Origin of the sequence: Kosakonia sp. S57, assembly GCF_016516575.1 — a bacterium.
Taxonomy (GTDB): domain Bacteria; phylum Pseudomonadota; class Gammaproteobacteria; order Enterobacterales; family Enterobacteriaceae; genus Kosakonia; species Kosakonia cowanii.
In genome coordinates this window covers 57,672-115,342 of sequence record NZ_JACVUL010000006.1, presented here as the reverse complement: position 1 = coordinate 115,342, position 57,671 = coordinate 57,672, and the positions used below count along the sequence as shown (strand labels likewise).

At 55.3% G+C, this 57,671-nt stretch carries 51 protein-coding genes (2 of these 51 cut by a window edge); 29 read left to right on the top strand and 22 right to left on the bottom strand.

Translation table 11 applies throughout. The features are described from left to right. The 7 genes from IAE48_RS07765 to IAE48_RS07735 form a co-directional block, all read left to right on the top strand. Positions 1-216 carry the 3' portion of a ComEC family protein gene (locus tag IAE48_RS07765; RefSeq protein WP_200133986.1) on the top strand. It extends 2,049 nt beyond the left edge of the window, so the window shows 216 of its 2,265 coding nt (coding positions 2,050-2,265); its start codon lies off the left edge, out of view; its stop codon occupies positions 214-216. Positions 217-252: 36 nt separating this feature from the next. Beyond that, positions 253-2,001 (top strand): lipid A ABC transporter ATP-binding protein/permease MsbA, encoded by a 1,749-nt coding sequence (msbA, locus tag IAE48_RS07760; RefSeq protein WP_042714223.1) that lies wholly within the window; start codon positions 253-255, stop codon positions 1,999-2,001. Further along, positions 1,998-2,975, top strand: coding sequence for a tetraacyldisaccharide 4'-kinase (lpxK, locus tag IAE48_RS07755; protein ID WP_200133985.1), 978 nt, complete (start codon positions 1,998-2,000; stop codon positions 2,973-2,975). Before msbA ends, lpxK begins: the two co-directional genes overlap by 4 nt. A 45-nt stretch (positions 2,976-3,020) precedes the next feature. Continuing rightward, positions 3,021-4,253 carry a winged helix-turn-helix domain-containing protein gene (locus tag IAE48_RS07750; protein ID WP_200133984.1) on the top strand — a complete coding sequence of 411 codons (1,233 nt, stop codon included), beginning with the start codon at positions 3,021-3,023 and terminating at the stop codon, positions 4,251-4,253. Positions 4,254-4,303: 50 nt separating this feature from the next. Next, a complete protein-coding gene (locus IAE48_RS07745) occupies positions 4,304-4,486 on the top strand; it encodes a Trm112 family protein (RefSeq protein WP_054803093.1) in 183 nt (60 codons plus the stop codon). Further along, positions 4,483-5,232, top strand: coding sequence for a 3-deoxy-manno-octulosonate cytidylyltransferase (gene kdsB, locus IAE48_RS07740; RefSeq protein WP_200133983.1), 750 nt, complete (start codon positions 4,483-4,485; stop codon positions 5,230-5,232). The genes IAE48_RS07745 and kdsB overlap by 4 nt, the downstream gene beginning before the upstream one ends. A gap of 133 nt (positions 5,233-5,365) precedes the next feature. Then, positions 5,366-6,259 (top strand): YcbJ family phosphotransferase, encoded by an 894-nt coding sequence (locus tag IAE48_RS07735; protein ID WP_200133982.1) that lies wholly within the window; start codon positions 5,366-5,368, stop codon positions 6,257-6,259. Here IAE48_RS07735 and elyC read toward each other — a convergent pair. Beyond that, positions 6,236-7,015: an envelope biogenesis factor ElyC gene (elyC, locus tag IAE48_RS07730; protein WP_094422882.1), complete on the bottom strand. Its 780-nt coding sequence runs from the start codon at positions 7,013-7,015 to the stop codon at positions 6,236-6,238. The two genes, IAE48_RS07735 and elyC, sit on opposite strands and share 24 nt — an antisense overlap. A gap of 118 nt (positions 7,016-7,133) precedes the next feature. On the opposite strand from elyC, the gene cmoM reads away from it, so the two are divergent. The 7 genes from cmoM (at position 7,134) to IAE48_RS07695 (ending at position 17,774) form a co-directional block, all read left to right on the top strand. After that, complete coding sequence (gene cmoM / locus IAE48_RS07725) at positions 7,134-7,928, top strand: tRNA uridine 5-oxyacetic acid(34) methyltransferase CmoM (RefSeq protein WP_094420333.1); 795 nt, start codon at positions 7,134-7,136, stop codon at positions 7,926-7,928. Next, positions 7,921-9,243, top strand: coding sequence for a chromosome partition protein MukF (gene mukF, locus IAE48_RS07720; RefSeq protein WP_094420332.1), 1,323 nt, complete (start codon positions 7,921-7,923; stop codon positions 9,241-9,243). The genes cmoM and mukF overlap by 8 nt, the downstream gene beginning before the upstream one ends. Then, the gene (gene mukE / locus IAE48_RS07715; RefSeq protein WP_023481680.1) at positions 9,224-9,928 is read left to right on the top strand and encodes a chromosome partition protein MukE; all 705 of its coding nucleotides are present in this window, start codon (positions 9,224-9,226) and stop codon (positions 9,926-9,928) included. The genes mukF and mukE overlap by 20 nt, the downstream gene beginning before the upstream one ends. Beyond that, on the top strand, positions 9,928-14,376 hold the full coding sequence (gene mukB / locus IAE48_RS07710) for a chromosome partition protein MukB (protein ID WP_200133981.1): 4,449 nt from the start codon (positions 9,928-9,930) through the stop codon (positions 14,374-14,376). The genes mukE and mukB overlap by 1 nt, the downstream gene beginning before the upstream one ends. Positions 14,377-14,557: 181 nt before the next feature. After that, on the top strand, positions 14,558-16,363 hold the full coding sequence (gene ldtD / locus IAE48_RS07705) for a L,D-transpeptidase (RefSeq protein WP_200133980.1): 1,806 nt from the start codon (positions 14,558-14,560) through the stop codon (positions 16,361-16,363). A gap of 188 nt (positions 16,364-16,551) precedes the next feature. After that, entirely contained in the window at positions 16,552-17,100 is a 549-nt protein-coding gene (locus tag IAE48_RS07700; protein ID WP_054803098.1) for a YcbK family protein, read from the top strand. Positions 17,101-17,126: 26 nt separating this feature from the next. Then, positions 17,127-17,774: an MBL fold metallo-hydrolase gene (locus IAE48_RS07695; RefSeq protein ID WP_023481588.1), complete on the top strand. Its 648-nt coding sequence runs from the start codon at positions 17,127-17,129 to the stop codon at positions 17,772-17,774. Between the two features lie 47 nt (positions 17,775-17,821). Here IAE48_RS07695 and IAE48_RS07690 read toward each other — a convergent pair whose 3' ends face one another. From IAE48_RS07690 to pncB, 4 genes are all read right to left on the bottom strand, one after another. Then, the gene (locus IAE48_RS07690) at positions 17,822-19,012 is read right to left on the bottom strand and encodes an amino acid aminotransferase (protein WP_200133979.1); all 1,191 of its coding nucleotides are present in this window, start codon (positions 19,010-19,012) and stop codon (positions 17,822-17,824) included. A gap of 186 nt (positions 19,013-19,198) precedes the next feature. Beyond that, positions 19,199-20,287, bottom strand: a complete 1,089-nt coding sequence (locus IAE48_RS07685; RefSeq protein WP_124968848.1) for a porin — start codon at positions 20,285-20,287, stop codon at positions 19,199-19,201. Between the two features lie 606 nt (positions 20,288-20,893). Next, a complete protein-coding gene (asnS, locus tag IAE48_RS07680; protein WP_023481622.1) occupies positions 20,894-22,294 on the bottom strand; it encodes an asparagine--tRNA ligase in 1,401 nt (466 codons plus the stop codon). 159 nt (positions 22,295-22,453) lie between these two features. Continuing rightward, positions 22,454-23,656 carry a nicotinate phosphoribosyltransferase gene (gene pncB, locus IAE48_RS07675; protein WP_094420327.1) on the bottom strand — a complete coding sequence of 401 codons (1,203 nt, stop codon included), beginning with the start codon at positions 23,654-23,656 and terminating at the stop codon, positions 22,454-22,456. Between the two features lie 263 nt (positions 23,657-23,919). Between pncB and pepN the strand changes: the two genes are divergently transcribed. Further along, complete coding sequence (gene pepN / locus IAE48_RS07670; RefSeq protein ID WP_200133978.1) at positions 23,920-26,532, top strand: aminopeptidase N; 2,613 nt, start codon at positions 23,920-23,922, stop codon at positions 26,530-26,532. A 312-nt stretch (positions 26,533-26,844) separates the two neighbouring features. Here the strand turns inward: pepN and ssuB are convergent, their stop codons facing one another. From ssuB to ssuE, 5 genes are read right to left on the bottom strand one after another with little or no spacing between them, the layout of a single operon-like run. Then, a complete protein-coding gene (ssuB, locus tag IAE48_RS07665; protein ID WP_200133977.1) occupies positions 26,845-27,621 on the bottom strand; it encodes an aliphatic sulfonates ABC transporter ATP-binding protein in 777 nt (258 codons plus the stop codon). Next, the gene (gene ssuC, locus IAE48_RS07660) at positions 27,618-28,406 is read right to left on the bottom strand and encodes an aliphatic sulfonate ABC transporter permease SsuC (RefSeq protein WP_042716665.1); all 789 of its coding nucleotides are present in this window, start codon (positions 28,404-28,406) and stop codon (positions 27,618-27,620) included. Before ssuC ends, ssuB begins: the two co-directional genes overlap by 4 nt. 7 nt (positions 28,407-28,413) lie before the next feature. Further along, on the bottom strand, positions 28,414-29,559 hold the full coding sequence (gene ssuD, locus IAE48_RS07655) for an FMNH2-dependent alkanesulfonate monooxygenase (protein ID WP_200133976.1): 1,146 nt from the start codon (positions 29,557-29,559) through the stop codon (positions 28,414-28,416). After that, the gene (locus IAE48_RS07650; protein WP_042716669.1) at positions 29,556-30,527 is read right to left on the bottom strand and encodes a sulfonate ABC transporter substrate-binding protein; all 972 of its coding nucleotides are present in this window, start codon (positions 30,525-30,527) and stop codon (positions 29,556-29,558) included. The genes ssuD and IAE48_RS07650 overlap by 4 nt, the downstream gene beginning before the upstream one ends. After that, entirely contained in the window at positions 30,520-31,095 is a 576-nt protein-coding gene (ssuE, locus tag IAE48_RS07645) for an NADPH-dependent FMN reductase (RefSeq protein WP_094420323.1), read from the bottom strand. The genes IAE48_RS07650 and ssuE overlap by 8 nt, the downstream gene beginning before the upstream one ends. 249 nt (positions 31,096-31,344) lie before the next feature. Between ssuE and pyrD the strand changes: the two genes are divergently transcribed. Continuing rightward, the gene (gene pyrD, locus IAE48_RS07640) at positions 31,345-32,355 is read left to right on the top strand and encodes a quinone-dependent dihydroorotate dehydrogenase (RefSeq protein ID WP_200133975.1); all 1,011 of its coding nucleotides are present in this window, start codon (positions 31,345-31,347) and stop codon (positions 32,353-32,355) included. A gap of 167 nt (positions 32,356-32,522) precedes the next feature. Further along, complete coding sequence (gene zapC, locus IAE48_RS07635) at positions 32,523-33,065, top strand: cell division protein ZapC (RefSeq protein WP_094420322.1); 543 nt, start codon at positions 32,523-32,525, stop codon at positions 33,063-33,065. Here zapC and IAE48_RS07630 read toward each other — a convergent pair. Then, positions 33,062-34,171: a YcbX family protein gene (locus IAE48_RS07630; protein WP_200133974.1), complete on the bottom strand. Its 1,110-nt coding sequence runs from the start codon at positions 34,169-34,171 to the stop codon at positions 33,062-33,064. The two genes, zapC and IAE48_RS07630, sit on opposite strands and share 4 nt — an antisense overlap. 100 nt (positions 34,172-34,271) lie before the next feature. Between IAE48_RS07630 and rlmKL the strand changes: the two genes are divergently transcribed. The 6 genes from rlmKL (at position 34,272) to rmf (ending at position 42,205) form a co-directional block, all read left to right on the top strand. Beyond that, positions 34,272-36,380 (top strand): bifunctional 23S rRNA (guanine(2069)-N(7))-methyltransferase RlmK/23S rRNA (guanine(2445)-N(2))-methyltransferase RlmL, encoded by a 2,109-nt coding sequence (rlmKL, locus tag IAE48_RS07625; protein ID WP_200133973.1) that lies wholly within the window; start codon positions 34,272-34,274, stop codon positions 36,378-36,380. Between the two features lie 12 nt (positions 36,381-36,392). Next, entirely contained in the window at positions 36,393-38,300 is a 1,908-nt protein-coding gene (locus IAE48_RS07620; protein ID WP_200133972.1) for an ABC transporter ATP-binding protein, read from the top strand. Positions 38,301-38,311: 11 nt separating this feature from the next. Next, entirely contained in the window at positions 38,312-39,583 is a 1,272-nt protein-coding gene (gene pqiA / locus IAE48_RS07615) for a membrane integrity-associated transporter subunit PqiA (RefSeq protein ID WP_200133971.1), read from the top strand. Continuing rightward, complete coding sequence (gene pqiB / locus IAE48_RS07610; protein ID WP_200133970.1) at positions 39,573-41,213, top strand: intermembrane transport protein PqiB; 1,641 nt, start codon at positions 39,573-39,575, stop codon at positions 41,211-41,213. Before pqiA ends, pqiB begins: the two co-directional genes overlap by 11 nt. Continuing rightward, on the top strand, positions 41,210-41,782 hold the full coding sequence (pqiC, locus tag IAE48_RS07605) for a membrane integrity-associated transporter subunit PqiC (RefSeq protein ID WP_200133969.1): 573 nt from the start codon (positions 41,210-41,212) through the stop codon (positions 41,780-41,782). Before pqiB ends, pqiC begins: the two co-directional genes overlap by 4 nt. Before the next feature lie 255 nt (positions 41,783-42,037). Continuing rightward, complete coding sequence (rmf, locus tag IAE48_RS07600) at positions 42,038-42,205, top strand: ribosome modulation factor (RefSeq protein ID WP_023481470.1); 168 nt, start codon at positions 42,038-42,040, stop codon at positions 42,203-42,205. A 69-nt stretch (positions 42,206-42,274) separates the two neighbouring features. Here rmf and fabA read toward each other — a convergent pair whose 3' ends face one another. Together fabA and IAE48_RS07590 are read right to left on the bottom strand one after the other, a co-directional pair. Further along, positions 42,275-42,793 carry a bifunctional 3-hydroxydecanoyl-ACP dehydratase/trans-2-decenoyl-ACP isomerase gene (gene fabA, locus IAE48_RS07595; protein ID WP_023481591.1) on the bottom strand — a complete coding sequence of 173 codons (519 nt, stop codon included), beginning with the start codon at positions 42,791-42,793 and terminating at the stop codon, positions 42,275-42,277. A gap of 84 nt (positions 42,794-42,877) precedes the next feature. Next, entirely contained in the window at positions 42,878-44,623 is a 1,746-nt protein-coding gene (locus tag IAE48_RS07590; RefSeq protein ID WP_200133968.1) for a Lon protease family protein, read from the bottom strand. Positions 44,624-44,805: 182 nt separating this feature from the next. Here IAE48_RS07590 and matP point away from each other — a divergent pair, with 182 nt between their 5' ends. Beyond that, the gene (gene matP / locus IAE48_RS07585; protein ID WP_023481810.1) at positions 44,806-45,258 is read left to right on the top strand and encodes a macrodomain Ter protein MatP; all 453 of its coding nucleotides are present in this window, start codon (positions 44,806-44,808) and stop codon (positions 45,256-45,258) included. An 86-nt stretch (positions 45,259-45,344) separates the two neighbouring features. Here matP and ompA read toward each other — a convergent pair whose 3' ends face one another. Beyond that, on the bottom strand, positions 45,345-46,394 hold the full coding sequence (gene ompA, locus IAE48_RS07580) for a porin OmpA (RefSeq protein WP_023481315.1): 1,050 nt from the start codon (positions 46,392-46,394) through the stop codon (positions 45,345-45,347). A gap of 367 nt (positions 46,395-46,761) precedes the next feature. Beyond that, on the bottom strand, positions 46,762-47,271 hold the full coding sequence (sulA, locus tag IAE48_RS07575; RefSeq protein WP_094420314.1) for an SOS-induced cell division inhibitor SulA: 510 nt from the start codon (positions 47,269-47,271) through the stop codon (positions 46,762-46,764). Between the two features lie 216 nt (positions 47,272-47,487). Here sulA and IAE48_RS07570 point away from each other — a divergent pair, with 216 nt between their 5' ends. Then, entirely contained in the window at positions 47,488-48,108 is a 621-nt protein-coding gene (locus tag IAE48_RS07570) for a TfoX/Sxy family DNA transformation protein (protein ID WP_054803149.1), read from the top strand. Here the strand turns inward: IAE48_RS07570 and yccS are convergent. Then, a complete protein-coding gene (yccS, locus tag IAE48_RS07565) occupies positions 48,105-50,231 on the bottom strand; it encodes a YccS family putative transporter (RefSeq protein WP_200133967.1) in 2,127 nt (708 codons plus the stop codon). The genes IAE48_RS07570 and yccS overlap by 4 nt on opposite strands. Before the next feature lie 16 nt (positions 50,232-50,247). Then, complete coding sequence (locus IAE48_RS07560; protein ID WP_094420311.1) at positions 50,248-50,694, bottom strand: YccF domain-containing protein; 447 nt, start codon at positions 50,692-50,694, stop codon at positions 50,248-50,250. 122 nt (positions 50,695-50,816) lie between these two features. Between IAE48_RS07560 and helD the strand changes: the two genes are divergently transcribed. After that, the gene (gene helD / locus IAE48_RS07555; RefSeq protein WP_200133966.1) at positions 50,817-52,871 is read left to right on the top strand and encodes a DNA helicase IV; all 2,055 of its coding nucleotides are present in this window, start codon (positions 50,817-50,819) and stop codon (positions 52,869-52,871) included. A 26-nt stretch (positions 52,872-52,897) separates the two neighbouring features. Here helD and mgsA read toward each other — a convergent pair whose 3' ends face one another. Continuing rightward, the gene (gene mgsA, locus IAE48_RS07550) at positions 52,898-53,356 is read right to left on the bottom strand and encodes a methylglyoxal synthase (protein ID WP_023481788.1); all 459 of its coding nucleotides are present in this window, start codon (positions 53,354-53,356) and stop codon (positions 52,898-52,900) included. Positions 53,357-53,492: 136 nt separating this feature from the next. Here mgsA and IAE48_RS07545 point away from each other — a divergent pair, with 136 nt between their 5' ends. Further along, positions 53,493-53,906, top strand: coding sequence for a CoA-binding protein (locus IAE48_RS07545; RefSeq protein WP_200134056.1), 414 nt, complete (start codon positions 53,493-53,495; stop codon positions 53,904-53,906). A 29-nt stretch (positions 53,907-53,935) separates the two neighbouring features. Here IAE48_RS07545 and hspQ read toward each other — a convergent pair whose 3' ends face one another. After that, complete coding sequence (gene hspQ, locus IAE48_RS07540; RefSeq protein ID WP_023481608.1) at positions 53,936-54,253, bottom strand: heat shock protein HspQ; 318 nt, start codon at positions 54,251-54,253, stop codon at positions 53,936-53,938. 60 nt (positions 54,254-54,313) lie between these two features. Continuing rightward, positions 54,314-55,504 (bottom strand): 23S rRNA (cytosine(1962)-C(5))-methyltransferase RlmI, encoded by a 1,191-nt coding sequence (rlmI, locus tag IAE48_RS07535; RefSeq protein ID WP_200133965.1) that lies wholly within the window; start codon positions 55,502-55,504, stop codon positions 54,314-54,316. Between the two features lie 91 nt (positions 55,505-55,595). Between rlmI and yccX the strand changes: the two genes are divergently transcribed. After that, on the top strand, positions 55,596-55,877 hold the full coding sequence (gene yccX, locus IAE48_RS07530) for an acylphosphatase (protein WP_076769648.1): 282 nt from the start codon (positions 55,596-55,598) through the stop codon (positions 55,875-55,877). On the opposite strand, the gene tusE is transcribed toward yccX, so the two are convergent. Next, positions 55,874-56,203 carry a sulfurtransferase TusE gene (gene tusE / locus IAE48_RS07525; protein ID WP_054803116.1) on the bottom strand — a complete coding sequence of 110 codons (330 nt, stop codon included), beginning with the start codon at positions 56,201-56,203 and terminating at the stop codon, positions 55,874-55,876. The two genes, yccX and tusE, sit on opposite strands and share 4 nt — an antisense overlap. Positions 56,204-56,291: 88 nt before the next feature. Further along, positions 56,292-56,951 (bottom strand): FtsH protease modulator YccA, encoded by a 660-nt coding sequence (gene yccA, locus IAE48_RS07520; protein ID WP_023481827.1) that lies wholly within the window; start codon positions 56,949-56,951, stop codon positions 56,292-56,294. 268 nt (positions 56,952-57,219) lie between these two features. Here yccA and IAE48_RS07515 point away from each other — a divergent pair, with 268 nt between their 5' ends. Next, on the top strand, positions 57,220-57,671 hold the beginning of the coding sequence (locus tag IAE48_RS07515; protein WP_200133964.1) for an ABC transporter substrate-binding protein. 1,177 nt of this gene lie beyond the right edge of the window; only the first 452 of its 1,629 coding nucleotides appear in the window; the start codon lies at positions 57,220-57,222; its stop codon lies beyond the right edge, outside the window.

Genomic DNA, 57,671 nt, shown 5'->3' with positions numbered 1-57,671 from the left:
CTGGCGTCAGCTTCGCGTTATAACGCCTGGCGCTTGCCCTCGGCGAAGGTTAAAAAACGCTACCAGCAGCAGGGATATCAGTGGTACGACACGCCTCACCAGGGGCAGATTACCGTTTCATTTTCGCCTCAGGGCTGGGAAATCCACAGCTTACGCGATCAACTTTTACCACGTTGGTATCATCAGTGGTTTGGCGTCCCCCAAGATAACGGGTAGAATATGCGGCAATTTCAACAAGTGCTGGTTTTTTGAATGCATAACGACAAAGATCTCTCTACATGGCAGACATTCCGCCGTCTATGGCCGACTATTGCGCCTTTTAAAGCGGGGCTGATCGTGTCGGCGATCGCGTTAATCCTCAACGCAGCCAGCGATACCTTCATGTTATCGCTCCTCAAACCGTTACTGGACGATGGTTTTGGTAAAACGGATCGCTCAGTGCTGCTATGGATGCCGCTGGTGGTAATTGGCCTGATGATCCTGCGCGGCATCACCAGCTACATTTCGAGTTACTGCATCTCCTGGGTTTCCGGCAAAGTGGTGATGACCATCCGCCGTCGCCTGTTCAGCCATATGATGGGCATGCCGGTCTCCTTCTTCGACAAACAGTCCACCGGCACCTTGCTGTCACGTATCACTTACGACTCAGAGCAGGTGGCGTCATCGTCGTCCGGCGCGTTGATCACCGTGGTGCGCGAAGGTGCCTCAATCATCGGGCTGTTTATCATGATGTTCTGGTACAGCTGGCAGCTGTCGCTGATTCTGATCGTGCTGGCACCGATCGTGTCGATCGCCATTCGCGTTGTCTCCAAACGTTTTCGCAGCATCAGTAAGAATATGCAAAACACGATGGGGCAGGTGACCACCAGCGCAGAGCAGATGCTGAAAGGGCACAAAGAGGTGCTGATGTTTGGCGGTCAGGAAGTGGAAACAAGCCGCTTTGACAAAGTCAGCAACAAAATGCGCCTGCAGGGGATGAAAATGGTTTCGGCCTCCTCCATCTCCGACCCGATTATTCAGCTTATCGCTTCTCTGGCGCTGGCCTTTGTGCTCTATGCCGCGAGCTTCCCGAGCGTCATGGCGACGCTGACGGCCGGTACTATCACCGTGGTCTTCTCGTCGATGATTGCACTGATGCGTCCGCTAAAATCGCTGACCAACGTCAACGCGCAGTTCCAGCGCGGAATGGCGGCCTGCCAGACGCTGTTTGCCATCCTCGATAGCGAGCAAGAGAAAGATGAAGGCAGCCGCAATATTGAACGTGCGCGTGGCGATCTTGAGTTCCGCAATGTGACCTTTACCTATCCCGGGCGTGAAACCCCAGCGCTGCGTAATATCAATCTCACCATTCCGGCCGGTAAAACCGTCGCGCTGGTAGGGCGCTCTGGCTCAGGTAAAACCACCATGGCCAGCCTGATCACGCGCTTCTACGATATCGATGAGGGTGAAATTCTGCTGGATGGTCACGACCTGCGCGAGTACACGCTCTCATCACTGCGCAACCAGGTCGCACTGGTTTCTCAAAACGTCCACCTCTTCAACGACACCGTGGCGAACAACATTGCTTACGCGCGTACGGAAGAGTACAGCCGTGAAGAGATTGAGCGTGCCGCTGAAATGGCCTATGCCCTCGACTTTATCAATAAGATGGATAACGGTCTCGATACCATCATTGGTGAAAATGGCGTTCTGCTCTCTGGTGGTCAGCGTCAGCGTATCGCCATTGCGCGCGCGCTGCTGCGCGACAGCCCGATCCTGATCCTTGATGAGGCAACCTCTGCACTCGATACCGAGTCCGAGCGCGCCATTCAGGCGGCCCTGAATGAGTTGCAGAAAAACCGCACCTCGATGGTCATCGCGCACCGTTTGTCGACCATTGAACAGGCCGACGAAATTGTGGTGGTGGAAGATGGCCGCATCGTCGAGCGCGGTAGCCACACTGAGCTGCTGGCGCAACGTGGGGCGTATGCGCAGCTTCATAAGATGCAGTTTGGCGAATGATCGCGCGCATCTGGTCCGGTGAATCCCCGCTGTGGCTGTTGCTGCTGCCGCTCTCCTGGCTCTATGGCCTGGTGAGTGGCGCAATCCGGTTTGCTTATCGTGTCGGATTAAAAAAAGCCTGGCGTGCGCCGGTGCCGGTGGTCGTTGTCGGTAACCTGACGGCGGGTGGCAACGGTAAAACGCCAGTGGTCATCTGGCTGGTCGAGCAGCTCCAACAGCGCGGAATCCGCGTGGGAGTGGTCTCGCGCGGCTACGGCGGTAAAGCCGAACGTTATCCGCTGCTGTTGACGCCTGAAACGTCAACAGCGCAGGCGGGAGATGAGCCGGTGCTGATTTATCAGCGTACCGGCGCGCCGGTGGCGGTTTCGCCTGACAGATGCGAGGCGGTTAACGCGTTATTGTCGCAGCATCCGCTGCAGCTGATCGTTACCGACGATGGTTTACAGCACTACCGGCTGGCACGTGATAAAGAGATTGTGGTGGTAGACGGTGTGCGGCGCTTCGGCAACGGCTGGTGGCTGCCGGCGGGGCCGATGCGTGAACGCGCGTCGCGCCTGAAAACCGTCGATGCGGTGATTGCCAATGGCGGTACGCCGCAGGCGGGTGAAATCGCCATGCGCCTGCGCCCGGGTCTGGCGGTCAACCTGTTGACGGCCGAGCGCCGTGCGGTAAACGAGCTTGGCCAGATTGTCGCGATGGCGGGAATTGGCCATCCTCCGCGCTTTTTCGCTACCCTTGCCGAGTGTGGCGCAACGCTTAAGCGCAGCGTGGCGCTGGCGGATCACCAGGCGCTGGCACAGAAGGATGTCGACGCGCTGCTTCAGCCCGGTGAAACGCTGGTGATGACGGAAAAAGATGCCGTTAAGTGTCGTCCTTTTGCGCAGGCTAACTGGTGGTATCTGCCGGTTGATGCCGAGCTTGCGGGCGATGCGGCCGAAAAATTATTGCTGGATCTGCTCACACTGGTGCGCTGAGGATAGCCGCCTCGGCTGCGCCCTGTTTCATTAACAGGAACGCCTATGTCTGTGCCGCAAATTTCGATTACCGCCGCTCGCCATCTCCATCTCGCCGCGCAGGGTCTGCTGCGAAAACCCTCCCGACGTGCAAAACCGGACGATATTCTCCCGACTATCCGGCGCATGTCGCTGTTGCAGATCGATACCATTAATATCGTCGCCCGCAGCCCTTACCTGGTGTTGTTCAGCCGCCTCGGCGCCTTTGAGCCGCACTGGCTGGATGATGCCCTGCGCAACGGCGAGCTGATGGAGTACTGGGCGCATGAAGCCTGCTTCCTGCCGCGCGAGGATTTTGCCCTCGTCCGTCACCGCATGCTGGCACCCGACAAAATGGGGTGGAAGTACCGCCAGGCGTGGATGCAGGAGCACGCGGCTGAGATTGAGCAGCTTATCGCGCACATTGAACAGCACGGCCCGGTGCGATCCGCTGATTTTGAGCATCCGCGCAAAGGCACCAGCGGCTGGTGGGAGTGGAAACCCCATAAGCGCCATCTTGAGGGGCTGTTCACTGCCGGAAAGGTGATGGTCATTGAGCGGCGTAATTTCCAGCGCGTCTACGATCTGACGCAGCGCGTGATGCCGCAGTGGGACGACGTGCGCGATCTGCTCTCGCAGGAGCAGGCCGAAGCCATCATGCTGGAAAAGAGCGCCCGCAGCCTTGGGCTATTTCGTGCACAGTGGCTGGCGGATTACTATCGCCTGCGTCGCCCGGCGCTTGCTCTGGCATTGGCGCAGATGCAAGAGGCGCAAACCATATTACCGGTTAATGTTGAGGGGCTCGGACCTGCGTGGCTACACGCCTCTTTGCTGCCGCTTCTGGAACAAGCCCAGGCGGACAAACTCACCGCCACCCACAGCGCGGTGCTATCGCCGTTCGATCCGGTGGTCTGGGATCGCAAGCGAGCGGAACAACTATTTGGCTTCAGCTACCGGCTGGAGTGTTATACCCCGGCACCAAAGCGGCAATATGGCTATTTTGTCCTGCCTTTGCTGCACCGGGGGCGGCTGGTCGGGCGGATGGATGCAAAAATGCACCGCAAAACCGGCGTGCTTGAAGTGATTGCGCTGTTTCTGGAAGAGGGCATTTCCCCGTCGCTTCAGCTGGAGAAGGGGCTACAGCGTGCGATTACCGACTTCGCGCGCTGGCAAGGTGCGCAGCGCATTACCTTTTCACGCCTGCCCGATGGCCTGTTTTCATCATTGCGTGCCGGTCTGGAGATAGACGCGGCGTCATAATTGCCTATGATAAGTTCAATCTGCTCATCATCGGTTTCTCAGGAGGAAAGATGGATCACCGTTTACTCGAAATAATTGCCTGCCCGGTCTGCAACGGCAAACTCAATTACACCCAGGATAAGCAGGAGCTGATCTGCAAAGTTGACAGCCTGGCTTTCCCGGTACGCGAAGGCATTCCGGTGCTGCTGGAAACTGAAGCCCGCGCGTTAACCCCAGAAGAGAGCCGTCCATGAGCTTTGTGGTAATCATTCCCGCGCGCTACGCCTCGACGCGCCTGCCGGGTAAGCCGCTGGTCGACATCAACGGTAAACCGATGGTGGTGCACGTGCTGGAGCGTGCCCGCGAATCTGGTGCAGAGCGCATTATCGTTGCCACCGATAACGAAGAAGTGAAGGTAGCAGTGCAGGCGGTGGGCGGCGAAGTGTGCATGACCCGCGCGGATCATCAATCCGGCACCGAGCGTCTTGCTGAAGTCGTTGAAAAATGCGGTTTCAGCGATGAGACAGTGATTGTTAATGTGCAGGGCGATGAGCCGATGATCCCGCCGGCGATCATTCGCCAGGTCGCCGACAATCTGGCTGCGCGCCGCGATGTCGGTATGGCAACGTTAGCCGTGCCGATTGAGAGTGCAGAAGAGGCCTTCAACCCCAATGCGGTGAAAGTGGTGATGGATGCGCAGGGCTATGCGCTCTACTTCTCGCGCGCCACCATTCCGTGGGATCGTGACCGTTTTGCCACCTCGCGTGAGACCATCGGCGACAGCTTCCTGCGTCATATCGGCATCTATGGCTATCGCGCCGGCTTTATCCGCCGCTATGTCAGCTGGCAAACCAGCCCGCTGGAGCAGATCGAGATGCTCGAGCAGCTGCGCGTTCTGTGGTACGGCGAAAAAATCCACGTTGATGTGGCAAGCGTGGTGCCCGGCACTGGTGTCGATACACCAGAGGATCTTGAACGCGTCCGCCAGGCGATGCGTTAATCTATTTATCCCCTCCGCCCGGAGGGGATTTGCTGTATCTCGTCAAATAATCACCCTGTTTTGATCTCATTGGGGTGACATCTCCCGGTATGGCGCTCATTATAAAAGCAGTCGTTTTTGTAGGGGCATTGCTATGGAACAACTTCGCGCCGAACTGAGTCATCTGCTGGGAGAGAAATTAAGCCGCATGGAGTGCGTCAGTGAAAAACCTGATTCGGCGCTCTGGACGCTTTATGACAGCCGGGGAAACCCGATGCCGCTGATGGCAAGAAGCTTTACCACCCCGGGGCTGGCACAACAGCTGGCGTGGAAAATCTCAATGCTCGCCCGCAGCGGCACGGTGCGCATGCCTGTGGTGTATGGCGTAATGACCCACGAAGAGCACCCCGGTCCTGACGTGTTGCTGATTGAACGCCTGCGCGGCGTGCCGGTTGAAGCACCTGCGCGCACGCCGGAGCGCTGGGAGCAGCTCAAAGATCAAATTGTTGAGGGGCTGCTCTCCTGGCATCGGCAGGATAGCCACGGCTGCGTGGGCACCGTCGACAGCACCCAGGAGAATATCTGGCCCTCCTGGTATCGTCAGCGCGTCGAAGTGCTCTGGACCACCCTCAATCAATATCAAAATACCGGGCTGACGATGCAGGATAAGCGCCTGCTGTTTCGCACCCGCGAATGTCTGCCATCGCTGTTTGAAGGATTTAACGATAATTGCGTGCTGGTGCACGGCAGTTTTAACCTGCGCAGCATGCTGAAAGATGCCCGCAGCGATCAGCTACTGGCGATGGTTGGCCCTGGCATTATGCTATGGGCACCGCGAGAGTATGAACTCTTCCGCCTGGTGGATGGCCCGCAGGCGGAAGGGTTGCTGTGGCACTATTTACAGCGCGCGCCGGTTGCCGAGTCGTTTCTCTGGCGGCGCTGGCTCTATCTGCTGTGGGACGAAGTGGCGCAGCTGGTAAATACCGGTCGCTTCAACCGTGCTAATGTCGATCTGGCCTCGAAATCACTGCTCCCCTGGCTGGCCTGAACTGCCTTTTAGCCACTGCCAGATGCGCCCCAGCGTCTCGTATCCCACCCGGTCGCTGTGCATCAGCCAGACCGGGGAAGGGATCACACGCTCCCACGGGTTAAGCGGCGAGTCGATGGCCAACTGATTCGCTGGCGCAGGCAGCGGTTTTAACCCGACGTGCTGGAAGAAGATCATTGCTCTCGGCAGATGCGACGCGGAGGTCACCAGCAGGAAAGGCGCATCGCCGATAGCCTGCTTCACCGCAGCCGCTTCCTCTTCCGTATCCTTAGGTTGATCAAGGGTGATGATATCGCTGCGTGGTACGCCTAGGCTCTCGGCAACCCTGGCGCCCGCTTCTGCGGTGCTTACCGGGTTGGTTTTGGCCGCCGCGCCGGTAAAGATCATTTTGGCACCGGGATTAGCCCGCCATAAGCGGATCCCTTCATTAAGCCGCGGCAAGCTGTTACTAATCAGGTTCGAACTTGGCGCCCAGGCGTCATTCCACGTATAACCACCCCCCAGCACAACGATGTATTGCACCCGCTCGCTACCGTGCCAGGTCGGGTAGCTCTCCTCAATCGGTTTCAGCAGGCGATCCGCCACCGGCTGGATGCTTAAAAGCAGCAATAAAAGCCAGCCGACGCTGATAAACACCTTGCCGGTTTTCTGCCAGCGGCTAAACCAGACCAGCGCAATTCCTGCCCCGATAACCAAAAGTAAAAGAGGTAACGGCAGCATCAGGCCACCAACAATTTTTTTCAGTGTGAAAAGCACTGTATCCGTCTCCTTTTTGAGCATACAGCAGGCGATTTCCGCGGATCTTACACCAGATAGGTTCATTATCGGCACGGCTGTGACAAAATAGCGCTTTTGCCAGGAGCGTAGGGCGGCTATGCAGGATCGCAATTTCGACGATATCGCCGAGAAATTCTCGCGCAACATTTACGGCACGACAAAAGGTCTGCTGCGTCAGGCGATCCTGTGGCAGGATCTTGATATATTACTGGCAGAAATGAATGACGGTCCGTTGCACGTGCTTGACGCGGGCGGCGGTGAGGGGCAAACGGCGATCCGCATGGCGCAGCTTGGCCATCATGTGACCCTCTGCGATGTGTCGCAGGAGATGCTTAAACGCGCGCAGGCCGCGGCGGAAGAGAAAGGCGTCAGCGGTAACATGCATTTTGTACACTGCCCGGTTCAGGATATTGCTCAACATTTGGCATCGCCGGTTGATCTGATATTGTTCCATGCGGTTCTTGAATGGGTCGCCGATCCCGTCGCCGTGCTGCAAAAATTGTGGTCGGTATTAAGGTCGGGCGGTGCGCTGTCGCTGATGTTTTACAATGCTGACGGCCTGCTGATGCATAACATGGTGGCAGGAAACTTTGACTATGTGCAGGTAGGCATGCCGAAGCGGAAGAAGCGTACGCTCTCCCCGGATTACCCGCGTGCGCCCGCCGAGGTTTACCGCTGGCTTGAGCAGATTGGCTGGCATATCACCGGCAAAACCGGCGTGCGTGTTTTCCATGACTATCTGCGCGACAAAACTCAGCAGCAGCGCAGTTTCGAGATGCTGCTGGAGCTGGAAACTCGCTACTGCCGGCAGGAACCCTATATTAGCCTCGGCCGTTATATCCACGTGACAGCCCGTAAGCCGCAAATCGATGGAAGGACAAACGATGAGTGAATTTTCCCAGACAGTCCCCGAACTGGTTGCCTGGGCCAGGAAAAATGATTTCTCCATCTCGCTGCCGGTCGACAGGCTCTCCTTTTTGCTGGCTGTCGCCACCCTTAACGGCGAGCGTCTTGATGGCGAAATGAGTGAAGGCGAGCTGGTTGACGCCTTTCGTCATGTGAGTGAAGCGTTTGAGCAAACCAGCGAAACCGTTAACCAGCGTGCGAACAACGCGATTAACGATATGGTGCGTCAGCGTTTGTTGAACCGCTTTACCAGCGAGCAGGCAGAGGGCAACGCCATCTACCGCCTGACGCCGCTGGGCATCGGTATTACCGATTACTATATTCGCCAGCGCGAATTCTCCACGCTGCGCCTCTCGATGCAGCTCTCTATTGTGGCGGCCGAGTTGAAGCGCGCTGCCGATGCAGCAGAAGAGGGCGGAGATGAGTTTCACTGGCACCGGAACGTGTTTGCGCCGCTGAAATACTCTGTTGCAGAGATTTTCGACAGTATCGATCTCACCCAGCGCATCATGGATGAGCAGCAGCAGCAGGTAAAAGATGATATCGCCCAGTTGCTGAATAAGGACTGGCGCGCCGCCATCTCCAGCTGTGAGCTACTGCTCTCTGAAACCTCCGGTACGCTGCGTGAACTGCAGGATACGCTCGAAGCGGCAGGCGATAAGTTGCAAACCAACTTGTTGAGTATCCAGGAAGCGACGATGGGGCGCGACGATCTCGAGTTCCTCGATCAACTGGTCTTTAACCTGCAAAGCAAGCTCGACCGTATTGTCAGCTGGGGGCAGCAGTCCATCGACCTGTGGATCGGTTATGACCGCCACGTGCATAAATTTATCCGTACGGCGATCGATATGGATAAAAACCGCGTCTTCGCCCAGCGTTTGCGCCAGTCGGTGCAGAGCTATTTCGACGCGCCGTGGGCGTTAACCCACGCCAGCGCCGACCGCTTGCTGGATATGCGCGATGAAGAGATGGCGCTGCGCGACGAAGAGGTGACCGGTGAGCTGCCGACGGAGATGGAGTTCGAAGAATTTAACGAAATTCGCGAACAGCTCGCGGCGCTGATCGAACAGCAGCTGGCTATCTATAAAACCAAAGGTGTGCCGCTCGATCTCGGCCTTGTGGCCCGCGAGTATCTGGCGCAATACCCGCGCGCACGTCATTTTGACATCGCGCGCATCGTAGTTGATCAGGCGGTACGCCTCGGCGTAGCGCAAGCAGATTTCACCGGCCTGCCGCCGAAATGGCAGCCGATTAATGATTACGGAGCCAAGGTACAGGCGCATGTCATCGACAAATATTGAACAAGTGATGCCGGTTAAACTGGCACAAGCGTTGGCAAACCCGCTGTTTCCGGCGCTGGATAGCGCATTGCGCTCAGGGCGGCATATTGGCCTCGACGAGCTGGATAATCACGCCTTTTTGATGGATTTCCAGGAGTATCTCGAGGAGTTCTACGCCCGTTATAACGTGGAGCTGATTCGCGCGCCGGAAGGTTTCTTCTATCTGCGCCCGCGCTCCACCACCCTGATCCCGCGCTCGGTGCTCTCTGAGCTGGATATGATGGTCGGCAAAATTCTGTGCTACCTCTATCTCAGCCCGGAGCGTCTGGCCAACGAGGGGATTTTTACCCAGCAGGAGCTCTATGACGAGCTGCTGTCGCTGGCGGATGAAAACAAGCTGTTGAAGCTGGTGAACAACCGCTCAACCGGCTCCGATCTCGACCGTCAGAAGCTGCAGGAAAAGGTGCGCTCTTCCCTCAACCGTCTGCGCCGTCTCGGCATGATCTGGTTTATGGGCAATGACAGCAGCAAGTTCCGCATCACCGAATCGGTGTTCCGCTTCGGGGCCGATGTGCGTTCGGGTGACGATGCGCGTGAAGCGCAGCTGCGCATGATCCGCGACGGTGAAGCGATGCCTGTGGAAAATCACCTGCAGCTCAATGATGAGCCTGAAGAGAACCAGCCGGACAGCTCGGAGGATGAGTAATGATTGATCGCGGTAAATTTCGTTCGCTTACGCTGATTAACTGGAACGGCTTTTTTGCCCGCACCTTTGATCTCGACGAGCTGGTTACCACCCTGTCAGGCGGTAACGGAGCCGGGAAATCGACCACCATGGCGGCGTTTGTCACGGCGCTGATCCCGGATCTGACGCTGCTGCACTTCCGTAACACCACCGAAGCGGGCGCGACGTCCGGCTCACGCGATAAGGGTCTGCACGGCAAACTGAAAGCCGGCGTCTGTTATTCGGTGCTGGATGTGATCAACTCCCGCAATCAGCGCGTGCTGGTTGGCGTGCGTTTGCAGCAGGTCGCCGGTCGCGATCGCAAAGTGGATATTAAACCTTTTGCCATTCAGGGATTACCGACCGCTGTGCTGCCAACGCAACTGCTGACGGAAACCCTCAATGAGCGCCAGGCGCGTGTTTTGACGCTGCAGGAAGTAAAAGATAAGCTCGACGCGATGGAAGGGGTGCAGTTTAAGCAGTTCAACTCCATCACTGATTACCACTCGCTGATGTTTGATCTGGGGATCGTGGCGCGTCGCCTGCGCTCCGCCTCCGATCGCAGCAAGTTCTACCGCCTGATTGAAGCCTCGCTTTACGGCGGGATCTCCAGCGCCATTACGCGCTCCCTGCGCGACTACCTGCTGCCGGAAAACAGCGGCGTGCGTAAAGCGTTTCAGGATATGGAAGCGGCGCTGCGCGAAAACCGCATGACGCTGGAGGCGATCCGCGTTACCCAGTCCGACCGCGATCTGTTTAAACACCTGATCAGCGAAGCCACCGATTACGTGGCGGCAGACTATATGCGCCACGCCAATGAGCGCCGGGTGCATCTGGATAAAGCGCTGGAGTATCGCCGCGATCTCTTTACCTCGCGCAAGCAGCTGGCCGCCGAGCAGTATAAGCATGTCGATATGGCGCGCGAGCTGGCGGAACATAGCGGTGCGGAAGGGGATCTGGAAGCTGATTACCAGGCCGCCAGCGATCACCTGAACCTCGTGCAGACCGCGCTGCGTCAGCAGGAAAAAATTGAGCGCTACGAAGCCGATCTGGAAGAGTTGCAGATCCGCCTTGAAGAGCAGCAGGAAGTGGTGGCGGAAGCCGCCGAGCGCCAGGAAGATAACGAAGCCCGTGCCGAAGCGGCCGAGCTGGAAGTGGATGAGCTGAAAAACCAGCTTGCGGACTACCAGCAGGCGCTGGACGTTCAGCAAACCCGCGCGATCCAGTACAACCAGGCTCTGCAGGCGCTGGAGCGGGCAAAAACGCTCTGCCATCTGCCGGATCTGACCATTGAGAGCGCCGATGAGTGGCTCGAGACCTTCCAGGCGAAAGAGCAGGAAGCAACCGAGAAACTGCTGTCACTGGACCAAAAAATCAGCGTCGCGCAAACGGCGCACAGCCAGTTTGAGCAGGCCTATCAGCTGGTGGCCGCCATTAATGGCCCGCTGGCGCGTAATGAAGCCTGGAGCGTGGCGCGTGAATTACTGCGCGATGCAGTTAACCAGCGCCATCTGGCGGAGCAGGTTCAGCCGCTGCGCATGCGCCTGACGGAGCTGGAGCAGCGCCTGCGCGAGCAGCAGGACGCCGAGCGCCTGTTGGCGGAGTTCTGCAAACGCCAGGGCAAACAGATTGATGCCGATGAGCTGGAAGCGCTGCATCAGCAGCTGGAAGCGCAGATTGCCGCGCTCTCAGATAACGTTTCTGCCGCCGGTGAGCAGCGTATGGCGCTGCGTCAGGAGCTGGAGCAGTTACAGTCGCGCATTCAGACCCTCACCAAACGCGCGCCGGTCTGGCTGGCGGCGCAGAACAGCCTGTCGCAGCTGTGTGAACAGAGCGGCGAGCAGTTTGAGTCGGGCCAGGACGTTACCGAGTATCTGCAACAGCTGCTGGAGCGCGAGCGCGAGGCTATCGTTGAGCGCGATGAGATTGGCGCGCGTAAACGTGCAGTCGATGATGAGATTGAGCGTTTAAGCCAGCCGGGCGGTGCGGAAGATCAGCGCCTCAATGCGCTGGCCGAACGCTTTGGCGGCGTCCTGCTCTCGGAAATCTATGATGACGTCAGCCTCGAAGATGCCCCTTACTACTCGGCGCTGTATGGCCCGTCACGCCACGCTATCGTGGTGCCGGATCTCTCGCTGGTCGCCGGAATGCTCGAAGGGCTGGAGGATTGCCCGGAAGATCTCTACCTGATCGAAGGGGATCCGCAATCCTTCGATGACAGCGTCTTCAGCGTGGATGAGCTGGAAAAAGCGGTAGTGGTAAAAATCGCCGACCGCCAGTGGCGCTATTCACGCTTCCCGACGCTGCCGATCTTTGGCCGTGCTGCACGTGAAAGCCGGATTGAAAGCCTGCATGCCGAGCGGGAAACGCTGGCGGAACGTTTCGCCACCCTGTCGTTTGACGTGCAGAAAACCCAGCGCCTGCATCAGGCCTTCAGCCGCTTTATCGGTAGCCATATTGGCGTGGCGTTTGACGACGATCCGGAAGCGGAGATCCGCAGCCTCAACAGCCGCCGCGGCGAGCTTGAGCGTGCGATCAGCAATCATGAAAATGATAACCAGCAGAATCGCGTTCAGTTCGAGCAGGCGAAAGAGGGCGTAGCCCAGCTTAACCGCCTGCTGCCGCGCCTGAGCCTGCTGGCGGATGAGACTCTCGCCGATCGCGTCGATGAGATCCAGGAGCGGCTGGATGAAGCGCAGGAAGCCGCGCGCTTTATTCAGCAATTCGGCAATCAGCTGGCGAAGCTCGAGCCGATGGTCTCTGTGTTGCAGAGCGATCCGGAGCAGTTTGAACAACTTAAAGCTGACTACGCCGCGTCACAGCAGGTGCAGCGTGATGCGCGCCAGCAGGCCTTCGCGCTGGCGGAAGTGGTTCAGCGCCGGGCGCACTTCAGCTACTCCGACTCCGCCGAGATGTTTAACGGCAATAACGATCTCAATGAGAAGCTGCGCCAGCGCCTGGAGCAGGCTGAAGCGGAGCGTACCCGTGCGCGCGAAGCGATGCGCAGCCATGCCGCGCAGTACGGCCAGTACAACCAGGTGCTCGCCTCGCTGAAGAGTTCGTTTGATACCAAAAAAGAGCTGCTTAATGACCTGCAAAAAGAGCTGCAGGATATCGGCGTGCGCGCCGACAGCGGGGCAGAGGAGCGCGCGCGTCAGCGTCGTGACGAACTGCATGCCCAGCTCTCCGGCAACCGCTCGCGCCGTAATCAGCTGGAAAAAGCGCTCACCTTCTGTGAAGCCGAGATGGATAACCTGACACGCAAGTTACGCCGTCTGGAACGCGATTATCACGAGATGCGCGAGCAGGTGGTGAGCGCGAAAGCGGGCTGGTGCGCGGTGATGCGTATGGTGAAAGATAACGGCGTTGAGCGTCGTCTCCACCGCCGCGAGCTGGCCTACCTCTCTGCGGACGAACTGCGATCCATGTCGGATAAGGCCCTTGGCGCGCTGCGCCTGGCGGTGTCGGATAATGAACACCTGCGCGATGTGCTGCGCATGTCAGAAGATCCGAAACGCCCGGAGCGTAAAATCCAGTTCTTTGTCGCGGTCTACCAGCATCTGCGCGAACGTATCCGTCAGGATATTATTCGCACCGACGATCCGGTAGAGGCGATTGAGCAGATGGAGATTGAGCTGAGCCGCCTGACGGAAGAGCTCACCTCCCGCGAGCAGAAGCTGGCGATCAGCTCCCGCAGCGTGGCGAATATTATTCGCAAAACCATTCAGCGTGAGCAGAACCGTATCCGCATGCTCAACCAGGGTTTGCAGAGCGTCTCGTTCGGCCAGGTCAACAGCGTGCGCTTAAATGTGAACGTGCGGGAGACCCATGCCACGCTGCTGAATGTGCTTTCAGAGCAGCACGAGCAGCATCAGGATCTGTTTAACAGCAGTCGTCTGACTTTCTCGGAAGCGCTGGCGAAGCTCTATCAGCGCCTCAACCCGCAAATCGATATGGGCCAGCGCACGCCGCAGACCATTGGCGAAGAGCTGCTCGACTACCGCAACTATCTGGAGATGGAAGTGGAAGTTAACCGTGGCTCCGACGGCTGGCTGCGCGCCGAGTCGGGCGCGCTGTCGACCGGGGAAGCGATCGGTACCGGGATGTCCATTCTGGTGATGGTGGTGCAGAGCTGGGAAGATGAAGCCCGCCGCCTGCGCGGCAAGGATATCTCGCCGTGTCGCCTGCTGTTCCTTGATGAAGCGGCACGTCTTGATGCCCGCTCTATCGCCACACTCTTCGAGTTGTGTGAGCGTCTGGAGATGCAGCTGATTATCGCCGCGCCGGAGAACATCAGCCCGGAGAAAGGCACCACCTACAAGCTGGTGCGTAAAGTGGTGCAAAATCAGGAACATGTGCATGTTGTCGGCCTGCGTGGCTTTGCCCCGCAGCTGCCGGAAACGCTCCCGGGGACGGCGGACGTTTCCTAATCGCAGCACAATATATAAAGAGCGGCCTCAGTGCCGCTCTTTTTGTTTTCTGAAAAAGATTGCCAGTCGGCGTTTAATCTTTAAACTTCTTTACAGTAGGGCAGACAAATGTTTTTTTGTCTTTATATACTGAGAAAAAGGTGACATTTAGTCACATGCAAGGTGAGAACAGGGGGCAGGGATGTTGCTTTTGAAGTCGTATGGTCGTCGAATGTCGGCGTTGAGTTTGTGCCTGGCATTCGCATTCGCTCCGCTGTTTAATGCGCAGGCCGATGAGCCTGAAGTTGTACCGGTTGATACCTCGGCGACGCCGGGCGATCAACCCACCCTATTACCGCAGCCGCTGGAGCAATCTCCGGCCACGGCGATGATGATTGGTGTGAAACCCTATCCGAACGGTGTCTCGGTTGCCGATGTGCGGTCACAGCTGCAATCTCAGCTGCCGGCAAACTGGACGCCGGTCTATATGGATCAGCTCGCGGCGCTCTATGCTGCACGCGGCCAGAAGCCGATGTGGGAGAACCGCGAAGCGGTTCAGGCTTTCCAGCAGCAGCTGGCGGAAGTGGCGATTGGCGGCTTTCAGCCGCAATTTACCACCTGGGTCGAACTGCTGACCAACCCGGATGTGACCGGCATGGCGCGGGATGTCGTCCTCTCTGACGCGATGATGGGTTACCTGCAATTTGTGGCTGGTATCCAGGCGAAGGGCCAGCGCTGGCTCTATAGCGATAAACCTTATACGCTCGCGACGCCCGCTATTTCGGTGATCAACCAGTGGCAATCTGCGCTTGATAACGGCTCCCTGCCGGCATTTGTTGCCACTCTGGCACCGCATCACCCGCAATATGCGGCGATGCATCAATCCTTGCTGACGCTGGTGGCGGATTCGCGCCCATGGCCGGAGATGACCGGTACAGCGTCATTGCGCCCGGGACAGTGGAGCAATGACGTTCCGGCACTGCGTGAGATCCTGCAGCGCAACGGCATGCTGGAGAGCGGCGCGGAGATTGCGCTGCCGGATGGCAATGCCGCGGTCAGCCCGTCAGCAGAGCCTGCACCTAAGAAAAAGCCCGCCGCGCGTGAGGCCTATGACCGCACGCTGGTTGAAGCGGTAAAACGCTTTCAGGCCTGGCAGGGTTTGCATGCTGATGGCGTGATCGGTAAAAGCACGCGCGACTGGCTGAACGTCACGCCTGCGCAGCGCGCCGGTCTGCTGGCGCTTAATATTCAGCGTCTGCGCCTGCTGCCCTCTACGCTCTCGACCGGTATTATGGTCAATATTCCGGAGTATTCGCTGGTCTACTACCTCAACGGCAATGAAGTGCTGTCGTCGAGAGTGATCGTCGGTCGCCCGGACCGCAAAACGCCGATGATGAGCAGCGCGCTTAACAACGTTGTGGTTAACCCACCGTGGAATGTGCCGCCGACGCTGGCGCGCAAAGATATCCTGCCGAAGCTGTGGAACGATCCCACCTACCTTGAGCGCCACGGTTACACCGTGCTGCGCGGCTGGAACAGCAAAGAGCCGATCGATCCGACTATGGTCGACTGGGCGACGATTACGCCATCCAACTTGCCTTTCCGTTTCCAGCAGGCGCCTGGCGTAACTAACTCGCTTGGGCGTTATAAGTTCAATATGCCGAGTTCTGACGCGATTTACCTGCATGACACGCCGAACCACGCTCTGTTCCAGAAACAGGGCCGAGCGCTTAGCTCTGGCTGCGTGAGGGTGAATAAATCCTCTGAGCTTGCCAATATGCTATTGCAGGATGCGGGCTGGAGCGATACGCGTATTTCGGATGCGTTAAAGCAGGGCGATACGCGTTACGTGAATATTCGCCACGATATTCCGGTCAATCTTTACTATTTGACCGCGTTTGTTGGCGCGGATGGACGCACGCAATACCGCACAGATATTTACAATTATGATCTGACGGCGCGCACCGGTGCGCTTGTTCTGGCGAAAGCTGAAAAATTAATCAGGTAAATGAAGCAGTTTGCGATTTTCCGTTGTCATAGTGACAGGCAATTCCCGGGTAGTTCAGGCTACAGAGCCCGGGATTGCTGGGGAGAGGCCGCCTTGACGCGGCGTTTGATGCCCGGTAAGGTGCCTCTCGTGCGCTAAAGCAGTGCATAAAAATCGTTCAATGCACTTTTTCTGTAGATCTGATTATCATGGATAAATTTGACGCTAATCGCCGCAAATTGCTGGCGTTGGGTGGAGCTACACTCGGTGTTGCTCTTCTGCCCACCCCCGCTTTTGCGACGCTCTCCACGCCGCGCCCGCGTATTTTGAGATTGAATAATCTTAATACCGGGGAGTCTATTAAAGCTGAGTTCTTTGATGGTAGAGGCTATATTCAGGATGAATTAGCAAAACTCAACCATTTCTTCCGTGATTACCGCGCAAATAAAATTACGCACATGGATCCTCAGCTATTTGATCACCTGTTCCGCCTGCAAGGCCTGTTAGGCACGAATAAACCTGTCCAACTCATCTCCGGTTATCGCTCTGTTGATACCAATAATGAGCTGCGTGCTCATAGCCGCGGTGTGGCGAAAAAAAGCTATCACACCAAAGGCCAGGCAATGGATTTCCATATTGAAGGGATTTCCCTGAGTAATATTCGCAAAGCTGCGTTATCTCTGCGCGCGGGTGGTGTAGGATACTACCCCAAAAGCAATTTTGTGCATATTGACACCGGGCCGGTAAGGCACTGGTAAAACTCAGTCTGAGCTACAGGAGCAGTATGAACTATCGTATTATTCCGGTTACCGCGTTCTCCCAGAATTGTTCGCTAATCTGGTGTGAACAGACGCAAGTCGCTGCCGTGGTCGATCCCGGCGGAGACGCAGAGCGCATTATTCAGGAAGTGGATGCGTGTGGTGTGACGGTGACGCAAATCCTGCTCACGCATGGTCATCTCGATCATGTTGGTGCGGCGGCGGAACTGGCGCAGCATTATGGTGTGCCAATTATTGGCCCGGAAAAAGAAGATGAGTTCTGGCTACAGGGATTACCGGCGCAGAGCCGCATGTTTGGCCTCGAAGATTGCCAGCCGCTGACGCCCGATCGTTGGTTAAATGAAGGCGACAGCGTAGCCGTAGGCAATATCAGCCTGCAGGTGCTGCACTGTCCGGGACATACACCGGGGCATATCGTCTTTTTTGACGCGCAGTCACGTTTGCTGATCTCCGGCGACGTGGTCTTTAAAGGCGGCGTAGGACGCAGCGATTTCCCGAAAGGGGATCACGCGCAACTGATTCACTCCATCAAGCATAAGCTGTTGCCGCTTGGTGATGACGTGACCTTTATTCCGGGTCACGGGCCACTCTCGACATTGGGGAATGAGCGGTTGCACAACCCGTTCCTGCAGGATGAACAACCGGTGTGGTAAACAAAAAAGGGTCGCGTAAGCGACCCTTTTTACTTCCTGCGTCTTGCTTACAGGACGGCGACAATCGCCTCGCACAGCGGTGCCATATTGTCCGGCGTCATGCCGGCGACGTTGATACGCCCGGAAGCCACGGCATAGATGCCGAACTCTTCACGCAGGCGCAGCACCTGCTCTTTAGTCAGGCCGCTGAATGAGAACATGCCATTCTGGCGGGTGATAAAGCTAAAGTCGCGGTTTGCGCCTTTCTCCTGCAGCGTATTCACAAACAGCAGACGCATACGCTGAATGCGCTGGCGCATATCGGTCAGCTCCTGCTCCCAGATCGCACGCAGGGCAGTGTTGCTGAGGATAGTTGCAACCACTGACGCGCCGTGGGCCGGCGGGTTGGAGTAGTTCGCGCGTATCACTGATTTCATCTGGCTGAATGCGCGATCGGCAGTATCTGCATCGGCGCAGACCAGCGTACAGGCACCTACACGCTCGTTGTAGAGGCCGAAGTTTTTCGAGTAGGAACTGGCGACCAGCAGCTCTTTATGCAGCGCAGCGAAGGCACGCAGCCCCTCAGCATCCTCTTCCAGACCGCGAGCGAAGCCCTGATAGGCGAAGTCGAACAGCGGCAGCCATCCTTTCTCTACAGAGCGCTTCGCCAGCGTCTCCCACTGCTCCAGCGTCGGATCGATACCGGTCGGGTTGTGGCAGCAGCCGTGGAACAGCACCACGTCACCCGCCTGCGCCTGCTCGAGGCTGGCCAACAGCCCTTCAAAATCGAGGGTATGGTTCTGTGCATCGTAGTAAGCGTATTCACACACTTCCAGGCCAGCAGAGTTAAACACGCCTTTATGGTTCGGCCAGCTCGGGTTGCTGACCCAGACGCGTTTTACGCTGGTATTTTTGGCGAGGAACTCTGCGGCAACGCGCAGACCGCCGGTGCCGCCTGGGGTTTGTGCCGTCCGTGCGCGTTTGTCATTGATAATGGCGCTGCCTTTGCCGAAGAGTAACTCCTGGGTGCAGCGGCCAAATTCTGGAATGCCGTCGATGCCGAGGTAGTTTTTGGTGGCTTCGTTTTCCAGCAGATAGAGCTCTGCTTTCTTCACGCTGGTCAGCACCGGCGTCTTACCGGTTTCATCTTTATAGACACCGATGCCTAAGTTAATTTTGTGCGGGCGTTCATCGGCGCGAAACAGATCGGCCAGGCCCAGAATAGGGTCGGCAGGGGCAGCGGTAATATTCTCAAACATGACGAGGTTCCATTTTGATGACAGAAGGGAATTCCGTTATCAGGTTAACGGCTGGCAGGGGAATTGCCAACCGTTTGCAATAAAAAGCGCGACGCTTTTCAAAAGTCGTCGCGCTTTTTGCCGCAGGCATAAAAAAACAGGGCCGAAGCCCTGTTTTAAATGCCTATAACAGTCGAGGGTGACTGATTAGAACTGGTAGGTCAGACCTACAGCTGCCTGATCGTCGGTACCCACGTAGCTGCTGGAGTATTCGTTGGTATCAAGCAGGTTGAAACGGTAATCCAGGAACACGTTCATGTTCTTGTTGAAGTAGTACGTTACGCCAGCTTCGATGTATTTAGCCAGATCCGCACTGCTTTCCCCGCCGTTCAGACCCTTGCCTTTGCTCTGTACATAGGACAGGCTCGGACGCAGACCGAAATCGAACTGGTATTGAGCGATAGCTTCGAAGTTGGTGGTTTTGTTAGCGAACTCAGTCCCGACGAGGCTGCTCTGTACGATGCTCAGGTTACGGGTTTCCGAATAAACAGTTGCCAGGTAGATATTGTTAGCGTCGTATTTCGCGCCAACAGCCCAAACTTCTGCATTTTTACCGTTACCATCAGCTTCCTGAGCGGTAGTGCGGTCTGAATTTGCATAAGAAGCAGAAACGCCGAAACCTTCTGCAAAGTCATAGGCTAAAGAGTAACCTACGCCGTCGCCGTTCTGTGCGATGAGGCTGTGGTTATCTTCGTTTTTAGCCTGATACTGAACAGCCAGAGCGAGGCCATCAACCAGACCAAAGAAATCGGAATTACGATAAGTCAGGACGCTACCAGCACGGCTGGTCAGGAAGTTATCGGTGTATGCGCCACCCCAGGTTTCGCCCGAGAAGTATGGGGCCATATCGGTGTAAGACTCAACGTCATACACAACGCCGTAGTTACGGCCATAATCCAGGGAGCCTGCATTAGCAACTTTCAGGCCAGCAAATGCCAGACGAGTGTTGCCATTCTGCTGCTCACCTTCAGCACGAGCTGCGCTGACACGGTATTCCCATTGACCGTAGCCAGTGAGATCGCTATTGATTTGCGTTTCGCCTTTGAAACCAAGCTGAGCGTAGCTGGCATCGCCGTTGGAGCTGTTATCACCAGTGGTAGTGAAAACATGACGGCCTACAGCTTTACCGTACAGATCAACTTTGTTGCCATCTTTGTTATAGATCTCAGCAGCGTTAGCTGCGCCCGCTACGAGCAGGGCAGGGATAACCACTGCCAGGATATTGCGCTTCATCATTATTTATTACCCTCATTGGTTTTTTTTGGACACCTGCCACTGCCGCCGTGTAAATCCGTCAAAAAAAATTTACGGAACTACAGATGAGAGTTTGGTGTCTTTCTGTGTCTGAGAGGCATCTTTCCAAACAAGTAAGCGTTTCGCTAGCCTGAAAGTGCTACAAATGTCTTAAAGAAGTAACAAGAAGAAATATTGTGTAATATTTTGTGAATTTGACGGAACTTTGTGAACCATCTCTAAATTCCGCAGCTGCCGCGTAAAAAAACAGCTTCGCCATTGCTATTTATATGAATTACTTATGTTTAATTGAGATAAAGGCATACCTTATGCACAAAAGCGGCAGATAAGGCTTTTTCTTATATTTGTGTTTAGACGTCCAGATAGCTGTGCTAATTTTGACCAAATGTGCTAATCATTCGAATGAAACACTTTGAAATATTCACGTCCGTGATTTTTGTTGCGAAGCAATTCAGGCGTAAAAAAACGCAAAGAAATGTATAAACGGCGATTTATCAGGCGGGATAAAGTGTGACCGCGTTAACAAAAGTTGACAGCAGATAATAAAAAGGCCAGCAATTATGCTGGCCTTGTTTGACATGGACGCAATCAGAAGGTTGCGTTGCGCGGCGTACGCGGGAACGGGATCACATCGCGAACGTTCTGCACGCCGGTAACATAGGCGATCAAACGCTCAAAGCCGAGACCAAAACCGGCATGCGGTACGGTGCCGTAGCGGCGCAGATCGCGATACCACCAGTAGTCCTCTTTATTGAGCCCCATTTCAGCCATGCGTGCGTCCAGCACGTCGAGACGCTCTTCACGCTGCGAGCCGCCGATGATTTCGCCGATGCCCGGTGCCAGCACGTCCATCGCCGCCACGGTTTTACCGTCATCATTAAGGCGCATATAGAACGCTTTAATCTCTTTCGGGTAGTTTTTAACGACAACCGGCGCTTTGAAGTGCTTCTCAGCCAGATAGCGCTCGTGTTCGGAGGCGAGATCGACTCCCCAGTAGACCGGGTTTTCGAACTTCTCACCGCACTTCTCAAGGATCGCCACCGCATCGGTGTAATCGACCTGCGCGAAGTCAGCCGCGATAAAGCGCTCCAGACGACCGATAGCATCTTTATCGACGCGCTCGGCGAAGAACTGCAGATCGTCCAGACGCTCTTCCAGCACCGCTTTAAAGGCATATTTCAGCATCGCTTCTGCCAGACGGGCGTTATCGTCGAGGTTCGCGAAGGCGATCTCCGGCTCCAGCATCCAGAACTCAGCCAGGTGGCGGCTGGTGTTAGAGTTTTCAGCGCGGAAAGTCGGGCCAAAGGTATAAACCTTTGAGAGCGCGCAGGCATAGGTCTCTGCGTTCAGCTGACCGGAAACCGTCAGGAACGCCTCTTTGCCAAAGAAGTCTTTGTCGTAATCAACTTTGCCTTCGGCGTTACGCGGCAGGTTTTCCATATCCAGCGTCGAGACGCGGAACATTTCGCCAGCACCTTCCGTATCGGAGGCGGTGATCAGCGGAGAAGAGACCCAGAAGAAGCCCTGCTCGTCGAAGAAGCGGTGCAGCGCTTGCGCCAGCGTATGACGAACGCGCGCGACGGCGCCGATCAGGTTGGTGCGCGGGCGCAGGTGTGCCACTTCACGCAGGTATTCGATGCTGTGACGTTTTGCCGCCATCGGGTAGGTGTCCGGATCTTCAACCCAGCCGGTCACTTCCACGGATGTTGCCTGGATCTCCAGGCTCTGACCTTCGCCCGGCGAGGCCACCACTTTGCCGGTAACCACAACCGAGCAACCGGTGGTCAGATGCAAAACGTCATCATTGTAATTGGGCAGAGAATTATTAATAACGGCCTGTACAGGATTAAAGCAGGAGCCGTCATAAACGGCGAGGAAGGAGATACCAGCTTTAGAATCTCGGCGGGTGCGCACCCATCCGCGAACCGTCACTTCACTGTCAACGGCAACGCGACCATGGAATACGTCGGCTACAGGCACAACGCTCATAATATTCTCTCTATTAATAGTCGGAAAAAATAAACACTTGTCCACCCGAAATGGGCGGGATCACCTATGTTACCTGGCGAGCGCCATCAGACAAGCAGAATTCGTAGGCAGCATTAATAATTTGTCATGAAAAAAGGGAGCCGACTGGCTCCCTGATGATTAACTCGCCTTTCTCACCTGCGGCAGGTCGAAGGCCTCGCGTAGCGCGCGGACAAACGCTTTGTCATGGCAAATCGTTTTGCCGGGGCTATCGGATAATTTCGCCACCGGCTTACCGTTACACTCCACCAGCTTAATCACGATATTGAGCGGCTTAACGCCCGGAATATCGCAGGTGAGGCGCGTACCGATGCCGAAGCCAAGCTGGATACGCGAAGCGAAATGGCGGTAGAGATCCAGCGCCTTATTGAGATCGAGGTTATCGGAGAAGACCAGCGTTTTCGACAGCGGATCGATACCGAGCTTTTCATAATGGGCGATTGCTTTCTCGCCCCACTCAGCGGGATCGCCAGAATCATGGCGCAGCCCCTGATAGCGGGTCGCGAACTCCGGGCCGAAATCGCGCAGGAAGGCATCCATGGTGATGCAGTCCGTCAGGGCGATACCCAGTTTATCCGGGTACTCAGCAAGCCAGGCAGCCAGCGCGGCACGCTGGCTGGTCGCCAGATCGGGGCTAATCTGCTGATGCGCCTGGAACCACTCATGGGCCTGCGTACCCATCGGCGTCAGCGACAGTCGACGGGCGAGATCGTAATTGCTGGTACCAACGAACCACGGCTCCTGTTTAAGCCGCTCAACAATTGCTTGCTGGACGTCGGCAGAGAAGCGACGGCGGGTACCAAAGTCCATCAGCCGGAAACCGGACATATCCAGCGACGCGGTGCGCGCAGCGAAATCTGCCAGTTTACTCTCCAGATGCAGCAGGGCCTGCTGGACGCCCGCTTCAGGCGAGCGGCAGCGGTGCACCACTTCGCTAATCAGCGCCAGCAGCGGCACTTCCCACATAATCACCTCGCGCCACGGGCCGGAGAGGCGAATCGAGAGCTTGCCATTATCGTTGCTGATGGTGACCTGCTGCGGATCGTAACGGAAGTTACGCAGCCAGGCGAGGTAGTCGGGCTTGAAGAAGGGCAGGCCGGAGAGCCAGAGGAATTCGTCATCCTGCAAGCGCAGATGGCGCATCGCATCGACCTGCTCGCGGATCGCGTCGGCGTAAATGCCCAGCAGATCGTCGCCGCGACAGCGAAATTCCGCCGAGACATGCACATCATAGTAGTGATGGAACACCGCTTGCTGCATGTGCAGTTTGTAGGCATCGGTATCCAGCAGCGTTTGCAGACCAGAAAAAGCGAGTTGAGTCATGGCGCGCAGTAGCATCCTCTTACAGGAGCGTTTAGTAGATTAAACAAAGCAAGTAAGTCGCTGGAGTATACCTTGTTTACTCATTTAGTGAACCCCATCACACCATATCGTCGAAAAAGGGTCGATGGCTTTTCGTGCCCACTGTTATAAAAATGTAGCAGACAGAGCTTTTCCCTCTGAAAAGATAAACATTCTGCGTGGCGCGTTTGTAGCAACCGGAATAGACTGGAACCGTAACCAACAGAAGATGCTAAAGGTTTTTTATGACACAACAGCCACAAGCCAAATACCGCCACGACTACCGTGCGCCAGACTACCTGATTAGTGATATTGACTTGACCTTCGACCTTGACGCCGCGAAAACCGTCGTCACTGCGCTGAGCAACGTGTCACGCCAAAGCGCCTCTGCTGCGCCGCTGCGCCTGGATGGCGGCGATCTGACCTTAATCTCCCTGCATATTAATGACCAACCCTGGACGAACTATAAAGAAGAGGGCGGTCAGCTGGTGATCGACGGTCTGCCGGACCGTTTTACCTTACGCATCGTTAACGAGATCAGCCCGGCGGCGAATACCGCGCTCGAAGGGCTCTATCAATCCGGTGAAGCGCTCTGTACCCAGTGTGAAGCGGAAGGGTTCCGTCATATCACCTGGTATCTCGATCGCCCGGACGTGCTGGCGCGCTTTACCACCAAACTGATTGCCGATAAAACCCGCTACCCGTTCCTGCTCTCCAACGGTAACCGTGTCGATCAGGGCGAGCTGGACAATGGCCGTCACTGGGTGCAGTGGCAGGATCCATTCCCGAAGCCCTGCTACCTCTTTGCGCTGGTGGCCGGTGATTTTGACGTGCTGCGCGATACCTTTACTACCCGTTCCGGTCGTGAAGTGGCGCTGGAGCTCTATGTTGATCGCGGGAACCTCGATCGCGCGCCGTGGGCGATGACCTCGCTGAAAAACTCAATGAAGTGGGACGAGCAGCGTTTCGGTCTGGAGTACGATCTCGACATCTATATGATCGTCGCCGTCGACTTCTTCAATATGGGCGCGATGGAGAACAAAGGGTTGAACATCTTCAACTCCAAATATGTTCTCGCCCGCACCGATACCGCGACCGATAAAGATTATCTCGATATCGAGCGCGTGATTGGACATGAATATTTCCATAACTGGACCGGCAACCGCGTCACCTGCCGCGACTGGTTCCAGCTGAGCCTGAAAGAGGGGCTGACAGTGTTCCGCGATCAGGAGTTCAGCTCCGATCTCGGCTCCCGCGCCGTTAACCGCATCAATAATGTGCGCACCATGCGCGGCATGCAGTTCGCCGAAGACGCCAGCCCGATGGCGCACCCGATTCGCCCTGAAAAAGTTATTGAGATGAATAACTTCTACACCCTGACGGTGTACGAAAAAGGGGCGGAAGTGATCCGTATGCTGCACACCCTGCTGGGGGAGGAGAACTTCCAGAAAGGGATGCAGCTCTATTTCGAGCGCCATGACGGTAGCGCGGCGACCTGCGATGATTTTGTGCAGGCGATGGAAGATGCGTCCAATATCGACCTCTCCCATTTCCGCCGCTGGTATAGCCAGGCCGGCACGCCGATTGTCTCGGTGCAGGATGATTACAACCCGAACACTGAGCAGTACACACTGACCATTAGCCAGCGCACCCCGCCAACGGCTGAGCAGCAGGAGAAGCTGCCGCTGCATATTCCGTTCGATATCGAACTTTACGATAACGAAGGGAAGGTGATCCCGCTGCAGAAAGAGGGCCACCCGGTACACAACGTGCTGAACGTGACGCAGACGGAGCAAACCTTTGTGTTTGATAACGTCTACTTCCAGCCGGTTCCGTCGCTGCTGCGTGACTTCTCGGCACCGGTGAAGCTGGAGTATAAATGGAGCGATCAGCAGCTGACGTTCCTGATGCGCCATGCGAAGAACGACTTCGCGCGCTGGGATGCGGCGCAAAGCCTGCTGGCGACGCATATCAAACTGAACGTTGCGCGTCATCAGCAGGGGCTGGCGCTCTCGCTGCCGCTGCATGTTGCCGATGCGTTCCGTGCGATCCTGCTCGATGAGCAGATCGATCCGGCACTCGCCGCCGAGATCCTGACCCTGCCGTCGGTCAATGAGATTGCCGAGTTGTTCGACATCATCGATCCGGTGGCTATCGCTGCCGTCCGTGAAGCACTGACCCGCACGCTGGCCACCGAACTGGCTGACGAATTCCTCGCGGTCTACAACGCTCATAAACTCGACAGCTACCGCGTGGAGCATGAGGATATTGGCAAGCGCTCCCTGCGCAATACCTGCCTGCGTTATCTCGCCTTTGGCGATGCGCAACTGGCAGATAAACTGGTCAGCCAGCAGTATCACGAGGCGGATAATATGACCGATGCGCTGGCCGCGCTCGCGGCGGCGGTTGCCGCCCAGTTGCCTGGCCGCGATCTGCTGATGCAGGAGTATGATGACAAGTGGCATCAGGACGGTCTGGTGATGGATAAGTGGTTTATTCTGCAGGCCACCAGCCCGGCGGCGAATGCGCTGGAAACGGTGCGCGGCTTGCTGCAACACCGCTCTTTCACCCTCAGCAACCCGAACCGTATCCGCTCGTTGATTGGCGCGTTTGCCAGCAGCAACCCGGCGGCGTTCCATGCTGAAGATGGTAGCGGGTACCGCTTCCTGGTCGAAATGCTGACGGAGCTTAACAGCCGTAACCCGCAGGTTGCGTCGCGTCTGATTGAGCCGCTGATCCGCTTCAAGCGTTACGATGAAGGTCGTCAGGCGTTGATGCGTAAAGCGCTGGAACAGCTGAAAGCGTTGCCGAATCTCTCTGGCGATCTCTACGAGAAAGTCAGCAAAGCGCTGGCGTAATCGTGTGGAGCACCTTATCCGACCTGCGCGTGTTGTAGGCCGGATAAGGCGTCAGCCGCCATCCGGCAGCGATGCCCGATGGCGCTGCGCTTATCGGGCCTACGGAAAGCGTGCATGGGTTCGATTGTAGGCCGGATAAGGCGAAAGCCGCCATCCGGCAGCGATGCCCGATGGCGCTGCGCTTATCGGGCCTACGGAAAGCGTGCATGGGTTTAATTGTAGGCCGGATAAGGCGAAAGCCGCCATCCGGCAATAATGCCCGATGTCGCTGCGCTTATCGGGTCTACGGGCTGGTATTATTCGTTACTAACATCACGCGTGGCGGGTTCGGGGCACAACGCTGTTTTCAGACTCGCCGCGCTGCATCACGCGGTTCAACACCTGCTCTTCGAGCTCGGCCAGCCTGACCGATCCGAGGCGGCGCGGGCGCGGCAAATCGACACTCACATCGAGGCCAATTTTCCCCTCCTCAATCAGCAACACGCGGTCTGCCATCGCTACCGCTTCACTGACATCGTGCGTCACTAACACCACCGTAAATCCCTGCTCCTGCCACAACTGCGTGATCAGCGCCTGCATCTCCAGCCGGGTGAGGGCATCCAGCGCGCCTAACGGTTCATCAAGCAGCAGCAAACCCGGTTTATGCACCAGCGCACGTGCCAGCGCAACACGCTGTTTTTGTCCGCCGGAGAGCGCCGCTGGCCACTCTGCCGCGCGCTGCTCCAGCCCCACCGAGCGTAACGCGTTTTCTGCTGCCTCTCGCCAGCGGCCTTTCAGCCCGAGGCCGACATTATCAATTACCGATTTCCACGGCAGCAGACGTGAGTCCTGAAACATCATGCGCGTATCATGTTGAATGCTGGCAAGGGGCGTGGTGCCTGCCAGCAGCTCACCGCTGTTAGGCGTCTCCAGCCCCGCTAACAGACGCAGCAGCGTGCTTTTCCCGCCGCCGCTGCGGCCCACCACTGCGATAAACTGCCCGGCGGCAATATGCAGATCGAGCCCATTTAACACCGTGTTGGCGCCATAACGTTTGGTGACGCCATTTAACAGCAGCGGGATGCCTTGATTCAGTCGGGCAGTATTCATGCTGTTGCCTCCTTCGTATGGTATGCGGGGTGCCAGCGCAGCCACAGACGCTCCAGCGCCAGTGCGCTGATATCGGCCAGCTTGCCGAGCAGGGCGTAGAGAATGATGGCCACCACCACCACATCGGTTTGCAGAAACTCGCGCGCGTTCATCGCCAGATAACCGATACCGGCATTTGCCGAGATGGTTTCGGCGACAATCAGCGTCAGCCACATCAGGCCGAGCGCAAAGCGCACGCCAACCATAATCGACGGCAGGGCGCCGGGCAGGATCACATGGGCGAATAGCGCAAAGCCGGAGAGGCCATAGCTGCGCGCCATCTCCACCAGTCCGCGGTCGATATTACGGATCCCGTGCCAGGTGTTGATATAGATCGGAAACAGCGTCCCGAGCGCGACGAGAAAAATCTTCGCCGTCTCATCAATACCAAACCATAAGATCACCAGCGGGATCAGCGCCAGATGCGGCACGTTGCGCAGCATCTGAATCGAGGTATCCAGCAGGCGCTCTCCCCAGCGCGAGAGACCGCTAATCAGCCCAAGCGTCAGGCCAATGCTGCCGCCGATAGAAAAACCAATCGCCGCACGCCAGGCGCTGATCGCCAGATGCTGCCACAGCTCACCGCTGGCGCTCAGCGTCCAGAACGCTTCTACCACCCCTTCCGGCGACGGAAAGATACGGCTGGAGAGCCAGCCGAAGGTCGAGGCGAGTTGCCAGACCGCGACTATCAGCGCTGGCAACAGCCAGGGAGCCAGGCGCAATAACCACTTATTCTCTTTCGCCATCACAACCTCAGCTTTGCGCCACGTTACGCGGAATAAACTCGTTCGCCACCGTTTCACCCTGCGGCTGTAACGGCTGCGGCTGCGGGATCTCGGGGATAGCGACATCCAGATGCGGGAAGAGCAGTTCGCCGACGCGATACGCCTCCTCCAGATGCGGATAGCCTGAGAGAATAAAGCTATCGATACCGAGAGCGGCATATTCATTGATGCGCGCTGCAACCGTCGGGCCATCGCCCACTAACGCCGTGCCCGCGCCGCCACGCACCAGACCGACCCCGGCCCATAAGTTAGGGCTGATTTCGAGCTTATCGCGACGACCGTTGTGTAAGGCGGCCATACGCTGCTGACCAATCGAATCCTGACGGGCAAAGGCTGCCTGCGCTTTTTCAATCGTTGCATCATCAAGGTGTGAGATCAGGCGATCCGCTGCCTGCCACGCCTCGGCATTGGTTTCACGCACAATCACATGCAGACGGATACCGAAGCGCACTTTTCGCCCGTGGGCAGCGGCTTTTGCGCGCACCTGCTCAATCTTCTCTTTTACCTGCTCCGGCGGCTCGCCCCAGGTGAGATAGAGATCAACCTGCTCTGCCGCCAGATCCTGCGCCACGTCGGACGATCCGCCGAAGTAGAGGGGCGGGCGCGGCTGTTGTACAGGAGGGAAGAGCAGCTTCGCGCCGCGTACCTGTAAATGCTTACCGGTGAAATCGACGGTGTCGCCCTCCAGCAAACGACGCCAGATATGGGTAAATTCCGACGACACCTCATAGCGTTCGCTGTGATCGAGGAACACACCGTCGGCTGCCAGCTCCTGCGGATCGCTGCCGGTCACCAGGTTAAACAGCGCCCGTCCATTGGAGAGCCTGTCGAGCGTCGCCGCCTGCCGCGCGGCGACCGTCGGTGAAATCACGCTCGGGCGCAGGGCAACCAGAAACTTCAGGCGCTGGGTGACCGGAATCAACGAGGCGGCCACCAGCCACGCATCTTCACAGGATCGCCCGGTCGGGATGAGCACGCCGCTAAAGCCGAGCCTGTCGGTTGCCTGGGCGATCTGCTGCAAATAGCCATAATCAACCGGCCGCGCGGCGTGGTCGGTGCCAAGATAGTGACCATCACCGTGGGTCGGTAAAAACCAGAACAGATTCAGACTCATGATTTCGCTCCTTCTTGGGTCGGCTGCCAGATGCGGCTACGGATATCGACTTTTTTCGGTACCAGATGGTTTTCATAGAAAAGATCGGCGGTCTGCTGCTGCAGTGCGGCCGTGGCCTCGTTCACCGGGGTGATTTTGGTCGGCGGGCGATGATCGAAATAGGTGGCGATCACCGGCTGCGGCAGCCCCATGGTTTTGGCAAACAGAGCGATACTCTCGTCGCGCTGGCTAATCGTTAATGCATCCGCTGCGCTGAAGGTATCCAGTACGCCCTGAATAAAGGCACCGTTCTTCTCGGCATACGGGCGCGCGGCTAAGTAAAATGAACCGGTCTGCTTGAGGGTGGTGCCATCTTTCAACACCCGCACACCGCCTTGTAACAGGGCAGCAGAGTAGTAGGGATCCCAGATAGCCCACGCGTCGACATTGTGTTGCTGGAACGCGGCGCGGGCATCTGCCGGGCTGAGGAACACTGGCTGGATATCGCTGAATTTAAGTCCGGCCTGTTGCAGCGCCCGCAACAGCAAGTTATGGGAGCTGGAACCCTTCTGGAACGCGACTTTATGGCCCTTCAAATCCGCTACGCTTTTGATTGGGCTATCTTCAGCCACAAGGATCACTTCCGCTTTCGGTTTTGGCGGCTCGACGCCGACATAGACCAGATCTGCGCCCGCAGCCTGGGCGAAAATCGGCGGGATATCGCCGGTGCTGCCAAGATCGATACTGCCGACATTCAGCGCTTCAAGCATTTGCGGCCCGGCCGGGAACTCAATCCAGGAAATTTTGGTATGCGGATAGCGCTTCTCCAGCAGGCCATGGCTTTTCGCCAGCACCATGCTGACGCTTCCTTTCTGATAGCCAATGCGCAAAGCCTCCGGTGCCGGCTCGGCGGCCTGCGCCCAGGCGGAGAGGGTGAGCAGCCCGCCAAGCAGCAGCCCGGTGGCGGAAAATGAGAGGCGGTTAAACATGAGCAACTCCTTGCGGGGCGTGGAAATCCGGGGCTTTAATATCGCGGCGGTGCAGCGCCTGCCAGAAGGTCTCCAGCGCGCTATCCAGTCGGCCTTGCAGATTGGGCGTCAGGCTCGGTTTATGTTGATAATCGAGCACCTGGCTGTCATCAGCGAAGACGCCGTGGAGGATCTCCTGTGCCTTGAGGGCGCTCAGCACCGGTTTCAGGGCGTAATCCACCGCCAGCAGATGCGCTACCGTACCGCCCGTTGCCAGCGGCAAGACCACTTTGTCCGCCAGCGCGCGCTCAGGAAGCAGGTCGAGCAGGGTTTTTAGGGCTCCGGAATAGGCTGCTTTATAGACCGGGGTGGCGACAATCAGCCCCTCAGCGGTGCTGAGTTGCTCAATAAAGGTTTGCAGTGCCGGGCTGTCGAAGCGGGCATAAAGCAGGTCTTCAGGATCAAAATTGTGCAGATGCCAGTGGTTAACCTCAACGCCCTGCGCGGAAAGCCGATCGCGGGCATACTCCAGAAGCGCGCTGGAGCGCGAGGGAAAGCGGGGACTGCCGGCCAGGGTGACAACGCGCATGCTTACTCCTTATAACCAAATGTTTGCTTTTAGATAACATTGATAACAATTTCAGGCAGTGTGACAGAGGCGGTTTATTCCCCTAAATGATTTATTTGGGGAAAAGTTGCTGAAATTTGCATAAAGAGAGGGCCTGAGAGGAAAACGATTGCGCGGAATAGGCTTTTTTTGCCACAGGTCAATTCCCTTTCGCTGCGCTTTCACTGATAATACGCCCCCGGTTTGCACACCGGGAATCCAGGAGAGTTCATGTACTACCCCTTCGTTCGTAAAGCCCTTTTCCAGTTCGATCCAGAACGCGCTCATGAATTAACGTTCCAGCAGCTGCGCCGTATTACCGGCACGCCGCTCGAAGCGCTTGTCCGCCAGCGTGTACCGGCAAAACCGGTGCAGTGCATGGGACTGACCTTTAAAAATCCGCTCGGCCTGGCCGCTGGTCTGGATAAAAACGGTGAGTGCATTGATGCGCTGGGCGCGATGGGGTTTGGCTCAATTGAGATTGGCACCGTGACGCCGCGCCCGCAGCCGGGAAATGATAAGCCGAGGATCTTCCGCCTGGTGGAAGCTGAAGGGCTGATTAACCGCATGGGCTTTAACAACCTTGGCGTCGACAATCTGGTCGAGAATGTCAAAAAGGCGCATTTTGACGGCGTACTCGGTATTAATATTGGCAAAAATAAAGATACGCCGGTTGAACAGGGAAAAGATGACTACTTGATCTGCATGGAGAAAATTTACCCCTATGCCGGTTATATCGCCATCAATATCTCTTCACCAAACACTCCAGGTTTGCGCACCTTGCAATATGGCGAAGCGCTGGATGATTTACTCAGTGCCATTAAAATTAAGCAGAATGATCTGCAAGCTCGCCACCATAAATATGTTCCGGTGGCGGTGAAAATTGCGCCCGATCTTTCTGAAGAAGAGCTAATCCAGGTCGCTGACAGTTTAGTTCGCCACAATATTGATGGCGTTATTGCCACCAATACCACCCTCGACCGGGCATTGGTTCAGAGAATGAAGCACTGTGATGAAACCGGTGGTTTAAGTGGACGTCCCCTGCAATTAAAAAGTACGCAAATTATCCGACGTCTGTCACAAGAATTATCCGGGCGTTTACCGATTATTGGCGTCGGCGGAATCGACTCGGTGATTGCCGCACGCGAGAAGATGGAAGCGGGCGCTTCGCTGGTGCAAATTTATTCTGGTTTTATTTTTAAAGGCCCACCGCTGGTAAAAGAGATCGTCACCCACCTCTGATCTTTTTCCCCTCCTGCGTAACCAGGGCTTTATTTCCGGCCCTGGTTGTTTTATATTCCGTCACTGTTGCTAATTTAAACATTTCAGTCTTCAATTATTAAGTTAATAAGCGAGGCGGCACAACGGATGAAAAAACAACAGGATGTTTAGGGGGAAAGGGGGAAACAATGCGAATTAAACCTGACGATAATTGGCGCTGGTATTTTGATGATGAGCACGATCGTATGATGCTCGATTTAGCCAATGGTATGTTATTTCGCTCCCGATTCGCCCGTAAAATGCTGACGCCTGATGCCTTTTCCCCGTCTGGTTTTTGTGTTGATGACGCTGCGCTTTATTTCTCCTTCGATGAAAAATGCCGCGATTTAGAATTATCTAATGAGCAACGCGCCGAGCTGGTGCTCAATGCGCTGGTGGCAATCCGCTTTCTTAAACCGCAAATGCCGAAAAGCTGGCACTTTTTGAGCCACAACTCCCCGTGGACGCCCGCCACTGGCGACGGTGCCTGCGTCTGGTTAAGCGATACGCAAGAGTGCGTGAATTTGCTGGTGGTAGAGCCAGGAGAGAACGCGACGCTCTGCCTGCTGGCGCAGCCCGGCGTGGTGATTGCCGGGCGCACGATGCAGCTGGGCGATGCGATAAAAATTATGAACGATCGCCTGAAGCCGCAGCTTAATGCCGCGAGCCTCGCTTTCGAACAGGCGGTTTAAGACTCCAGCCGCAGCGACGTTTTCGGTACGCAGCTGCAACTGAGGATAGTGCCATCCTCACCCAGCGCTGACTGTTTCAGCGCACTCACTTCCCCTTCGACTAAACGTATCCGGCAGCAGCCGCAGATGCCTGCGCGACATGAGTAGGGCACGCGGATCCCCTGGTTTTCCAACTGCTCCAGCAGCACCTGCTGGTTATTACCGCGAAAGGTCTGCCCCTGCCACTCAATATCCACCGTGCCTGCGGGCTGCGCCTCCGGTTCAAGTGATTCAACGACCGCACCCGCGCCGTAAACCTTCGCCGGGCCGGTAGTCAACACCGCAACCTCATCGCCGGTGCGAATGACGCCGCTGTTGCGGGCAATTAAATTCTGACCGAAGTCGACGTCGCCATTATCCTGCGCCGTGCGGAATTTTTGCAGCGTGGCGAGCGGCTCACCGGCAGGGTGTTTCTGGCCGCGCTCGGGGCTGACGGTGGTAAAGATGCAGCGGCTGCACGGTTTAACCACGTCAAACACCACGTCGCCAATGCGCACCACTTTCCAGCTATCCTCTTCCCACGCCTGCGCGCCGGTCACCACCAGATTGGGTCGAAACTGCTCCATCTGCACGCTGGCCGGGCACCGTTGTTGCAGATCGCGCAGCGAGGCTTCATTGGTTAACAGATAGGGAAAGCCATCGGCAAAGGAGAGGGGAACCTCTTCGTGGCGCTTAACGCGGCGGGTCGGCTTTGTGCCCACCCAGCGTAGCTGCACCTCGCGGTCGAAAAATCCGCTCAGCCACTGGTTGATGGCCGCAGGGGCAATCAGCGCCGTAAAGTGGTTGCCCCACACCTCGGTAGGTGCGGCGTCAGGGGCAAAATCGGCAAAGCGGATCACCGCACTACTGCCATCGGGCGCGGTCAGATGCAGGCCATCCGTTAAAGGCGAGGGCAGAAAACGCACCATCTGCGGAAACTGACGCGCGGTAATAAAGGTGCCATCAGGTTGCGTGACCATAAAAACCCGGTCAAACGCGAGGCCGCTGGCATCGGCGAGGGCATGCGTCAGGCCAATACCGCGCATGGATTTCACCGGATGGATATAAAGACGTGAAAGGGTAGGCACGTCTTCCTCCCTGTTAGACGAAAATAAGCCCTCAACTTTATGACATGAGGGCGAGATTAGCTATAATGCGCAACAATTTTCGTAGAGTGTAAGTGACATTATGATTTCTCTGTTTGCCAGTACGGCCCGTGGGCTGGAAGAGCTGTTAAAAACTGAACTTGAAAAACTCGGCGCCCTGGAGTGCCGCGTCGTTCAGGGTGGTGTCCATTTTGAAGGCGACACGCGGCTCCTGTACCAAAGCCTGATGTGGAGCCGCCTGGCCTCGCGCATTATGATGCCGCTGGGAGAGTGCAAGGTTTACAGCGACCTTGATCTCTATCTCGGCGTGCAGACGATCAACTGGACAGAGATTTTCAACCCGGGCGCAACCTTTGCCGTGCACTTCAGCGGGCTGAACGACGAGATCCGCAACAGCCAGTACGGCGCGCTGAAAGTGAAAGATGCGATTGTCGACAGCTTTACGCGCAAGAACCTGCCGCGCCCGAACGTCGAGCGTGAAATGCCGGATCTGCGCATTAACGTCTGGCTTAACCAGGAAACGGCGCATATCTCTCTCGATCTGAGCGGCGAAGGCCTGCACCTGCGCGGCTACCGCGATCGTACCGGCATCGCGCCAATCAAAGAGAACCTGGCCGCAGCAATTGTGATGCGCTCCGGCTGGCAGCCGGGCACGCCGCTGCTCGATCCGATGTGCGGCTCCGGCACGCTGCTGATTGAAGCTGCCATGGCGGCAACCGATCGCGCGCCAGGCCTGCATCGTGGCCACTGGGGTTTTAGCGGCTGGGCGCAGCATGACGATGTCATCTGGGGTGAAGTGAAAGCCGATGCGCAAAACCGCGCACGCGAAGGTCTGGCAGCCTATGAGTCCCGTTTTTATGGCTCAGACAGCGATGCCCGCGTCATTGAGAATGCCCGTAAAAACGCCCGTCGCGCCGGAATTGGCGAGCTGATTACCTTTGAAGCCAAAGATGTCGCGCAGCTCAGCAATCCATTGCCGCAAGGCCCGTACGGCACGGTTATCAGTAACCCGCCTTACGGCGAGCGTCTGGAGAGTGAACCGGCGTTGATCGCCCTGCACAGCCTGCTGGGTCGTCTGTTGAAAGCGCAGTTTGGCGGCTGGAACCTGTCGCTGTTTAGCGCCTCGGTCGATCTGCTCAACTGCCTGCAACTGCGCGCCGACCGTCAGTTCAAAGCCAAAAACGGCCCGCTCGACTGCGTGCAGAAAAACTACCATCTGGCGGAAAACACCGGCGAAGCAAAAGCGCCAGCGATGGCGGAAGATTTCGCTAACCGCCTGCGTAAAAACGTTAAGAAGCTGGAGAAGTGGGCGCGTCAGGAGGGGATTGAGTGTTATCGCCTGTATGATGCCGATCTGCCGGACTACAACGTTGCCGTCGATCGCTATGCTGACTGGGTGGTGGTGCAGGAGTACGCTGCGCCGAAAACCATCGATGCGCAAAAAGCGCGTCAACGCCTGTTCGATATTATTGCCGCCACCATTCACGTGCTCGGTATTGCGCCTAACAAGCTGGTGCTGAAAACCCGTGAGCGCCAGAAGGGCAATAATCAATACCAGAAGATGAACGAGAAGGGCGACTTTATCGAGGTGAGCGAATATAACGCGCGCCTGTGGGTCAACCTGACCGATTATCTGGATACCGGCCTGTTCCTCGATCACCGTATTGCCCGCCGCATGCTGGGACAGATGAGCAAAGGCAAAGATTTCCTTAACCTCTTCGCCTACACCGGCAGCGCCAGCGTCCATGCGGGCCTCGGCGGCGCACGCTCCACTACCACCGTGGATATGTCCCGCACCTATCTGGAGTGGGCAGAGCGTAACCTGCGCCTTAATGGCTTAAGCGGCCGCGCGCATCGCCTGATCCAGGCCGATTGCCTCGGCTGGCTGCAGGAGACCGATGAGCAGTTCGATCTCATCTTTATCGATCCGCCCACCTTCTCCAACTCTAAGCGCATGGAAGAGTCTTTTGATGTGCAGCGCGATCATATGCGTCTGATGGAAGACCTGAAGCGTCTGATGCGCAAAGGGGGCACCATTATGTTCTCCAATAACAAACGCGGTTTCCGTATGGATCTCGACGGGCTGGCGAAGCTGGGGCTTAAAGCACAAGAAATTACCCAAAAAACGCAGTCGCAGGATTTTGCCCGCAACCGTCAAATCCACAACTGCTGGCTGATTACCGCAGCCTGAAAGGATAAATAGATGTCATTAATTAGTATGCACGGCGCGTGGCTCTCATTCAGCGACGCACCCCTTCTCGATAATGCGGAACTGCATATCGAAGAGAATGAGCGTGTTTGTCTGGTTGGCCGTAACGGCGCAGGCAAATCGACGCTGATGAAGATCCTCAACCGGGAAGTGAATCTCGATGATGGTCGCATTGTTTATGAACAGGATTTAGTTGTTGCACGTTTGCAGCAGGATCCGCCGCGCAATGTCAGCGGCAGCGTCTACGATTTCGTTGCCGAAGGTATCGAAGAGCAGGCAGAGTATCTCAAGCGTTATCACGAGGTCTCTCACCTGGTGATGACCGATCCGAGCGACAGAAACCTCGCTGAGCTGGCGCGCGTGCAGGAGATGCTGGATCACCACGGTCTGTGGCAGCTGGAGAACCGTATTAATGAAGTGCTGGCGCAGCTCGGCCTGACGGCTGATATGTCGCTCTCGGCGCTCTCCGGCGGCTGGTTGCGTAAAGCCGCGCTTGGGCGCGCGCTGGTCAGCGGGCCGCGCGTGCTGTTGCTGGATGAGCCAACCAACCACCTCGATATTGAAACCATCGACTGGCTGGAAGGGTTCCTGAAGTCTTTCGGCGGCACCATTATCTTTATTTCCCATGACCGTTCGTTTATCCGCAATATGGCGACGCGCATTGTCGATCTCGATCGCGGCAAGCTGGTCTCCTATCCGGGCAATTACGATCAGTATCTGCTGGAGAAAGAGGAAGCGCTGCGCGTAGAAGATCTGCAAAACGCTGAGTTCGATCGCAAGCTGGCGCAGGAAGAGGTGTGGATCCGTCAGGGCATCAAGGCGCGTCGTACCCGTAACGAAGGGCGCGTGCGTGCACTGAAAGCGATGCGCCGCGAGCGTAGCGAACGCCGTGAGGTGATGGGCAGCGCAAAAATGCAGGTCGAAGAGGCATCCCGCTCTGGCAAGATCGTCTTCGAACTGGAGCATGTTGATTACGGCATCGATGGTAAAGCGCTGGTGCGCGATTTCTCCACCCAGGTGCAGCGCGGCGATAAAATTGCGCTGATTGGCCCGAACGGCTGCGGTAAAACGACCCTGCTGAAGCTGATGCTGGAACAGTTGAAAGCCGATAGCGGCCGCGTTCACATTGGTACCAAGCTTGAAGTGGCCTATTTCGACCAGCATCGTGCTGAGCTTGATCCCGACAGAACCGTAATGGATAACCTGGCGGAAGGTAAGCAGGAAGTGATGGTCAACGGCAAGCCGCGCCATATTCTCGGCTACCTGCAAGACTTCCTGTTCCATCCGAAGCGGGCAATGACGCCGGTACGTGCGCTGTCAGGCGGGGAGCGTAACCGCCTGTTGCTGGCGCGGTTGTTCCTGAAACCCAGCAACTTGCTGATTCTCGATGAACCGACCAACGACCTGGATGTGGAGACCCTCGAACTGCTGGAAGAGCTGATTGATAGCTACCAGGGCACGGTTCTGCTGGTAAGCCACGACCGTCAGTTTGTTGATAACACTGTGACCGAATGCTGGATCTTCGAAGGCGAAGGGCGCATCGGGCAGTATGTTGGTGGTTATCACGATGCGCGCGGTCAGCAGGCAGCTTCGCAGGCGTTTAAACACGCTGCGGTGCAGAAAAGTGCCGAGGCGCCTGCCGCCAAAGCAGAAACTGTTAAACGCAGCGCCAGCAAACTAAGCTATAAACTGCAGCGTGAGCTGGAACAGCTGCCGCAAAAGCTGGAACAGCTGGAAGCAGAGCTGGAAACCTTGCAGGCGCAGGTAGCGGATGCAAGTTTCTTCAGCCAGCCGCACGATCATACGCAAAAAGTCCTCGCTGATATGGCGTCAGCCGAGCAGGCACTGGAAGCGGCGTTTGAACGCTGGGAGTATCTGGAGGCGCTGAAAAACGGCGCATAGAGGAAAGCGGTATGTGTGAACACCACCACCATGGCACTCGCCACATTCTCTGCTCGCAATGTGACATGCTGGTGGCGTTACCGACGCTGCAACATGGACACCGGGCGGCGTGCCCGCGCTGCGGCACAACTCTGACGACCGAATGGCAGGAGCCGCGGCAGCGTCCGACGGCGTACGCCCTCGTCGCCCTGTTTATGCTGCTGCTCTCCAATCTTTTCCCCTTCGTCAATATGCAGGTGGCGGGCATCGGCAGCGAAGTGACGCTGCTTGAGATCCCAAGCGTCATGTTCTCGGAAGATTACGCCAGCCTTGGCACGCTCTTCCTGCTTTTTGTCCAGCTGGTGCCTGCCTTCTGCCTTATCACTATCCTGCTGCTGGTAAACCGGGTGCGGATGGATTTTCGCCTTAAAATCGCGCTGGCGCGGGTGCTGTTTCAGCTGAAAAGCTGGGGCATGGCGGAGATTTTTCTTGCTGGCGTGCTGGTGAGCTTCGTTAAACTGATGGCCTATGGCGATATCGGCATCGGCAGCAGCTTCATTCCGTGGTGCCTCTTTTGCCTGCTGCAGCTGCGCGCGTTTCAGTGCGTCGATCGCCACTGGCTATGGGATGACATCGCACCTGCGCCTGTACTTGAGCAACCTCTGCATGCGGGCATCACCGGCATCCGTCAGGGGCTGCGCTCTTGCCCCTGCTGCACGGCAATCGTTCCGATGGATAATCCGGTTTGTCCGCGGTGCCATACGCGCGGTTATGTCCGGCGACGCCATAGCATACAGTGGACGCTGGCGCTGCTCGTCACGGCGATCATGCTCTATCTGCCGGCTAATATTTTGCCGATCATGATTACGGATCTGCTGGGCGATCCGACGCCATCGACCATACTGGCGGGGGTGGTGCTGTTATGGAGCGAGGGCTCCTATCCCGTAGCGCTGGTGATTTTTATTGCCAGCATTATGGTGCCGACGCTGAAAATGATCGGTATTGCCTGGCTCTGTATTGATGCGAAGGGTTATGGCAGACGTGACAGCGAACGGATGCATTTTATTTATGAAGTAGTCGAGTTTGTCGGCCGCTGGTCAATGATTGATGTCTTTGTTATTGCAGTGCTATCTGCGTTAGTTCGCATTGGCGGGCTGATGAATATCTATCCTGCAATGGGTGCGCTAATGTTTGCGCTGGTCGTTATTATCACGATGTTTGCGGCGATGACTTTCGACCCGCGTCTCAGTTGGGATCGGGAGCCACAAACGCACCATGAGGAGTTGTCAGAGCATGGAGAATAAACAGGGCGAAGCCCAGGTACAAAAAGTTAGGAACTGGTCACCGGTCTGGATTTTCCCGATCGTGACAGCGCTGATTGGTGCCTGGATCCTCTTTTATCACTACAGCCATCAGGGTCCGGAAGTGACGCTGATCACCACTAATGCTGAGGGCATTGTCGGCGGGAAAACGACGATCAAGAGCCGCAGCGTGGATGTCGGCGTTGTAGAGAGTACAACGCTGACCGATGATTTAACCCATGTGGCGATCAAAGCACGGCTCAACTCCGGTATGGAAAAACTGCTGCATAACGACTCGGTATTCTGGGTGGTAAAACCGCAGGTCGGTCGGGAAGGAGTTAGCGGCCTCGGAACGCTGCTCTCGGGTGCTTATATTGAACTTCAGCCGGGTGCCAAAGGCAGCGTGCCCGATCAATATACCCTGCTGGATGCCCCTCCGCTGGCACCGCCGGATGCCAAAGGTATCCGCGTGATCCTCGACAGCAGCAAGGCGGGTCAACTCTCACCTGGCGATCCGGTGCTGTTCCGTGGCTATCGTGTGGGCTCGGTTGAAACCAGTAACTTTGATACGCAAAAACGGACCATGACCTACCAGCTCTTTATCAATGCACCGAACGATCGGCTGGTGACCAGCAATGTCCGTTTCTGGAAAGATAGCGGTATCGCCGTCGATCTCACCTCTGCCGGTATGCGTGTCGAAATGGGATCGCTGGCGACGCTGTTTGGCGGTGGCGTCAGTTTTGATATCCCGGATGGGCTGGACTTAGGACAGCCGGTGGCGGAGAAGAGCGCCTTCAAACTCTATGACGATCAGCGCAGTATTCAGGATTCGCTCTATACCGACCATGTCGACTACCTGATGTTCTTTAAGGACTCGATTCGCGGCCTGCAGCCGGGTGCGCCGGTGGAGTTCCGCGGTATCCGTCTCGGAACCGTGAGCAAAGTGCCGTTCTTTAACCCGGGCATGCGCCAGGCACTGAACGATGATTACCGCATTCCGGTGCTGATCCGCATTGAGCCTGAGCGGCTGGCGAATCAGCTGGGACAGGATGCCGATATGACCGCACATATGAAAGAGCTACTTAATCGTGGCCTGCGCGCATCGCTGAAGACCGGGAATATCGTCACCGGCGCGCTGTATGTCGATCTCGATTTCTACAACAATGCGCCGCCGATGAAAGAGTTCACTGAGTTTGAGGGCTACCCAATCATCCCAACGATGAGCGGCGGCCTGGCGCAAATCCAGCAGCGACTGATGGATACGCTGGATAAGATTAACAACCTGCCGCTCAATCCAATGATTCAGCAGGCGACAAATACGCTGTCAGAGAGCCAGCAAACCCTTAAACGTCTGCAAACGACGCTGGATAACCTGAATAAATTGACTGCCAGCCAGTCAATGCAGCAGCTTCCGGCAGATATGCAGTCTACGCTGCGCGAGCTTAATCGCAGTATGCAAGGGTTCCAGCCGGGGTCGGCCGCCTACAACAAGATGGTGGCGGATATGCAGCGTCTGGATCAGGTGTTACGGGAACTGCAGCCGGTGCTGAAGACGCTGAACGATAAGAGCAATGCGCTGGTATTCGAAGCGAAAGGGAAAGACGATCCGCAGCCGAAGAGGGCGAAACAATGAGAAAGAGCGCACTGGCGATGCTTGTCCTGTTATTAACCGCCTGCAGCAGCGGCGGTGATAACAAAAGTTACTACCAGCTACCTTCGCCGTCGGTAACCACGACGCAGTCGATGACCGGGCAAACCCAGGGCAACCGCCAGCTCTGGGTTGAGCAGGTCTCTGTGCCAGACTATCTGGCGGGGAATGGCGTAGTATATCAAACCAGCGATGTGCAATACGTTATTGCCAATAACAACCTCTGGGCCAGCCCGCTCGATCAGCAGTTGCGTAATACGCTGGTGGCGAACCTGGGCAATGCCTTACCCGGCTGGGTTGTGGCATCGCAGCCGCTGGGTAGCGAGCAGGACACGCTGAATGTGACGGTAACCGGTTTTCATGGTCGCTATGACGGGCGCGTTATTGTCAGCGGCGAATGGCTGCTTAAGCATCAGGGCAGCTTAATTAAGCGGCCTTTCCATATCGAGCTGAAGCAGCAAGAAGATGGTTACGATGCGATGGTCAAAACCCTGGCGCAGGGCTGGCAGCAGGAAGCCGCCAGTATCGCTGCGGAGTTAAACCGTCTGCCATAAGTAGATTTAATGATCAAACGAGCCGCAACGGGTCTGTGCCTGCGGCGGCTTTTTTTATTTTTGAGCTCAGAAACTTAGTCCGATAAACGCGCATTTATTGTACAAATGAAGTTTTGTCCAGGTCACATTTATGACACTGGCGTGAATTTTGCGCATTGACGACGCGGTCTATTCAAGGTATTTGTGACCTGTGGTTGCACATTAAGTGACCACTGTTTTCTTTTCCACCAGATAAAAGAATGAGGGAAACGAGGCATGAAGAGACAAAAACGCGATCGCCTGGAACGGGCACATCAACGTGGTTATCAGGCTGGTATTACGGGGCGCTCGAAAGAGATGTGTCCGTACCAAACCCTGAATCAAAGGTCCGAGTGGCTTGGAGGCTGGCGACAGGCCATGGAGGACAGGGCAGTGACTGCCTGATTCTGTCTCTTTAGAAAAAGAAACCTCCGCATTGCGGAGGTTTCGCGTTTTGGCAGGGCTACGCTGCTATCAGAAAGCAGAGGTGTCCTGGAACAGACCGACCTTCAGATCGGATGCTGTGTAGATAAGACGATCGTCAACCAGCACTTCACCATCAGCCAGACCCATGATCAAACGACGGTTAACGATGCGTTTGAAATGAATGCGGTAGGTGACTTTTTTCGCTGTCGGCAGAACCTGACCGGTAAATTTCACTTCACCTACGCCAAGCGCACGGCCTTTGCCTTCGCCGCCCAGCCAGCCGAGGTAGAAACCAACCAGCTGCCACATGGCATCAAGACCGAGGCAGCCCGGCATAACCGGATCTCCGATGAAGTGGCAACCGAAGAACCACAGGTCCGGATTGATATCCAGTTCAGCTTCAACGTAGCCTTTATCGAAGTTACCGCCGGTCTCGGACATTTTGACCACACGGTCCATCATCAGCATATTCGGAGCCGGTAATTGCGGGCCTTTTTCGCCAAACAGTTCGCCGCGACCAGAGGCAAGAAGATCTTCTTTTGTATAGGATTCGCGTTTATCTACCATGTTCTTAATAAGCCTTATTTGTAATTTCGCACGCAGGATAGCTAACACGTGTACGCTGAACAAGTCCGATCAGTTAACAGTGAACTAGTTTAGCCAACGTAACGGCCAGGGAAAGCGATGGCGAGCCTCTTGTTGGGTTGCCTGCGCGATACGTTCGAGAATGATTTGCTTGAGGTTGGTTTGCCCTTCAGCGTCCCATGCCAGACCCATCAATAAGGGTAGCGCATCTGTCACATCATCCACTGCCCAGATGGAAAATTGCTTCGCCTCAATGGCATCCAGCAACTCCTGGCGTAAACACAAATGCCGAACATTCGCCGTAGGAATGATGACCCCTTGCTCACCGGTCAGTTCACGTTGCTGGCAGATGGCGAAAAAGCCTTCAATTTTTTCGTTTAAACCACCGACCGGCTGGCAACGACCAAACTGATCGACTGAGCCGGTAATAGCAAGACGTTGATTAACCGGCACCTCTGCCAGCGCACTGATCAGCGCGCAAAGCTCAGCCATTGAAGCGCTATCGCCATCCACTTCACTGTAAGACTGTTCAAAGGTGAGTGAGGCAGAGAAAGGAATTTGTTGTTCAAGATCCAGCTCGGACATCAGAAATGCCTGCATGATCATCATGCCTTTTGCATGGATGTTGCCACCGAGTTCCGCTTTGCGCTCGATGTCATTGAATTCCCCGTCACCGATATGCACAACACAGCTGATGCGCGAGGGTTCGCCAAACGCTCGCGGGTGACCCGGGAATTCAATCACGGAAAGGGCATTAACCTGGCCGATACGTTCACCTTCGGTTTCGATGAGGATCTGCTCAAGCAGGATCTCATCCTGCATCCGCTCCGCAAGGAATCCTTCTCGCCACTCACGCTGAGCAAGCATGGTGGTCAGGGCATCGTTATCAAAGGTATCGTTAACCGTTAATGCCGCAACTTCGCGCAGTTGGCGCGAGAGCCACAAAGGGCAGAGCGGTAATGTTTCTTGATCGCCGGTATAACGCACGGCTTCACGAATTAACGTGGCCCAGGCATCTGCCGCCGGTGTCGGTAACTGTGCGGCGCTGGCCGTTTGTTCTACCCACTGACGCCATACGCGCAGTGTGTCGCTATCTGTAACCTGCAGGGTCTCTTCGTATTCGCTATAAATCGCCTGTGCCGCGAGTTCCGGCTCCATCTCCTGGAACTCTGCCAGCGAGTCGCGCTCGCCGACCAGCACAACTTTCAGATCCAGCGGCATAGACGGTACCGACACCGGAAGCGGGCGCGACTCGTCAAACGACACCCAGTCGAAACGGCGCTGCGTCACCATGGTTTTCAGACGCATCCAGAGTAATGGCTGGGCTAAAAGAGCACGCAACGAAATCAGTAATACGCCGCCGTTTGCCTGATGAACCAGGCCTGGCTGAAGGGTAATCTCTTGATTAAACTGACGCAGGCAACCGAAAAGCTGCTCGGCTTCAACCCAGTCGGCAATCACAACCGGCTGCTTACCGACGAAATTACTCTCGGGATCGGTGCTGGGTTCGAAACGCACGATTGAGCCGGTAATATCGTACTGGCCACCTGTCGGTGTGTGAGTGGCAGGAAGTAGCGAGGCGAGCGTTTCACCAATAAGCGTGAGATATTCGGCTTCTTCTGGCGCTTTTGTCAGTAAAAAGCGCGAGGTTGCGCGCGGGTAGAGCAACTGCTCGAGCGCATAGTGCAATCGGGGCTGAGTATCGGCCAGTGTGAAATCCGTTTCGCTCGCTAATGCGGACGATTCAAACACGTCCTGATAGCTGTCTGTATCAGGAACCAGGTCGTTCCATTCAAGTTTTGTAGTGGTCAAAGTCGTTATTTTAGTCAGCTGTAAAGGGCGGGATTATACCGTAAACGCTGGCGCAGCACACAATGATTACAACTTTCAGCCAGCCTCACCCGGCAGATCGACTGTTCCTGGTGATTTCTTCTGAGCAGAGTCTTAAAAAACTGATATTCTGGACTCAGTTACGCGGTTACGTTGAGAGAGAAATGAAATATCAACAACTGGAAAATCTCGAAAGCGGCTGGAAATGGAAGTATCTGGTTAAAAAGCACCGTGAAGGGGAGTTGATCACCCGCTATGTGGAAGCCAGCGCGGCGAAAGAGGCCGTCGATAATTTATTGACCCTCGAAAATGAGCCCGTGCGTGTTAACGCCTGGATTGAGCAGCATATTAATCCGGCGTTGATCAACCGGATGAAGCAGACTATTCGTGCGCGTCGTAAGCGGCACTTTAATGCCGAGCATCAGCATACGCGTAAGAAATCAATCGACCTGGAGTTTGTTGTCTGGCAACGACTGGCGGGGCTGGCGCAACGCCGCGGAAAGACCCTTTCCGAAACGATTGTGCAATTGATTGAGGATGCTGAGCATAAAGAGAAGTATGCGTCGAAAATGTCGACCATAAAGCACGACCTGCAGGCGCTGCTCGGAAAAGAGTAGTCAACCGCCTTCCTGATTCCTCCCATTTTCAAACGCTACATAATAAAAAACCCCGCGCAATGGCGGGGTTTTTTCTGACGGAGAACTTAAGCCTGCGGCTGAGTTACAACGTCTTTGATACCTTTAACTTCGATCTCAACGCGACGATCCGGACCCAGGCAATCGATCAGAGCAGCGCGTGCTTTCACGTTGTCACAGGTGTTGCCGGTAACTGGGTTAGATTCACCCATGCCACGTGCGGAGATTTTGTTAGCCGGGATACCTTTAGAAACCAGGTAATCAACAACGGACTGAGCACGTTTCTCAGACAGACCCTGGTTGTAAGAGTCAGAACCGATGCGGTCGGTGAAGCCCAGAACCACTACGGAACCGTCTTTCGGATCCAGGTTGCTCAGCTGGCTGTACAGCTGATCCAGCGCCTGCTGACCTTCCGGTTTCAGGGTAGCTTTGTTGAAGGTGAACAGAACGTCAGACTTCAGAGTGAAGTGCTTGGTCTGTACTTCCGGAGCCGGTGCCGGAGTCGGAGCAACTACCGGTGCGGAATCTTCCTGCTGACCGAAACGGTAAGAAACACCTAAGCTCAGCAGACCGTTGTCCGGACGACCACCAACGGTGTTCGCGTCACCAATGTTGTTGGTCCACTGGTATTCCAGACGGGTAGCGATATCACGGGTAACTGCCCACTCAACACCACCAGCGAAGACCGGAGAAACGCCGGTATCGTGATCTTTGAAGCCCTGGTTGTTTTTAGCGTCTGCACGCCAAACCATACCACCCAGACGGGTGTACAGATCAACGTCATCAGCAATCGGGTAACCCAGTTTAGCGGTCAGCTGAACGCCCTGAGCTTTGAATGCGCCGTTTACATCGCTGCCTTTGTACGGCATGCGACCCAGCCAGTCATAGCCCATTTCAAAGCCAACGTACGGGTTAACCTGATAACCACCGAACGCACCAGCGCCTAACTGGCTCTCGTGAGTCGGGCCATTGTTAGGGATCTGGTTGTTACCAACATCGTGGAACTGAGACCAGCCCAGTTTAGCACCGGTGTACCAGGTGTTATCTTTCGGAGCGGCCTGCGCTACGGTAGCGAAGCCAGCCAGTGCCACTGCAATCGCGATAGCTGTCTTTTTCATTTTTTGCGCCTCGTTATCATCCAAAAATCGCCATGGAAATCTCGTCGAGAAGTCACGGTTAAATCCTTCACCGGGGGCATTGCTCACTGACAACTCTGCAGATATCTTTACCGATATCTTTGGCTTATGCCGAGCACCCCTGGCGATGTAAAGTCTACAACGTAGTTGGAAACTTACAAGTGTGAAGTCCGTCAGGCATATGAAAAAAAAGGCTTTGTGTACACAAAATTTAACATTTGTGCTCAGATATCGTTCATCATTGATGTATGGCAAACCACGCCGCACAAGCTTTGCGGCTCTATTTAGCTAATAAATAGGGGATACTGGAAGCGGCGAAAAATAATCCCAGGAAAACTCCTAAATTTACTCAATGATACAAATTTGAGTGAATTTTTATCCCGGAAAGCTGTCTCGCAGCGAGGGGATTGCGACGAATTGGACGCATAACAAAGCCAATCGCATTACCTTCTTCGGCTGCCGACGCCAGGCGGCGATGTTCATCTTCCGTCAACTCCTCAGTATGCCAGCCAATGACAACGCTGAAATTACCGGTACGTAACGCCCGGATCATAGAGTCCAGCGTAACCCCGGGAGAGAGTTGGTTAATCTGCATTACTTTGGTCAGCGGCAAGCCAGCAGACTGAACCCATTCACGGCTTAATTTCTGTTGCGGTGTTAACCACAGCTGCCAGCGTGACTGTTGACCAAGCTGCTGTAGCAGTGGCAGCAATAATAACTGAGTCATCATGGGCTGGTCTTCATGGTAAACCACTTCGCTAATCAGCCCGGTAGCGAGAGTATTCGATTCGCTCTGGTTCAATGTGTTAATCGCGGAAGCGGATGTTTTAGAACGATTTGCATAGCCTGAAGTGTGCATAAGCAATCCAGCCCTCTGAGTTACTGTATAAACATACAGTACCTGTTGAGTGTTTAAAGATCAACCTCAATTTCTGAAAGCATCTCGCATTTTTGTTTTGTGGATGCGGCTCAATACAAAATTTGCTTGCCGTCGCGCGCGCAGTTGCCTATGTTCCTGATTACTGGATCCGCTTACGGAAAAACGCATTACCAGGTGATTTATAAAGGAAAAATCATGGAAGACCTATCTTATCAACGGATATATCAATCGCGCGAATATCTCACTTCACTCGGACAAATTAGCCATCGCGCCCACTTTGGTGGTTATAGCCTTGCAGTGGATAACATCGTTTTTGCGATGATAGCCGAGGGGAAACTCTACTTACGCGCCTGTGATGAAAGCGCGCAGTATGACGTCGTCCGGCGTGCACCGCTTTTAAGTCTCAACAAGCGGGGGCGTCAGATATCGTTAAATTATTTCTATGTCAGCGACAATGTATGGGGTGACCGCGGCTTGCTGCTGAAGCTTTCTACACTTGCGCTTGATGCAGCACGGCGGGAGAAAACACAGCGCGAAAAACTTTTTCGCCTGCGCGATCTACCCAATCTTTCCAGTCAACTCGAGTTTCAATTGCAGCAGGCCGGCATCAAAGATGCGCAAATCCTGCGGCTACTTGGTGCGAAAGTTTGCTGGCTCAGACTTCGGAAAATGAATAAACAACTCAGTGTAAAAGTGTTATTTGCACTGGAAGGGGCCATCGTCGGCATTCATGAAGCAGCGCTTCCGGCAAGTCGTCGCCAGGCGCTGCTTGAGTGGTCTAATGATGTGATCAATAAAGGAGCTAACCCTCTCTAGACTATTTGGCTTTTTAAACGAGAAACTTCCGGCAATAACGCTATCAACAGGCCAACCTGTTGTAATACAAGCGGCTCTTTGCTGTCGGGGCGCGGATCCAGTTGCTTGATGCGCTGCGATAAATCAGCAAGCGCATCCTGCACCCGCCCCTGATCGGCAGGCGAATGGTGGAGGGCATCATCCACGTAACACACCGCGTCATCCAGTAGACGCAACACTTCAGGTTGGGTTAATTGCTCGCGATGCGCACCCAGCGCAGAAATGTAGCTTATAAAAGTCTGATTAAGGCACAGCAATCTGAACGCCACTTCACGGAGCTCAGGTGAAGTACCCGGTTCCGAAGACATATTCGATACTACCGAAGCCAGCTCGGCATCGCGGTTGTAAGCGTTACGCCTGGCGATGCGATAGGCAAGGCGATTATCACGTCCTTGATGATACTGCTCGAGGATCGCGTCAAGATAACGGCAGTTGGCGTTAAATGCTTTCTCCGTGACGCTCGACAGGTTCCTGAAGCGCCAGTCCGGCCAGATAAAGCTTACTGCCGCCCAGGCGATAGCGCAGCCAATCAACGTATCGATAATGCGTGGAATAGCGACTTCAAACCCTTCCCCGAGCAGGTTGAAACAGAGCAAAACCAGCAGCGTGATGAACATTGTGGCATGAGCGTATTGCACCGTGCGGAATGAGAAAAAGAGCACGCCAGTAATAACAATCAGCAGCAACTGTCCCTCTTGGGAAGGAACAAAATAGAGTACCGGCAAACCGATAGCGACACCTACCAGCGTGCCGATGACGCGCAAGCTCAGACGATGGCGCGTGGCATTATAGTTCGGCTGGCAAACGAACAGGCTGGTTAACAGGATCCAGTAGCCATGTTGTAAACCGGTGAGATGGATAAAAGCGTAGCCGATACAGAGCACCACCGACATACGCACCGCATGGCGAAACAGGGCAGATTCGGGCGTCAGATTTTGGCGCAGGCGTAACCAGACGTCGTGAAAGCCGTTCAGGCTGTCGTCGGCGAGCTGATTTTCCGTCTCGCCATGAGCCTGAGGATGAGGCTGTCCTGATTCAATTGCTGCCAGTTGCGCGTCGATCGCGCGCAGATTGTCGAGTAAAAAACCGAGCGCTTTAACATGTTCGGGAGTCGTTTCCCCGCTGTTTTTTATCCGCGCCAGCGCGGCGTCAAGGTGAAGGAATACCCGTTCAAACCGGCTGTCATGCTGATAGGGCTCACGCAGCAAAATCGCGCGGGAGAGCTGCGCGCAGGCCTGAGATTGCATCGAAAGAAGACGTTGAAAGCGGAACATCACGTCGCTATAGCGAAAATGCTCGCGCAGGGTTTGATACTGAATGTGCGATGAGCTCGCGCGTTCATGGATATCTTGTGCTGCAAAGTAGTAATGCAGCGCCTGACGCGTACTTCGCTGCCCACGATCGCCCCGTAAACGGGTGAGCATTGTGCCCTTTGTCTGATTAAGCGTGGTAACCAGTTGGCCATTAGATAAGGCGAGTTCATATAAAGGTGCCTGGCTGGCTTCCTCAATATCAGGATCGAAAAGGCGTGATTTCAGTTCCAGGTAGTGCGCTAGCTGCTCATAGCAGCGCGCCAGGTTGTCCTGCAGCGCGCGAATGGGGAAAACAAGATGCCCGACCAGCGTCAGGAGGTTGAACCACACGGCGCCAGCCAGCAACAGCAGAGGTTGCTGGTACCAGTGCTCGAAAAGCGACACGCCCAGCATGGTGTAAACGGCAATCAGCAGCGCACCAAAGGCAATAGTGGCATATCGTTGACCTAACCCTCCCAGCAAAATAAAGCCGATAGTGGAGCTGACCAGGCCAAGTGCGAAGAGCCATGGCCAGGGGAATAGTAACTCCACCGATGCCGAGGCGATAAAAAAGGAGACCAGCGTAATGACCAGGTTTTTTAACCGCCCGGTAAGACGGTCATCGAGGTCGGCCAGCGCCGCAGCAACCACGCCGAGGGTTAATGGAATGGTCAGTTTAACTTCGCCAAGGTGCCACGGTAACGCGGCGGTGCCGCAAAGGGCGATAAAGATCCTGACGTTATATAGCCAGGCGCTGTTCCAGGTGTAACGACGAAGCAAGGGGCTCAACATAGGGCAGGGGATCCGATTACTGAAAACGACGACGCGCGTTGGCTTCACGTGCAGCCCGTGCCGTTTCAACGGAAACAACACGACGCCCCACCGGCCACAATGCGATAGCGGCGATTTTAAAATTCGCCACGCCAACCGGGATACCAATAATTGTCAGGCATTGAGCCACGCCGGCAATAATATGCATCACGCAAAGCCACCAGCCGAACAGGATAAACCAGACAACATTCAGTAAGGTTCCCCCTGCGTTTAGCAGACCATTTCTGCCGTCTGGAGAGAGTTCATCGACGTGGACCGCCTCATTTCCCCACGGAATAAGGGATAACTTAGTGATCTCCCAGCATGAGCGCGTGAGCGGAAGGGTCACGATTAACAACACGCTAACAATGGTTGCCACCAGCCAGCCCAGTGTTGTGGCAAAACCACCGAGGACAAAATTCAGGATATTCAAAATGGTACGCATAAAACCTCAGTTGAGTTCCGGGTATTGATCGTTCCGGCAATTGTAACGATTTTTTGGACTGGAGCACCAATTCTCTGACAGGTAAACTGGCAATAATTGTCACAAGCTGAGATCACCAAGAGATGGAACTGAAAGCGACTTCCCTGGGAAAACGCCTGGCACAGCACCCGTACGATCGCGCGACCATCCTGCATGCAGGTATAAAAGTAGCGGGCGACCGCCATGAATACCTCATTCCCTTTAATCAATTATTAGCGATTGAGTGTAAGCGGGGCATGGTTTGGGGAGAGATGGAGTTTCAGTTGGCTGATAACAAAGTGGTGCGCTTGCATGGCACTGAGTGGAGTGACACGCAGCGTTTTTACCACCTTCTGAATGAGCGCTGGTGCAGCTGGAGCGCGGAGATGAGCGAGGTGGCAGCTGAACTCCTGTCGGGCCAGTTGACACTTATCTCTGAACGTATTGATCCATCCAGATGGTTGACGCGTAACCAGTTGACCGGCGTACAGCGCCAGTTGCAGGAAGCTTTCGCTGCGCTTCCGATACCCACCAGTCGTCTGTCGGAGTTTGATAATTGTCGCACGCTCTGGCAACAGTGCCAGGCATGGCTACAGGATGTTGAAGGGCGTCGGGCAGAACATAATCAAGCCTTTACCGAAACGATGCTGAAGCAGTATGCGACCTTTTTTGAACAGGTTGAAAGCTCGCCTCTAAATCCGGCGCAAGCGAGGGCAGTGGTCAATGGTGAGCACTCTCTTCTGGTATTGGCTGGCGCTGGCAGCGGTAAAACTTCCGTGCTGGTGGCGCGTGCCGGTTGGCTACTGGCACGCGGTGAGGCCTCTGCCGATCAAATTCTTCTGCTCGCCTTTGGCCGTAAAGCAGCGCAGGAGATGGATGAGCGTATTCGCGAGCGGCTGCATACCGATGAGATCACTGCGCGGACTTTTCATGCACTGGCTCTGTACATCATTCAGCAAGGCAGCAAGAAAGTGCCTGCATTGAGCGAGCTGGAAAACAATACTGCCGCACGACTGACGCTGTTAACCCAAACCTGGGTGCAGCAGTGCAGCGAGAAAAAAGCGCAGGCAAAAGGGTGGCGTCAGTGGCTGGAAGAGGAGCTGAACTGGCAGATTCCTGAAGGGAATTATTGGGATGATGAGGCGTTGCAGCGGCGCGTTGCACCACGTTTGGATCGCTGGATAAGTTTGATGCGCATGCATGGCGGTGCTCAGGCGGAAATGATTGCCAGCGCACCGGATGAGATACGCGATCTCTTTGCCAAACGCATCAAATTGATGGCGCCATTGCTGAAAGCATGGAAGAGCGCGCTTAAGGAAGAGAACGCCGTCGACTTTTCGGGGCTTATTCATCAGGCCATCAATGTGCTGGAAAAAGGGCGCTTTATCAGCCCGTGGAAGCATATTCTGGTGGATGAGTTCCAGGACATTTCACCCCAGCGCGCTGCGCTACTGGCGGCGTTACGCAAACAAAATACGCAAACAACACTTTTTGCAGTCGGCGATGACTGGCAGGCGATATACCGCTTCAGCGGCGCGCAACTTTCCCTTACCACTGCGTTTCACCACTATTTTGGTGAAGGCGATCTCTGCGCCCTTGATACAACCTATCGCTTTAATTCCCGCATCGGTGAAGTGGCGAACCGCTTTATTCAGCAAAACCCCTCGCAGCTTGCCAAGCCGCTTAACAGCTTGCTGGCAGGTGATAAAAAATCCGTAACGCTGCTGGCAGAAGATCAACTCGATGCGCTGCTCGATAAGCTAAGCGGTTTCGCGAAGCCGGAGGAGCGCATCCTGGTATTGGCCCGTTATCATCACGCCAGGCCAAAAAGCCTGGACAAAGCGGCAACGCGATGGCCGAAACTGCAGCTGGATTTTATGACGGTTCATGCCAGTAAAGGGCAGCAGGCCGATTATGTCATTATTGTTGGCCTAAAAGAGGGGCAAGATGGGTTTCCTGCGCCAGCGCGGGAATCGATTATGGAACAGGCGCTTTTGCCTGCGGAAGAGGAGTTTCCTGACGCAGAGGAGCGTCGTCTGCTCTATGTTGCACTGACGCGAGCACGTCATCGCGTTTGGTTGCTGTTCAACAAAGAGGAACCTTCACGCTTTGTTGAAATACTCAAATCGCTGGATGTGCCCGTTGCCAGAAAGCCCTGAACTCAGGCGGCGGGTGCCGCCTGACGTTACTTCAACCGTTCAGCCAGATAGCGCTGATAATCTGGAATCAAAATATCAACGCTGTGATTAAATTGCGGGGATTCGATAATAAAATCGGCGGTTGAAAGGTTGGTTGCCACAGGAATATTCCATACCGTCGCCAGGCGAAGCAGGGCTTTTACATCAGGATCGTGAGGGACGGCATTAAGCGGATCCCAGAAGAAAATGAGTACGTCGATTTTACCTTCCGAGATGAGCGCGCCGACCTGCTGATCGCCACCCATCGGGCCGCTCAGCATTGCATTCACTTCCAGCCCAGTTGCGCGTTGAATCAAATTACCGGTAGTGCCGGTTGCATAGAGTTGATGTGCTGCCAGCACGGGCTGGTGCCGCTCAACCCATTTCATTAACAACTGCTTGCAGTGATCGTGCGCGACAAGGGCGATATTCTTGCGTACGGGTAGCGTGCGAGTGGTTGATTCCATGATCTATTTCCGTCAGTGATGTTTGCTACAGATTACTGGAAGCACTTGATGCTGCAAGAGAAGCGAATAAAAAAAACAGAAAATGGTTGAGTTACCCCGATTGATTTACACTTTGTGAAATCAAGCGGAGGAAATGATGAAAGAGAACGATATTGCCGAGATTTTACGCGCTACGCATACCATCGCTCTGGTTGGAGCAAGCGACAAACCCGATCGTCCCAGTTACCGCGTCATGAAGTACCTGTTAGATCAGGGCTATCATGTGATCCCAGTCTCACCAAAAGTGGCCGGAACGACGCTGTTGGGTCAGCAGGGGTATGCGACGCTGGCAGATGTGCCAGAGAAAATTGATATGGTGGATGTGTTCCGTAACTCCGAGGCCGCATGGGACGTCGCGCAAGAGGCGATTGCCGTAGGGGCGAAAACGTTATGGATGCAACTGGGCGTGATTAACGAACAGGCTGCTGTGCTGGCGCAGGAAGCGGGGTTGAACGTAGTGATGGATCGCTGCCCGGCGATTGAAATTCCGCGCCTGGGTTTGGCGAAATAAAAAAATACCCCGCTGGTTGCGGGGTACGATCAGTTTCGCAATCTTGGAGCCTGCAGCTGGCGCCGAATGGTCCGCGCCAGTTCATCCATTGAGGGCTGTTCGGGGTGCTCATCCGTTATTTCGCTGGTGAGCTGCGCTTCGGCCAGATAAGTGTGAACGGGTTGACCGTCGTCATCCTCCATCACTACATGGTACCAGGGCAGTATGCGTAACTCGTCATTGACTGCCAGCTCGTCTGCTGACGGCTCATCAAGCGAGTACTCTGGGTCGATATCGACCACTACGCCAAGATACCCCAGCAGTGAGTGGCGAACCTGCTGACCGATACCGAATTTGCTGGCTATCATTGTCACCTCCCGGGAACCTTTGATAACCCCAAATATGGGGACGCGGCTCCAGATTTCAACTTACATGACGCGACAGGCAAACCCTTTCAGATAAAGCCCTTCCGGGTAGGTTGCGATCACCGGGTGATCGGCGGCCTGACGGAACTGGTCTATAAATTGTATATCACGCCCGGCATCTAAGGCGGCATCAGCGATGATTTTCTGAAATAAATCGGTGGTCATCAAACCTGAGCAGGAGAAGGTCAGCAGCACGCCGCCGGGATTGAGCAACTGAATAGCCAGCATGTTGATATCTTTGTAGCCGCGGCAGGCACCCATTAGCTGGCTTTTGTTTTCAACGAATTTCGGCGGATCCATCACAATCACATCGAAGGTTTCGCCCTGATCGCGATATTTACGCAGCAGTTTGAACACATCATCGCGTACAAACTCCGCTTTGCTCAGATCAAGCTTATTCAGGGTAACGTTCTGCTTCGCAACGTCCAGCGCTTCCTGTGAGGTATCAACGCTAACGACCTCGCGACAGCCGCCCATCAGTGCGGAGACGGCAAAGCCGCCAGTGTAAGAGAAGCAGTTAAGTACGCGTTTGTCAGCCACGTAGCGACGTGTCGCCAGGCGGCTGTCGCGTTGGTCGAGGTAATAACCTGTCTTATGGCCGCCCTGAATATCAACAAACAGCTTCATGCCGTTCTCTTCGATAGGTAACAGCGGCGGAGGCAGCTCGCCTGACACCGTACCTTGTGTTAACTCCAGTCCCTCTTTTTTTCGCACCGCGACATCACTGCGATCGTAAATAGCGCATTCCGGATAGAGCGTTTGTAGTGCAGAAAGGAGTGCCGGACGCTGATATTCCGCTCCGGCGCTCAGAAGTTGCAGCACCAAAAAATTGCCGAAACGGTCAATCGTTACACCGGGTAAGCCGTCAGATTCGCCCGCAATCAGACGATAGCTGTCCAGACCATCACGCCCGGCGAGCCAGTTACGCCACTGCTGCGCTTGCTGTAAACGGCGGGTGAAGAAGTCGATATCAACGCTTTCGTCTTTATCAAAGGTCCAGACGCGCGCGCGGATTTGTGAAGCGGGAGAGAGCGCTCCGCGGGCCAGCCATTTACCCTGATGATCGACGATATCCACGGTTTCTCCGAGGCTGGCTTTGCCTTCCATTCGCGCTACGGCGCCGGAAAACACCCAGGGATGACGACGCAATAATGACTTCTCGCGTCCTTTGGCTAACACTAAACGTACACTCATATTTGGCTATTCTGTCGGCTGAAGAAAATGGGCGCTATTGTCACGGGTTCGCCGGGTAAATGCAACGCGCCCGCATTGATGGAGATAAGATATGGCTCAAGTTTGCACAATCGCCTGGGTACACGGCAGCGTACAAGGTGTTGGATTTCGCTACACCACACAACACGAAGCGCAGCGTCTGGGATTAGTCGGATATGCGCGAAATCTGGATGATGGCAGTGTTGAGGTGGTTGCCTGCGGTGAGGCGGAGAATGTCAACAAACTGATTGAGTGGTTAAAAGCGGGTGGGCCGCGTAGCGCGCGGGTCGATAAGGTTTTGACCGAGCCTCATCAACCCGACAAAGCGTGGAGCGATTTTGGGATCCGCTACTAGATGCACTTAACCGGTTTAGGCAGGCCTGCAATTTTCGTGGCCTGTTTAGCCGGGCCTTTTGGAAAGAGGCGATAGAGATAGCGGCTGTTGCCTTTCTCTTCGCCATATTTATTGGCCATTGCCTTTACCAGCATGCGAATAGCAGGTGAAGTATTGAACTCCAGATAAAAGCCGCGCACGAAACGCACCACTTCCCAATGTTCAGGGGAGAGAGAAATGCTCTCTTTCTCTGCAATCGCCTCTGCCAGAGCCTCGCTCCACAGCGAAGTTTCTTTTAAATAACCTTCGCTATCTGTTTCGATTTCTTTACCTTCAAAGATCAACATAGTTTCCACAACGGCTGTTTATGACGGCGGGAGTGTAACAAAAAACAAAGCCCCGCATAAGCGGGGCCTGATGGAGAAGGGATTGGCTTTAGTCTCTGCTGGCGAAGCCCAGAATACTCAGCAGGCTAACAAAGATGTTGTAGAGCGATACATAGAGACTCACGGTCGCACGGATATAGTTCGTTTCGCCACCATGAATGATATTGCTGGTTTCATACAAAATCGCGCCGGTAGAGATCAGAATAAATACTGCGCTGATTGCCAGGTGCAGGGCAGGAAGCTGAAGGAAAATATTCGCAACCATACCGATTAGCACAACCACGATGCCGGCCATCAGCATACCGCCCAGGAAGGACATATCCTTACGGGTAGTCAGCACATAGGCTGAGCAGCAGAAAAAGACCAGTGCGGTACCGCCAAGCGCCAGCGCAATGACGTCACCCATCCCGGCAGACAAATACGCGTTCAGCATTGGACCAAGGATGTACCCAAGGAAGCCGGTAAAAGCAAACGCAGCAATAATACCGCTCGGCTTATTCGCCAGTTTGTAGGTTAAGAACATCAAACCATACATCCCAACCAGCGTAAGGATAAGCCCCGGCGAAGGGAGCATCAGTACGGTACTTGCAGTTGCTGTGATCGCAGAAAAAGCCAGTGTCAGACTGAGCAGGAAATAGGTATTACGAAGAACTTTGTGCGTGCTCAGCAGCGAGCTGCGGTCACGCGAAGAAGTAATTAGACGATCCATAAGCCACTCTCTTATGACAGATGTAATTAGAAGTGGAGTCTAGGAAAGTCTTGCTTGCGGTAAAAGACGTTTTACCCATCTTTACTCATCGCAGCGGCTGCCGATGCCTGTTTTATCGATAAAAAATGTGATTAGAAGATTCTGGGAACAAATGTGATGCAGAGCCATATTTATCTCTTATATCGCTCGAAATGTTTTGCCGTCTAATCTTTAGCACGTTAAGAGTGTAAAGGCGTCGTTATATAACAAATTTCAAAGGCGAATGGATATGAAACCACAAACACTAAACAACATAACTCACGTTTTATTGGCAGTCGGGATGATGTGCGCAACGACCCAGGCTTATGCGGCAAGCGTACCCGCGGGGGTTGAACTGGCGGCAAAACAGGAATTAGTGCGTAACAACGGCAGCGAGCCGGCATCGTTGGACCCGCATAAAGTTGAGAGTGACATCGAGTTCAATATTATTCGCGATATGTTCGATGGGTTGCTGGCAGTCAAAAAGGATGGTTCTATTGAGCCGCTTTTAGCCGAAAAATGGGAAAACAAAAATAATACTGTCTGGACGTTTCATTTACGCCCGGGGATCACCTGGTCGGATGGTACGGCAATTACAGCTAAAGATGTGGTCTGGAGTTGGCAGCGTCTTGTTGATCCGAAAACGGCCTCTCCTTACGCCAGCTATCCGGGCAATATGCATATCCTCAATGCAGAAGATAT

Excerpts from the sequence above, each read along its gene's own strand:
- mukB (WP_200133981.1), top strand. The coding sequence starts at position 9,928 with ATGATTGATCGCGGTAAATTTCGTTCGCTTACGCTGATTAACTGGAAC.
- IAE48_RS07695 (WP_023481588.1), top strand. The coding sequence starts at position 17,127 with ATGAACTATCGTATTATTCCGGTTACCGCGTTCTCCCAGAATTGTTCG.
- IAE48_RS07620 (WP_200133972.1), top strand. The coding sequence starts at position 36,393 with ATGTCATTAATTAGTATGCACGGCGCGTGGCTCTCATTCAGCGACGCA.
- IAE48_RS07560 (WP_094420311.1), bottom strand. The coding sequence starts at position 50,694 with ATGCGTACCATTTTGAATATCCTGAATTTTGTCCTCGGTGGTTTTGCC.
- ssuC (WP_042716665.1), bottom strand. The coding sequence starts at position 28,406 with ATGGCGAAAGAGAATAAGTGGTTATTGCGCCTGGCTCCCTGGCTGTTG.
- sulA (WP_094420314.1), bottom strand. The coding sequence starts at position 47,271 with ATGCACACTTCAGGCTATGCAAATCGTTCTAAAACATCCGCTTCCGCG.
- ompA (WP_023481315.1), bottom strand. The coding sequence starts at position 46,394 with ATGAAAAAGACAGCTATCGCGATTGCAGTGGCACTGGCTGGCTTCGCT.
- lpxK (WP_200133985.1), top strand. The coding sequence starts at position 1,998 with ATGATCGCGCGCATCTGGTCCGGTGAATCCCCGCTGTGGCTGTTGCTG.
- pqiB (WP_200133970.1), top strand. The coding sequence starts at position 39,573 with ATGGAGAATAAACAGGGCGAAGCCCAGGTACAAAAAGTTAGGAACTGG.
- mgsA (WP_023481788.1), bottom strand. The coding sequence starts at position 53,356 with ATGGAATCAACCACTCGCACGCTACCCGTACGCAAGAATATCGCCCTT.
- asnS (WP_023481622.1), bottom strand. The coding sequence starts at position 22,294 with ATGAGCGTTGTGCCTGTAGCCGACGTATTCCATGGTCGCGTTGCCGTT.
- IAE48_RS07750 (WP_200133984.1), top strand. The coding sequence starts at position 3,021 with ATGTCTGTGCCGCAAATTTCGATTACCGCCGCTCGCCATCTCCATCTC.
- ssuE (WP_094420323.1), bottom strand. The coding sequence starts at position 31,095 with ATGCGCGTTGTCACCCTGGCCGGCAGTCCCCGCTTTCCCTCGCGCTCC.
- pqiC (WP_200133969.1), top strand. The coding sequence starts at position 41,210 with ATGAGAAAGAGCGCACTGGCGATGCTTGTCCTGTTATTAACCGCCTGC.
- pepN (WP_200133978.1), top strand. The coding sequence starts at position 23,920 with ATGACACAACAGCCACAAGCCAAATACCGCCACGACTACCGTGCGCCA.
- pyrD (WP_200133975.1), top strand. The coding sequence starts at position 31,345 with ATGTACTACCCCTTCGTTCGTAAAGCCCTTTTCCAGTTCGATCCAGAA.
- yccA (WP_023481827.1), bottom strand. The coding sequence starts at position 56,951 with ATGGATCGTCTAATTACTTCTTCGCGTGACCGCAGCTCGCTGCTGAGC.
- mukF (WP_094420332.1), top strand. The coding sequence starts at position 7,921 with ATGAGTGAATTTTCCCAGACAGTCCCCGAACTGGTTGCCTGGGCCAGG.
- msbA (WP_042714223.1), top strand. The coding sequence starts at position 253 with ATGCATAACGACAAAGATCTCTCTACATGGCAGACATTCCGCCGTCTA.
- IAE48_RS07685 (WP_124968848.1), bottom strand. The coding sequence starts at position 20,287 with ATGATGAAGCGCAATATCCTGGCAGTGGTTATCCCTGCCCTGCTCGTA.
- ssuB (WP_200133977.1), bottom strand. The coding sequence starts at position 27,621 with ATGAATACTGCCCGACTGAATCAAGGCATCCCGCTGCTGTTAAATGGC.
- IAE48_RS07690 (WP_200133979.1), bottom strand. The coding sequence starts at position 19,012 with ATGTTTGAGAATATTACCGCTGCCCCTGCCGACCCTATTCTGGGCCTG.
- matP (WP_023481810.1), top strand. The coding sequence starts at position 44,806 with ATGAAATATCAACAACTGGAAAATCTCGAAAGCGGCTGGAAATGGAAG.
- tusE (WP_054803116.1), bottom strand. The coding sequence starts at position 56,203 with ATGTTGATCTTTGAAGGTAAAGAAATCGAAACAGATAGCGAAGGTTAT.
- pqiA (WP_200133971.1), top strand. The coding sequence starts at position 38,312 with ATGTGTGAACACCACCACCATGGCACTCGCCACATTCTCTGCTCGCAA.
- pncB (WP_094420327.1), bottom strand. The coding sequence starts at position 23,656 with ATGACTCAACTCGCTTTTTCTGGTCTGCAAACGCTGCTGGATACCGAT.
- rmf (WP_023481470.1), top strand. The coding sequence starts at position 42,038 with ATGAAGAGACAAAAACGCGATCGCCTGGAACGGGCACATCAACGTGGT.
- yccX (WP_076769648.1), top strand. The coding sequence starts at position 55,596 with ATGGCTCAAGTTTGCACAATCGCCTGGGTACACGGCAGCGTACAAGGT.
- hspQ (WP_023481608.1), bottom strand. The coding sequence starts at position 54,253 with ATGATAGCCAGCAAATTCGGTATCGGTCAGCAGGTTCGCCACTCACTG.
- helD (WP_200133966.1), top strand. The coding sequence starts at position 50,817 with ATGGAACTGAAAGCGACTTCCCTGGGAAAACGCCTGGCACAGCACCCG.
- IAE48_RS07745 (WP_054803093.1), top strand. The coding sequence starts at position 4,304 with ATGGATCACCGTTTACTCGAAATAATTGCCTGCCCGGTCTGCAACGGC.
- ssuD (WP_200133976.1), bottom strand. The coding sequence starts at position 29,559 with ATGAGTCTGAATCTGTTCTGGTTTTTACCGACCCACGGTGATGGTCAC.
- kdsB (WP_200133983.1), top strand. The coding sequence starts at position 4,483 with ATGAGCTTTGTGGTAATCATTCCCGCGCGCTACGCCTCGACGCGCCTG.
- mukE (WP_023481680.1), top strand. The coding sequence starts at position 9,224 with ATGTCATCGACAAATATTGAACAAGTGATGCCGGTTAAACTGGCACAA.
- zapC (WP_094420322.1), top strand. The coding sequence starts at position 32,523 with ATGCGAATTAAACCTGACGATAATTGGCGCTGGTATTTTGATGATGAG.
- cmoM (WP_094420333.1), top strand. The coding sequence starts at position 7,134 with ATGCAGGATCGCAATTTCGACGATATCGCCGAGAAATTCTCGCGCAAC.
- IAE48_RS07570 (WP_054803149.1), top strand. The coding sequence starts at position 47,488 with ATGGAAGACCTATCTTATCAACGGATATATCAATCGCGCGAATATCTC.
- IAE48_RS07735 (WP_200133982.1), top strand. The coding sequence starts at position 5,366 with ATGGAACAACTTCGCGCCGAACTGAGTCATCTGCTGGGAGAGAAATTA.
- ldtD (WP_200133980.1), top strand. The coding sequence starts at position 14,558 with ATGTTGCTTTTGAAGTCGTATGGTCGTCGAATGTCGGCGTTGAGTTTG.
- IAE48_RS07545 (WP_200134056.1), top strand. The coding sequence starts at position 53,493 with ATGAAAGAGAACGATATTGCCGAGATTTTACGCGCTACGCATACCATC.
- yccS (WP_200133967.1), bottom strand. The coding sequence starts at position 50,231 with ATGTTGAGCCCCTTGCTTCGTCGTTACACCTGGAACAGCGCCTGGCTA.
- rlmI (WP_200133965.1), bottom strand. The coding sequence starts at position 55,504 with ATGAGTGTACGTTTAGTGTTAGCCAAAGGACGCGAGAAGTCATTATTG.
- IAE48_RS07650 (WP_042716669.1), bottom strand. The coding sequence starts at position 30,527 with ATGTTTAACCGCCTCTCATTTTCCGCCACCGGGCTGCTGCTTGGCGGG.
- rlmKL (WP_200133973.1), top strand. The coding sequence starts at position 34,272 with ATGATTTCTCTGTTTGCCAGTACGGCCCGTGGGCTGGAAGAGCTGTTA.
- IAE48_RS07700 (WP_054803098.1), top strand. The coding sequence starts at position 16,552 with ATGGATAAATTTGACGCTAATCGCCGCAAATTGCTGGCGTTGGGTGGA.
- fabA (WP_023481591.1), bottom strand. The coding sequence starts at position 42,793 with ATGGTAGATAAACGCGAATCCTATACAAAAGAAGATCTTCTTGCCTCT.